This is a genomic window from Planococcus sp. ISL-109, from assembly GCF_018613655.1.
Taxonomy (GTDB): Bacteria; Bacillota; Bacilli; order Bacillales_A; family Planococcaceae; genus Planococcus.
The window spans coordinates 1-57204 of the sequence record NZ_JAGGPW010000007.1 but is presented as its reverse complement, the minus strand read 5'-3'; the positions used below and the strand labels follow the sequence as shown (position 1 = coordinate 57204).

55 protein-coding genes and 2 pseudogenes are annotated in these 57204 nt (G+C 48.0%); 39 read left to right on the top strand and 18 right to left on the bottom strand.

The window, feature by feature from the left end; all coding sequences use genetic code 11:
* Positions 1-286: 286 nt before the first annotated feature.
* Positions 287-1486, bottom strand: coding sequence for a cytochrome P450 family protein (locus J7E21_RS08915; protein ID WP_215106784.1), 1200 nt, complete (start codon positions 1484-1486; stop codon positions 287-289).
* A 352-nt stretch (positions 1487-1838) separates the two neighbouring features.
* Between J7E21_RS08915 and J7E21_RS08910 the strand changes: the two genes are divergently transcribed.
* Together J7E21_RS08910 and J7E21_RS08905 are read left to right on the top strand one after the other, a co-directional pair.
* Complete coding sequence (locus J7E21_RS08910) at positions 1839-3563, top strand: ABC transporter ATP-binding protein (protein ID WP_215106782.1); 1725 nt, start codon at positions 1839-1841, stop codon at positions 3561-3563.
* On the top strand, positions 3560-5386 hold the full coding sequence (locus J7E21_RS08905; protein ID WP_215106780.1) for an ABC transporter ATP-binding protein: 1827 nt from the start codon (positions 3560-3562) through the stop codon (positions 5384-5386). Before J7E21_RS08910 ends, J7E21_RS08905 begins: the two co-directional genes overlap by 4 nt.
* A 67-nt stretch (positions 5387-5453) precedes the next feature.
* Here the strand turns inward: J7E21_RS08905 and J7E21_RS08900 are convergent, their stop codons facing one another.
* Entirely contained in the window at positions 5454-6047 is a 594-nt protein-coding gene (locus tag J7E21_RS08900) for a class I SAM-dependent methyltransferase (protein ID WP_215106778.1), read from the bottom strand.
* A gap of 357 nt (positions 6048-6404) precedes the next feature.
* Here J7E21_RS08900 and J7E21_RS08895 point away from each other — a divergent pair, with 357 nt between their 5' ends.
* Genes J7E21_RS08895 through J7E21_RS08885 form a run of 3 tightly spaced genes read left to right on the top strand, consistent with a single transcriptional unit; the run spans position 6405 to position 8694 of the window.
* Positions 6405-6974 carry a hypothetical protein gene (locus tag J7E21_RS08895; protein WP_215106776.1) on the top strand — a complete coding sequence of 190 codons (570 nt, stop codon included), beginning with the start codon at positions 6405-6407 and terminating at the stop codon, positions 6972-6974.
* Entirely contained in the window at positions 6971-8092 is a 1122-nt protein-coding gene (locus J7E21_RS08890; protein ID WP_215106774.1) for an MGDG synthase family glycosyltransferase, read from the top strand. Before J7E21_RS08895 ends, J7E21_RS08890 begins: the two co-directional genes overlap by 4 nt.
* A 5-nt stretch (positions 8093-8097) precedes the next feature.
* A complete protein-coding gene (locus J7E21_RS08885) occupies positions 8098-8694 on the top strand; it encodes a DedA family protein (protein ID WP_215106773.1) in 597 nt (198 codons plus the stop codon).
* A gap of 562 nt (positions 8695-9256) precedes the next feature.
* Here J7E21_RS08885 and J7E21_RS08880 read toward each other — a convergent pair.
* A complete protein-coding gene (locus J7E21_RS08880; RefSeq protein WP_215106771.1) occupies positions 9257-9739 on the bottom strand; it encodes a helical membrane plugin domain-containing protein in 483 nt (160 codons plus the stop codon).
* A gap of 6 nt (positions 9740-9745) precedes the next feature.
* The gene (gene fdhF / locus J7E21_RS08875; RefSeq protein WP_215106769.1) at positions 9746-12682 is read right to left on the bottom strand and encodes a formate dehydrogenase subunit alpha; all 2937 of its coding nucleotides are present in this window, start codon (positions 12680-12682) and stop codon (positions 9746-9748) included.
* A gap of 295 nt (positions 12683-12977) precedes the next feature.
* Between fdhF and J7E21_RS08870 the strand changes: the two genes are divergently transcribed.
* The 8 genes from J7E21_RS08870 (at position 12978) to J7E21_RS08835 (ending at position 19502) form a co-directional block, all read left to right on the top strand.
* Positions 12978-13361 carry a Na-translocating system protein MpsC family protein gene (locus J7E21_RS08870; protein ID WP_215106767.1) on the top strand — a complete coding sequence of 128 codons (384 nt, stop codon included), beginning with the start codon at positions 12978-12980 and terminating at the stop codon, positions 13359-13361.
* Positions 13348-14139: a formate dehydrogenase accessory sulfurtransferase FdhD gene (gene fdhD, locus J7E21_RS08865; protein WP_215106765.1), complete on the top strand. Its 792-nt coding sequence runs from the start codon at positions 13348-13350 to the stop codon at positions 14137-14139. Before J7E21_RS08870 ends, fdhD begins: the two co-directional genes overlap by 14 nt.
* Before the next feature lie 233 nt (positions 14140-14372).
* Positions 14373-15656, top strand: a complete 1284-nt coding sequence (locus J7E21_RS08860) for an L-lactate MFS transporter (RefSeq protein WP_215106763.1) — start codon at positions 14373-14375, stop codon at positions 15654-15656.
* A gap of 169 nt (positions 15657-15825) precedes the next feature.
* The gene (gene modA / locus J7E21_RS08855) at positions 15826-16608 is read left to right on the top strand and encodes a molybdate ABC transporter substrate-binding protein (RefSeq protein WP_215106761.1); all 783 of its coding nucleotides are present in this window, start codon (positions 15826-15828) and stop codon (positions 16606-16608) included.
* Positions 16605-17288: a molybdate ABC transporter permease subunit gene (modB, locus tag J7E21_RS08850; protein ID WP_215106759.1), complete on the top strand. Its 684-nt coding sequence runs from the start codon at positions 16605-16607 to the stop codon at positions 17286-17288. Before modA ends, modB begins: the two co-directional genes overlap by 4 nt.
* 8 nt (positions 17289-17296) lie before the next feature.
* Positions 17297-17983 carry an ATP-binding cassette domain-containing protein gene (locus J7E21_RS08845; protein ID WP_215106804.1) on the top strand — a complete coding sequence of 229 codons (687 nt, stop codon included), beginning with the start codon at positions 17297-17299 and terminating at the stop codon, positions 17981-17983.
* Entirely contained in the window at positions 17949-18968 is a 1020-nt protein-coding gene (locus J7E21_RS08840; RefSeq protein ID WP_215106757.1) for a ThiF family adenylyltransferase, read from the top strand. Before J7E21_RS08845 ends, J7E21_RS08840 begins: the two co-directional genes overlap by 35 nt.
* An 18-nt stretch (positions 18969-18986) precedes the next feature.
* A complete protein-coding gene (locus J7E21_RS08835; protein WP_215106755.1) occupies positions 18987-19502 on the top strand; it encodes a MogA/MoaB family molybdenum cofactor biosynthesis protein in 516 nt (171 codons plus the stop codon).
* Here J7E21_RS08835 and moaC read toward each other — a convergent pair.
* The gene (gene moaC, locus J7E21_RS08830; protein WP_215106753.1) at positions 19487-19975 is read right to left on the bottom strand and encodes a cyclic pyranopterin monophosphate synthase MoaC; all 489 of its coding nucleotides are present in this window, start codon (positions 19973-19975) and stop codon (positions 19487-19489) included. The genes J7E21_RS08835 and moaC overlap by 16 nt on opposite strands.
* A 63-nt stretch (positions 19976-20038) precedes the next feature.
* On the opposite strand from moaC, the gene J7E21_RS08825 reads away from it, so the two are divergent.
* From J7E21_RS08825 to moaA, 6 genes are read left to right on the top strand one after another with little or no spacing between them, the layout of a single operon-like run.
* The gene (locus tag J7E21_RS08825) at positions 20039-21283 is read left to right on the top strand and encodes a molybdopterin molybdotransferase MoeA (protein WP_215106751.1); all 1245 of its coding nucleotides are present in this window, start codon (positions 20039-20041) and stop codon (positions 21281-21283) included.
* On the top strand, positions 21271-21783 hold the full coding sequence (gene mobB, locus J7E21_RS08820) for a molybdopterin-guanine dinucleotide biosynthesis protein B (RefSeq protein WP_215106749.1): 513 nt from the start codon (positions 21271-21273) through the stop codon (positions 21781-21783). Before J7E21_RS08825 ends, mobB begins: the two co-directional genes overlap by 13 nt.
* A complete protein-coding gene (locus J7E21_RS08815) occupies positions 21780-22220 on the top strand; it encodes a molybdenum cofactor biosynthesis protein MoaE (RefSeq protein WP_215106747.1) in 441 nt (146 codons plus the stop codon). Before mobB ends, J7E21_RS08815 begins: the two co-directional genes overlap by 4 nt.
* Positions 22217-22450, top strand: coding sequence for a molybdopterin converting factor subunit 1 (gene moaD, locus J7E21_RS08810; protein ID WP_215106744.1), 234 nt, complete (start codon positions 22217-22219; stop codon positions 22448-22450). The genes J7E21_RS08815 and moaD overlap by 4 nt, the downstream gene beginning before the upstream one ends.
* On the top strand, positions 22447-23055 hold the full coding sequence (locus tag J7E21_RS08805) for a molybdenum cofactor guanylyltransferase (protein ID WP_215106742.1): 609 nt from the start codon (positions 22447-22449) through the stop codon (positions 23053-23055). Before moaD ends, J7E21_RS08805 begins: the two co-directional genes overlap by 4 nt.
* Complete coding sequence (gene moaA, locus J7E21_RS08800; RefSeq protein ID WP_215106740.1) at positions 23024-24040, top strand: GTP 3',8-cyclase MoaA; 1017 nt, start codon at positions 23024-23026, stop codon at positions 24038-24040. The genes J7E21_RS08805 and moaA overlap by 32 nt, the downstream gene beginning before the upstream one ends.
* Before the next feature lie 302 nt (positions 24041-24342).
* On the opposite strand, the gene J7E21_RS08795 is transcribed toward moaA, so the two are convergent.
* Positions 24343-25131, bottom strand: coding sequence for an alpha/beta fold hydrolase (locus tag J7E21_RS08795; RefSeq protein WP_215106738.1), 789 nt, complete (start codon positions 25129-25131; stop codon positions 24343-24345).
* A gap of 491 nt (positions 25132-25622) precedes the next feature.
* On the opposite strand from J7E21_RS08795, the gene J7E21_RS08790 reads away from it, so the two are divergent.
* Together J7E21_RS08790 and J7E21_RS08785 are read left to right on the top strand one after the other, a co-directional pair.
* Positions 25623-26261, top strand: a complete 639-nt coding sequence (locus J7E21_RS08790) for a DUF1269 domain-containing protein (RefSeq protein ID WP_215106735.1) — start codon at positions 25623-25625, stop codon at positions 26259-26261.
* Positions 26262-26577: 316 nt separating this feature from the next.
* Positions 26578-28080 carry a phytoene desaturase family protein gene (locus J7E21_RS08785; RefSeq protein ID WP_215106733.1) on the top strand — a complete coding sequence of 501 codons (1503 nt, stop codon included), beginning with the start codon at positions 26578-26580 and terminating at the stop codon, positions 28078-28080.
* 74 nt (positions 28081-28154) lie between these two features.
* Here the strand turns inward: J7E21_RS08785 and J7E21_RS08780 are convergent, their stop codons facing one another.
* Genes J7E21_RS08780 through J7E21_RS08760 form a run of 5 tightly spaced genes read right to left on the bottom strand, consistent with a single transcriptional unit; the run spans position 28155 to position 31942 of the window.
* A complete protein-coding gene (locus J7E21_RS08780) occupies positions 28155-29252 on the bottom strand; it encodes a sensor histidine kinase (protein ID WP_215106731.1) in 1098 nt (365 codons plus the stop codon).
* A complete protein-coding gene (locus J7E21_RS08775) occupies positions 29245-29928 on the bottom strand; it encodes a response regulator transcription factor (protein ID WP_215106729.1) in 684 nt (227 codons plus the stop codon). Before J7E21_RS08775 ends, J7E21_RS08780 begins: the two co-directional genes overlap by 8 nt.
* A 32-nt stretch (positions 29929-29960) precedes the next feature.
* Complete coding sequence (locus J7E21_RS08770; RefSeq protein WP_215106727.1) at positions 29961-30521, bottom strand: redoxin domain-containing protein; 561 nt, start codon at positions 30519-30521, stop codon at positions 29961-29963.
* Positions 30522-30540: 19 nt separating this feature from the next.
* Entirely contained in the window at positions 30541-31299 is a 759-nt protein-coding gene (locus J7E21_RS08765) for a cytochrome c biogenesis CcdA family protein (protein WP_215106725.1), read from the bottom strand.
* Positions 31286-31942, bottom strand: a complete 657-nt coding sequence (locus J7E21_RS08760; protein ID WP_215106723.1) for a hypothetical protein — start codon at positions 31940-31942, stop codon at positions 31286-31288. Before J7E21_RS08760 ends, J7E21_RS08765 begins: the two co-directional genes overlap by 14 nt.
* A 168-nt stretch (positions 31943-32110) precedes the next feature.
* Here J7E21_RS08760 and J7E21_RS08755 point away from each other — a divergent pair, with 168 nt between their 5' ends.
* Positions 32111-33538 (top strand): bifunctional metallophosphatase/5'-nucleotidase, encoded by a 1428-nt coding sequence (locus J7E21_RS08755; protein ID WP_215106721.1) that lies wholly within the window; start codon positions 32111-32113, stop codon positions 33536-33538.
* 191 nt (positions 33539-33729) lie between these two features.
* On the opposite strand, the gene J7E21_RS08750 is transcribed toward J7E21_RS08755, so the two are convergent.
* Entirely contained in the window at positions 33730-34563 is an 834-nt protein-coding gene (locus tag J7E21_RS08750) for an alpha/beta fold hydrolase (protein ID WP_215106719.1), read from the bottom strand.
* Between the two features lie 15 nt (positions 34564-34578).
* Entirely contained in the window at positions 34579-35418 is an 840-nt protein-coding gene (locus J7E21_RS08745; RefSeq protein ID WP_215106717.1) for a DUF4097 family beta strand repeat-containing protein, read from the bottom strand.
* Between the two features lie 134 nt (positions 35419-35552).
* Between J7E21_RS08745 and J7E21_RS08740 the strand changes: the two genes are divergently transcribed.
* From J7E21_RS08740 to J7E21_RS08710, 7 genes are all read left to right on the top strand, one after another.
* Positions 35553-36164 carry a DUF2238 domain-containing protein gene (locus J7E21_RS08740; RefSeq protein ID WP_215106714.1) on the top strand — a complete coding sequence of 204 codons (612 nt, stop codon included), beginning with the start codon at positions 35553-35555 and terminating at the stop codon, positions 36162-36164.
* A 6-nt stretch (positions 36165-36170) separates the two neighbouring features.
* Positions 36171-36386, top strand: coding sequence for a hypothetical protein (locus tag J7E21_RS08735; RefSeq protein WP_215106712.1), 216 nt, complete (start codon positions 36171-36173; stop codon positions 36384-36386).
* Positions 36387-36419: 33 nt separating this feature from the next.
* Positions 36420-36866, top strand: coding sequence for an SRPBCC family protein (locus J7E21_RS08730; protein ID WP_215106710.1), 447 nt, complete (start codon positions 36420-36422; stop codon positions 36864-36866).
* Positions 36867-37001: 135 nt separating this feature from the next.
* Positions 37002-37187, top strand: coding sequence for a hypothetical protein (locus J7E21_RS08725; protein ID WP_215106708.1), 186 nt, complete (start codon positions 37002-37004; stop codon positions 37185-37187).
* Between the two features lie 578 nt (positions 37188-37765).
* Positions 37766-38833, top strand: a complete 1068-nt coding sequence (locus J7E21_RS08720) for a serine hydrolase domain-containing protein (RefSeq protein WP_215106706.1) — start codon at positions 37766-37768, stop codon at positions 38831-38833.
* Between the two features lie 147 nt (positions 38834-38980).
* Entirely contained in the window at positions 38981-39844 is an 864-nt protein-coding gene (locus J7E21_RS08715) for a CPBP family intramembrane glutamic endopeptidase (RefSeq protein ID WP_215106704.1), read from the top strand.
* Positions 39845-39973: 129 nt separating this feature from the next.
* On the top strand, positions 39974-40717 hold the full coding sequence (locus tag J7E21_RS08710) for an aquaporin (protein ID WP_353047759.1): 744 nt from the start codon (positions 39974-39976) through the stop codon (positions 40715-40717).
* A 159-nt stretch (positions 40718-40876) separates the two neighbouring features.
* Here J7E21_RS08710 and J7E21_RS08705 read toward each other — a convergent pair whose 3' ends face one another.
* Complete coding sequence (locus J7E21_RS08705; RefSeq protein WP_251047920.1) at positions 40877-41575, bottom strand: FadR/GntR family transcriptional regulator; 699 nt, start codon at positions 41573-41575, stop codon at positions 40877-40879.
* Positions 41576-41886: 311 nt separating this feature from the next.
* Here J7E21_RS08705 and J7E21_RS08700 point away from each other — a divergent pair, with 311 nt between their 5' ends.
* Both J7E21_RS08700 and J7E21_RS08695 read left to right on the top strand, forming a co-directional pair.
* Positions 41887-43296 carry an FAD-binding oxidoreductase gene (locus J7E21_RS08700; protein ID WP_215106700.1) on the top strand — a complete coding sequence of 470 codons (1410 nt, stop codon included), beginning with the start codon at positions 41887-41889 and terminating at the stop codon, positions 43294-43296.
* Positions 43293-44288: a bile acid:sodium symporter family protein gene (locus J7E21_RS08695; protein WP_215106698.1), complete on the top strand. Its 996-nt coding sequence runs from the start codon at positions 43293-43295 to the stop codon at positions 44286-44288. Before J7E21_RS08700 ends, J7E21_RS08695 begins: the two co-directional genes overlap by 4 nt.
* 232 nt (positions 44289-44520) lie before the next feature.
* On the opposite strand, the gene arr is transcribed toward J7E21_RS08695, so the two are convergent.
* Complete coding sequence (arr, locus tag J7E21_RS08690; protein ID WP_215106696.1) at positions 44521-44937, bottom strand: NAD(+)--rifampin ADP-ribosyltransferase; 417 nt, start codon at positions 44935-44937, stop codon at positions 44521-44523.
* A gap of 191 nt (positions 44938-45128) precedes the next feature.
* Between arr and J7E21_RS08685 the strand changes: the two are divergent.
* The 8 genes and pseudogenes from J7E21_RS08685 to J7E21_RS08650 form a co-directional block, all read left to right on the top strand.
* Positions 45129-45293: pseudogene (locus J7E21_RS08685) on the top strand (aldo/keto reductase); the annotation flags it as partial.
* A gap of 330 nt (positions 45294-45623) precedes the next feature.
* Entirely contained in the window at positions 45624-46199 is a 576-nt protein-coding gene (locus J7E21_RS08680) for a TetR/AcrR family transcriptional regulator (RefSeq protein ID WP_215106694.1), read from the top strand.
* A gap of 79 nt (positions 46200-46278) precedes the next feature.
* Entirely contained in the window at positions 46279-49443 is a 3165-nt protein-coding gene (locus J7E21_RS08675) for a bifunctional cytochrome P450/NADPH--P450 reductase (RefSeq protein WP_215106692.1), read from the top strand.
* Between the two features lie 216 nt (positions 49444-49659).
* Positions 49660-50439 (top strand): aspartate dehydrogenase, encoded by a 780-nt coding sequence (nadX, locus tag J7E21_RS08670; protein ID WP_215106691.1) that lies wholly within the window; start codon positions 49660-49662, stop codon positions 50437-50439.
* A gap of 87 nt (positions 50440-50526) precedes the next feature.
* Complete coding sequence (locus J7E21_RS08665) at positions 50527-51414, top strand: proline iminopeptidase-family hydrolase (protein ID WP_215106689.1); 888 nt, start codon at positions 50527-50529, stop codon at positions 51412-51414.
* Positions 51414-51894 (top strand): annotated as a pseudogene (locus tag J7E21_RS16665) (DUF7000 family protein). Before J7E21_RS08665 ends, J7E21_RS16665 begins: the two are co-directional and overlap by 1 nt.
* A gap of 507 nt (positions 51895-52401) precedes the next feature.
* Complete coding sequence (locus J7E21_RS08655) at positions 52402-52905, top strand: GerW family sporulation protein (protein WP_215106685.1); 504 nt, start codon at positions 52402-52404, stop codon at positions 52903-52905.
* Between the two features lie 144 nt (positions 52906-53049).
* Positions 53050-54018 carry a c-type cytochrome gene (locus tag J7E21_RS08650; RefSeq protein WP_215106683.1) on the top strand — a complete coding sequence of 323 codons (969 nt, stop codon included), beginning with the start codon at positions 53050-53052 and terminating at the stop codon, positions 54016-54018.
* 383 nt (positions 54019-54401) lie between these two features.
* Here the strand turns inward: J7E21_RS08650 and J7E21_RS08645 are convergent, their stop codons facing one another.
* The 3 genes from J7E21_RS08645 to J7E21_RS08635 are packed head-to-tail and all read right to left on the bottom strand — an operon-like array spanning position 54402 to position 56695.
* Positions 54402-56075, bottom strand: coding sequence for a DUF2207 domain-containing protein (locus tag J7E21_RS08645; protein WP_215106681.1), 1674 nt, complete (start codon positions 56073-56075; stop codon positions 54402-54404).
* On the bottom strand, positions 55990-56379 hold the full coding sequence (locus J7E21_RS08640) for a DUF1700 domain-containing protein (RefSeq protein WP_215106679.1): 390 nt from the start codon (positions 56377-56379) through the stop codon (positions 55990-55992). Before J7E21_RS08640 ends, J7E21_RS08645 begins: the two co-directional genes overlap by 86 nt.
* Positions 56372-56695 carry a PadR family transcriptional regulator gene (locus tag J7E21_RS08635; RefSeq protein ID WP_215106677.1) on the bottom strand — a complete coding sequence of 108 codons (324 nt, stop codon included), beginning with the start codon at positions 56693-56695 and terminating at the stop codon, positions 56372-56374. The genes J7E21_RS08640 and J7E21_RS08635 overlap by 8 nt, the downstream gene beginning before the upstream one ends.
* Positions 56696-57204: the final 509 nt, after the last annotated feature.

The window sequence follows — 57204 nt, the reverse complement described above, 5'->3', positions numbered from 1 at the left end:
AATTCCATACACACTAAAATCATGCATGAAGAATTCCTGGAATCTTTAACCAGATAAGGTGCTTCATGCATTTTAATTGTGCCGCTCACAGAAAACAGTCGGAGACAAGTGGATGGGGCGGTTCTCCCTTGTCTTAAGTGGTTCTAATTTTTGCCCGAAGCGGCTCTGTAATTTGTCCATGGTGGTTCTTTTTTGGCACGAGCGGTTCTCGAGCTTGTATTTCTTCAGTTGCACGAGCGATTAATTTTATCCGCACAAAGCCTGAGGAAATTCCCCTGGCTCTTTGTCATTCTCCAAGCTCCACAGGGATTTCCCGAACTCCTCTAACAATCATCCCCGGTCGCCACTCAAGCTCGCTTTCCTCCACAGCGAGTGTCATGCCTGGAAATCTCTGCAACAGCCCGTCGATCGCGATTTGTGCTTCCAGCCGGGCGAGCGGAGCCCCGAGGCAGAAGTGGATGCCTTTGCCGAACGCGAGATGTGGGCTTTTTTCTCGCAGGATGTCGAATAGTTCCGGGTTGTCGAACTGCTCCGGATCGTGGTTGGCAGCGTTCAAGGCAACGACGACCAAATCACCTCTGTGGATGGTTTTTCCGCCGAATTCCATGTCTTCGGCTGCCCATCTGGACGTGCTGAATTCGACAGGGCCGTTAAAGCGCAGCGATTCCTCGATCGCTTGAGCAATTTTTTCCGGATGTTCACGCAGCAAGTGCTGGTGTTCCGGATGCTCTAACAAGGCTAATACGGTATTGCCGATCAAGTTCACGGTCGTTTCGTGTCCTGCGATGATGAGCAGTGATACCAGGCCATACAGCTCTTTTTCCGTCATGCGCTCGCCTGATTCCTCGGCTTCGATCAAGCGGCTGATCAAATCATCGCCGGGCTGCTCGCGGACTTTTGCAAACCATTCGCCGAGGTAGCGGATGAATTCGTTCATGTGCTCATAGACGCTGACGCCCGCTTCGCCGCTCGTTCCTTCGATGAGTGAATTCGACCACATCCGGAACTTGTCACGGTCTTCGGACGGCACGCCTAAAATCTCGCAAATGACGATGATCGGAAGCGGGAAGGCGAATTCATCGATCAAGTTGACCTTGGCTTTCCCGTCAATTTGTTCGAGCAGTTCGTCTGTGATGTCCTGAATGCGCGGTCTTATGCCTTCGATCATTTTCGGGGTAAAGGCTTTTTGGGCGAGTGCCCGCAGCCGTTTATGATCAGGCGGATCGGAAAACAACATGTTTTGCGTAAAGACGCTCATTTGGTCCATGCTACCGCCGAATAGTTTCGAAAAATCCTTGATAAAGCGCGGGTCTTTCAGCACCGCTTCTGCATCCGTGTAACGCGTCACCAGCCATCCTTTTTGGCCGTCGGGAAACCGCGCCTGGTGCACGGGGTCTTCTTCGCGCAGACGGGCATAGGCCGGGTAGGGGTTCTTGGTGAATTCCGGTGAGAATAATTGTGGTTCTCGATTGTCATGCAAGTCCATGGGACCGCCTCCTTTCTTGTCTATACCCGGGGAGAGATTATTCCATCTCGTTCCTTTCGACCATTTTTGGGGCGGCTGGCCAAAGGTTCTGTTGTGTGCCAAAAACCACTTTAAGAATTGGGAGTCTGACGGGCTGTTAAAACGGGACAAACTGCATTGCTTCAAAGTTGACGGACTGCGCCAATCGGAGTAGTTTAAAACCATCTAAACAGCTGGTTCCATTTGAAAAGCTTCATAATAAGCGGTGGGTGTTGACGCTTGCTAAAGTTGTGGAAAACGGTGCGTTTTATTCAAAAGCAGGCAACGGAAAATAGTTTAGTGATTTTGCAATAGTTAGAGGGGGGCAGTAACAATGATCAAGATTCTAAAAAACCTCAGTCCCTACAAATGGATTGTTCTCGGAGTTGTCGCCTTGGTGTTTGGGCAATCGATCGCGGAGCTGTTTTTGCCGACTTTGATGGCTGACATCATCGACAACGGCGTGGTCAAAGGGAATATCCCCTACATCTGGGAAATTGGCGGCTGGATGCTGTTGGTCTCGGCAATCGGCGCTGCTGCAGCGGTGTTTGCCAGTTATTATTCGGCGAAAGCCGCGATGGGCATGGGGCGCGACTTGCGGCAAAAGGTCTTCAAGCACGTCGGACAGTTTTCGCTTCAGGAATTTGATGAAGTGGGGACGGCGTCACTCATTACGCGCACCACCAACGACATTACGCAAGTGCAGCAGGTGGTCATCATGCTGCTGCGGATGGTCATCAGTGCCCCCATCATGCTAGTCGGCGGGGTTATTTTGGCCGTTTCAAAAGATGCGCAATTGTCCTTAGTCATTATCGGCGCGATGCCGGTATTGGCGGTGTCGATCTTGTTAATCTTAAAATACGGCATGCCGTTGTTCCAGCAGGTTCAAAAGCAGCTGGACGGCTTGAATTTGGTGGTCAGGGAAAACTTGACCGGGATACGTGTCATCCGTGCGTTTAACCGCGAATCGCAAGAAAAGGCGCGTCTTCAAAAAGCCAACCGCGATCTGGCGGATGTGTCCATCAGGGTCAATAAAGTCATGGCGTTTCTCATGCCAGTGATGATGCTCGTCATGAATATGACCGTCGTCGCCGTCATATGGTTTGGCGGCATTCGCATCAATAACGGAGCGATGCAGATCGGGGATTTGATGGCTTTTATCCAATACGTCATGATGATCATGTTCGCATTGGTCATGGCGTCGTTTATGTTCGTCATGGTGCCGCGCGCTGCGGTATCGGCCAAACGCATCAACGAAGTATTGGAGATGCAACCGGCATTTAAAGACGATGGCACCGAAAAAGCCAATCGCACGCGCGGCACCTTGGAGTTCGAGGATGTGACGTTTTATTATCCGGGAGCGGAAGAGCCGGCGCTGTCGAATATCAGCTTTACCGCGAGGCCGGGAGAAATTACGGCGTTGATCGGCGGGACGGGTTCCGGCAAGTCGACGCTGGTCAATTTGGTGCCGCGCTTTTATGAGGCCACAAGCGGGACGATCCGCGTCAACGGCGTCGATATCCGGCAAGCGTCGCAGCAGGAAGTCCGGTCGAAAATCGGCTTCGTGCCGCAAAAATCGATGCTGTTCACCGGAACGATCGCGGACAATATCCGCTTCGGCAAACAAGACGCCAGCCAAGCGGAACTGGACCATGCAGCACGCATTGCGCAGGCCACAGAGTTTATCGATCAAATTGACGGCGGCTACGCGGCGGAGATCGAGCAGGGTGGTTCGAATTTATCCGGCGGCCAAAAACAGCGCTTGTCGATTGCACGCGCCTTGATCCGCAAGCCGGATGTCTATATTTTTGACGACAGCTTTTCGGCGCTCGATTTCAAAACCGACGCCAAGCTGCGCAAAGCGCTGAAAGATGAAACGAAAAATGCGACGGCGCTATTGGTGGCACAGCGCGTCAGCACGGTTGTCGATGCAGACCGCATCATCGTGTTGGAAAAAGGCCGAGTGGTCGGCATGGGTACACACAAAGAACTATTGGAATCCAATGAAGTGTACCGTGAAATCGCCCTATCCCAATTGTCAGAGGAGGAGATCGCATGAGCCAGATGGGTCCTCCTCGCGTTGGCGCGAGCATGCCACCAGAAAAAGCGAAAGATTTCAAAGGCACATTCCGTCGCCTCGTTTCATATTTAAAGCCGCGCCGGAAAAAACTGGCGGCGGTGTTTGTCGTCGCGATTCTCAGTACGGTATTCGCTATCGTCGGGCCGAAAATCATGGGGATGGCGATCACCGAATTGTTCGAAGGAGCATACGGCCAATTGCAGGGCGTAGCGGGCGGGGGCGTCGATTTTGGTGTTATCGGCCAGATTCTCGCTGTTCTTGCCGGGCTGTACTTGTTCAGCAGTTTGTTCAGTTATATCCAGCAGTATATGATGTCGACAGTGGCGCAGGATACGGTCTATGATATGCGCCAAGACGTCAATAAAAAACTGGAGAAATTGCCGCTGGAGTATTTTGATGGCCGGCCAAACGGCGAAACCTTAAGCCGCATGACCAATGACATCGACACGATCGGCAGCACGCTGCAGCAAAGCTTGACGCAATTCATCACGTCGATCGTGACGCTTGTCGGGATTCTCGTGATGATGCTGACGATCAGCCCTTTGCTGACTTTGATTGCAGTCGTATCTTTGCCGCTGTCGCTGTTCGTCATCGGTCCGATTTTGAAAAAGTCCCAAAAATACTTCAGCAGCCAGCAAAAAAATCTCGGCCGTTTGAATGGCCACGTAGAAGAAATGTACACGGGCCACCAAGTCGTCAAAGCGTTTGGACATGAGGCAAAGTCCAACGAACAATTCGATAGCGTCAATGATGAATTGTATAACGCGGGACGCAAAGCCCAATTCATCTCCGGAATCATCATGCCGGTGATGACCTTGATCGGTAACTTGAGCTATGTGCTGATCAGCATCGTCGGCGGGGTGCTGGTCATCCAGCGCGCCATCTCGATCGGTGATATCCAGGCGTTCATCACCTATTCCAAACAGTTTACACAGCCCATCACCCAGACGGCGAACATCGCCAACATCATCCAGTCGACGGTTGCCGCAGCTGAGCGGGTCTTTGAATTGCTGGACGAGCAAGAGGAAGTGGAGGCAGTGACGACTTCTGTGCTGGCACGCGCGAAAGGCGCTGTGGCATTTGAAGATGTCGACTTTGGCTACGGCGACAACTTGCTGATTGAGAGCATGAACATTGATGTCCAGCCGGGCCAAACAGTCGCCATCGTCGGGCCGACCGGTGCCGGTAAGACGACTTTGATCAATTTATTGATGCGCTTCTACGAACTGAACGGCGGCCGCATCACCATCGATGGTCTGGATTCGCGCGAGATGTCGCGGCATGAGCTGCGCCAGAACTTTGGCATGGTGTTGCAGGATACGTGGCTGTTTAACGGCACCATCCGCGATAATATCAGCTATGGCAAAAACGGCGCCACCGAAGAGGAAATCCGTGCAGCGGCATCCGCGGCACACGCCGATTACTTTATCCGCACCTTGCCGGACGGCTACGATACGGTGTTGAACCAGGAAGTGTCGAATATTTCACAGGGGCAAAAGCAATTATTGACCATCGCCCGTGCGATACTGGCCGATCCGCCGATGATGATTTTGGACGAAGCCACATCAAGCGTCGATACGCGGACAGAAATCTTCATCCAGCAGGCCATGAACCGCTTGATGGCGGGCCGCACCAGTTTTGTCATCGCGCATCGTTTGTCGACGATTAAAGATGCCGACTTGATCCTGGTCATGGATCAAGGGAAAGTCATCGAGCAAGGCACGCATCAGCAGCTGCTCGAAAAAGAAGGCTTTTATGCGGAGCTGTACAATAGCCAGTTTTCAACGAAAGTGGCTGTGTAAAAACGAAAAGACCCACCGTGCAACTATGCGCGGTGGGCCTTTTTTCGGTTGTTTTGCAAAGCTGTATTCACTGGGGGTTGCGGCATTCGATGGTCAGAAAAAGCCCGCCGTAATAAGAGTTTACCTTCTGTACTTCCAAGCCCGAACGTTTGACGAGCTCCAAGGTATCCCGGTTCAAATGGCAGCCATCGCAAAGTTTTTTCCACACCGGCGTCAATGCTTCCTGGGTTTTTCCCGTCATTTGTTGTTCCATTTTGACGTGTTCAAACAACAGGATCTGTGCGCCCCGTTTACTGGTCCTGCGAATTTCTTCGAGTGCCTTGGCTGGTTCAGGTATCGTACAAAATACCAATGTCGCGACCACTGTATCGAAGCTGTTATCGGCAAACGGCAGCTCTTCTGCTATCGCTTGATAAGTATAAATAGGCGTTTTAGATTTTTTGATGCGTTTCACTGCATGCTTACTCATAGCAGGATTCGGTTCGATGGCATCGACCCGTTCGGCATTCTTGTAATAGCGGAAGTTCGCGCCCGTTCCAAAACCGATTTCCAACACATGCCCTTGCGCTTTGCGGACAAGATTGGCGCGGATTTTTTCGAAACGCGTTTTTTCCAGCGGCTTCATGGCCACGTCATATATATGGGGAAGCCATCCAGGCATATTCCATCAGCTCCTGTCCTCTGTTTTTGTGTGTAGTGTAGAATTCCACTTTTGCTCGGCAATGTCCTGTTTTATCCTTATTCCATATGAATAAAATCTCCTTGGCATTGTTGATTCTTTTTTTAAGTCCTATAGACTATAATTAGAAGATAAACTAACGGAAAATTACGAAATCTTGTGGAACTTCCCGCCTTTATATTCTTAGTGTAACAAAGAAAAGCAAAGCCCTGAGCTATTCCAAGCCGCTGGTCTCAGATGGAAATGGACTGGCGCCAGATGTGAAGTTTTAGAGAGAAAGATTAACTTGGCTTAAAGGGATATCGAATGATGCGGACTGTATGCCAAGGAGATGAGATGATGGAAGTATACATTGTGTTTACCGATACGAAAACAAGCTGGGCTAAATTGATCAAGAGTTATACAAGATATCCATTCAGCCATGTATCGCTTTCTTTTTCAAAGAATTTGAGCCAAATGTACAGTTTTAGTTTTGGGCGGAAACAAGCGGGAAATGCATTTAGCGGATTTGTGAAAGAAGATGTCAGGGACAATCTTTTCCAGCAGGCCGACTGTGAGGTTTATAAATTGGAGTTGTCTGAGGATAGCTATGACAAAATTTGGGGATACGTACAAAAGATGGAGCGGGAGCAGGCGCTGTTCAAATACAATTTCAGCGGTTTGTTTGCGGTGGTATTGAATTATCATTCCAAGCGGAAAGATGCTTATTTCTGCTCGCAATTCGTTGCTGAAGCTTTGGCGGCCGGAAATATTTGGGTAGCGGACAAACCGCCGGCTCTTGTGACGCCGCGTGATCTGTTCGCCTCCGGCAGTACGATGATTCATCGCGGGGATGTGCAGGACTATCCTTTTCTCAGCCCGGCCAGTGATTGTGTGCAAGCAGAGCTTGTGCTGGAGGCGATGAAATGAAGAAGGTCCTGGTATTTCCTTTGCTCAAAAGCATGCCTTCGGGGCATCATCAAGTAGCGGATGCGATTTGCGAAAGTATCTATGCAAACTCCGGGGACATCGAATGCGAAAAATTGGATATTCTCAGCGAATGGAACAGGATGGTGGAAGGCGGCATCGTGAAAGCCTATCTGCAATGGATTCGGCATTTTCCAGAAACCTACGCCTGGACATACCGGAAATTCGCTTACCGCAGTAAGGGTGAACGGCCCCATAAAGCTTATGAAGCCCTATTCATGAAAAAGGTGCAAGAGATTCTCGCAATCGAAAAGCCGGATCTGATCATCTGCACCCACGGTTTTCCGTCTTTTTTCATCAACCGCTTAAAAGAGACAGGCAGCTGCGATATACCGGCGCTCAATATTTATACGGACTTTTTCATAAACGATATCTGGGGATGCAGTCACATCGACTATCATTTTGTTCCAAGCCAGGCGATAAAAAATGAACTTTCGTCCAAGTACAGCATTGATCTAAGCAACATATTCATCTCTGGTATTCCCATCAGCAGACAATTCGAATCCGCTAGGAAAGCGGACAAAGAAATCGCAACGCCGCCCTTTCGAATTTTAATGTCAGGAGGCAGCATCGGTCTCGGGAATATGTCACAGATGCTTGATAGCGGACAAGAAAAATTGGATTGCCGTGTTAAGGTGCTGTGCGGCGCGAATGAAGAACTATATGACGATGTCATGCAACTCGAAGGCGATTTTGCCGAAGCCTATCCATATATTTCATCCAAGAAAGAAATGAACGAACTTTACGAATGGGCGGATGCGATCATCTCTAAACCCGGCGGGGTGACGGTGTCGGAAGCCTTGCGCAAACAAATTCCGATTTTTCTGTCCGGTGCATTGCCTGGGCAGGAACAAATCAACCTGCGCTTGCTGAACGATATGGGCCTGGCATTCATTGTTCCTGAAGGGGCAGATGCGCTCGAATTCACCTGCCGTGTGCTTGGGGATAAAGAAAAAATCCAGCGCTATCAAAGTGCAGAAAGCCGTTATGTGGACGGGCTTGAATTGAAGAATTCGGATGAATTGTACCGTGCAATCGCAACCATGCTGGAGCGGGGCTGAGCGGAATGGATATTCAGCTGATGATCGAACGGATTTTCGGGTTCTTGGGAGAATTGGGGCTTTTCGGTTTATTTACGGCAATTTTTTTGGAAGGGGCTTCCGTGCCGTTTCCTGGCATCGTTGTTGTACTGGCCTACGGCGGACTTCTTAACATGTCTTTTGCCGGCATGGCGGGAATCGCTGCCATAATGGCTGTGATCTATAGCCTCGCCAGCCTGATTCCATATTTTATCGGCAATAAACTCGAGCATCTTATACGGCCGAACATCCGCAAGGGGCTGGACAAGGCGAGCCGCATCTTTAATCGGTACGGCATATGGAGCATCGCTTTATCGCGGCCATTCGGGATAGGGAATTACATTTCCTACATGGCGGGCATCAGCGGGGTAGGTTTGCTGAAATACCTGCTCCTTACTTTTGCAGGGATATTGCCGTGGTGCTTTGCGATTTTGTACTTAGGGGATTATCTGAATGGCAATTACGACCGCTTTCTGGAGCTTTTTGATGAATATAAAATGGAGTTCTACGGTACAGGCCTGCTTCTTGCCATCTTGTTTACCGTCTACTCAATATGGAAACGCCGGAAAAATGAGCATAGATGAAAAACCTCTTCATTTTTGAAGAGGTTTTTCATCTATGCAGCACTATCCCGAATTCTTCTTCCAGTATCTTTTAAAATGCATCCCTGTGACAAACACAATTCCACTGATACAACAAACCTGTATTAAAAGAGCAGCCACCTTCAATGAAATCAACCGATTTCGAAGGTGGCTGCTTTATGTTTATCAGGAAAATCAAGTAGCGATAATTGAGCGGTACATAGGGATTGAATCGGGATAAATGTATATTCCGAATGCGGTTTCACCAGCAATTTATCAACGTGATTTTTTCATTCAAATACAGGTCTTCTATAGTGGCGTGGAAACAGAGTGGCTCTCCAGATGGCAGAGGGGACTCTATTTGATGGCACGAGTCGTTCTCGAACTTGTCCTTCTTCACCCCAAAAACATAGATTGGCGAAATCCATGGATGGACAAGCCAGTTAACAGCAAAAAGAAGGACATCCGGCCGAAGCCGGATGTCCTTCTTTTTGCATGCGCTCAATCAAGTTTTGGGGCTGTCAAAAACCCTAAGAAAAACGAGTTCCTTCTATAATATAGGGGGTTATTTATTGCCTAAGCTTTTCCCCATGCCTTTCAGGAAATTCAGGCCGAACTTGATGGAGCGGTTGATGTCCGGATCCTTCAGCGATTTCATCAACTGGAAAATCCCGACTTTCTTCTCGCTTGTGCGTTCCGCTTCTGCTTCTTTCAAGCCGTTAGCGACGCTTGCAGTCAGTTTTTCTGTCGTAGCGGGGTCGATGGCAGTAAGGGCGCCAGCAGCACTCATCATATTATTGATGAGGTTGGTGACGGGTTCCCGCGTTGCCTGGTGCACGACAATTTCAGCGATGCCTTCTTTGGCTTTGACCATCGCGAGTGCGGCGTCAAGTATGCCGGCGTCGTTCAGATCCCCGGTGATTTGCAATAATTTATTGAGTGCCTCATCTTGTTCTGCCAGCAGGGCTTCAAGCTCTTTCAGCTTGTTGTGCCGGATTTCATCTGGACTCAGCTGTTTTTTCTTCAAGTGAGTAATCGGACTCGCCATAGGACATCACCTTTCTATCTTTTGATCGGTCAAATGCACATAGCCTTCACGCGCCCATTTCCGTTCGACTTCGATACCGGGCTGGGGATTGCGTTTTTTGTCGCGCGGGTTCGATCGTGGCAAAGGCCGTTTGCCATGTTCTTTCAAGACTTCCATCCGAACTTTCGTCTGCTTGTATGCAGGAGTATTGGTGCGCTGATCGACAGCCGGTCCAGTCAGGAAGTTGATCGCCGTCTCTTTCTTGACTGAGTTCATCGGCAAGAACAATTCGTTGCCTTTGACGCGGCCAGTGACGATGACCGGCAGTTTCAAGGCACCGTATGGAGAAACCAGACGGACAGTCGAACCGTCTTTCAGTCCGCGCTCAGTGGCCAGTTCAGGTGACACCTCGACAAACGTTTCAGGCAGTTTCGATAGGATGCCGGCAGATTTATCTGTCATGTTGCCTTCGTGGAAATGTTCCAGCAAGCGTCCGTTATTGATGTGCAAATCATACTCTTCTGGGAAGACAACCGGCTCAACCCAGTCGGACAAAGCAAAACGCGCTTTCTTGTCAGGGAAGTTGAAGCCGTCCACATAAAGAAGGGGAGTACTTGCACCATCCAGGCTGCCCCACAGGAAGCTGTTCCAGCCTTCCATGGAAGCGTAATCCGCTTGGCTGAACAACGGTGATAAACTGGCCATTTCCGCAAAAATTTCACTTGGGTGGCTGTAATTCCAGCCAGCGCCGAGTCGGTTGGCGATTTCCTGGACAATCCACCAGTCCGCTTTGGATTGGCCAAGTTCAGGCAACGCTTGGTAAAGGCGCTGAACGCGTCTTTCTGTATTTGTGAATGTGCCGTCTTTTTCCAATGATGGAGCGGCAGGTAAAATGACATCCGCGTAGCGTGCTGTACGAGAGAAGAAAATATCCTGTACGACGAAGAAGTCCAGTTTTGAAAGAACTTCGTCTACATGGTTGGCGTTTGAATCGACAAGCGCCATATCTTCACCGACTACATACATTGCTTTCATGATGCCTTGTTCGACAGCCTGCAACATTTGAATGTTGTCCATACCAGGTTGTTCATCGATTTTTACGCCGTACGCCGTTTCGAACTTCAAGCGGGCGTTGTCGTCGCTAACGTGCTGGTAGCCAGGCAGCCAGCCAGGAAGCGAGCCCATATCGCATGCACCCTGTACATTATTATGGCCGCGGAGCGGATAAGCGCCAGCCCCTGGACGGCGGTAGTTGCCAGTCGCGAGCAACAAGTTGGAGATGGCAGCGGACGTATCCGAGCCGCCAGTGTTTTGCGTAACGCCCATTCCCCAGAGGATGCACGTGCCGTCAGCGTCGCGGATCAATTCGGCAATGTTGATCAATTGTTCTCTTGAAATGCCGGTCTGCTGTTCAGCGTATTCCAATGTGTATTGGTCGAGCACTTCTGTGAATTCGCCGAAATGATTGACGTTTTCATCGATAAAGCGCTGATCGTGCCAGCCGTTGTCGATCATGTATTTCGTAACAGCCATCAGCCATACTTGGTCCGTCCCTTGTTTAGGGGTGATGAAGATATCCGAGCGTTCGGCCATTTCGTTTTTGCGCATGTCTGCAACAACCAATTTTTGTTCGTGCAGTTTATGCGCCCGTTTAACGCGTGTCGCCAGTACTGGATGCCCTTCAGCAGGGTTTGCACCGACAATGATGACGAGGCCGGCGCTTGCGATATCTTTGATTGTTCCAGCATCGCCGCCCATGCCGACCGTACGGAACAATCCGTCGGTTGCAGGAGATTGGCAATAACGCGAGCAATTGTCTACGTTATTCGATTCAAACACTTGGCGCGTCAATTTCTGGATGACGTAATTGTCTTCATTGGTGATTTTCGAAGAAGAGATGACGCCGATTGAATCTTTGCCATGGCTTTCCTTGATACCTTTAAATTTTGATGCGACAAGATCCAGCGCTTCTTCCCACGTCGCTTCGACAAACTCGTCGCCTTTTCGGATCATCGGCGCTGTGATGCGTTCTTCGCTATTGACGAAGTCCCAGCCGAATTTGCCTTTTACACAAGTGGAAATCTGGTTGGCCGGCGCTTCGGATACTGGCTGGATTTTAAGGATTTTGCGATCTTTCGTCCAAACTTCAAATGAGCAGCCGACTCCGCAGAAGGTACAGACGGTTTTTGTTTTTTTCGTGCGCGTTTCGCGCATTTTCGCTTCTGCATCGGAAATCGCTAAGATGCCGCTGTATCCAGGTTCTACATCTTTCACCAAATCGATCAGCGGTGTCATGACCGGTTCCGGAATCTTAGTCATGAAGCCGGCTTCACCGATCATCGATGTTTCCATCAAAGCGTTGCACGGGCAAGCAGTGACACATTGGCCACAGCTGACGCAAGACGAATCGTTGATTTTTGCGCCGCCGTCCCATAGTACGATCGGGCGGTCGCGGTTCCAATCCATCGTCAATGTTTCGTTGACTTGGAGATTCTGGCACACTTCCACGCATTGCCCGCAAGCGATGCATTGGTTCGGGTCGTAGCGGTAGAACGGGTTGGTCAAATCGACTTCGTCAACAGAACACTTCGGTTCGAACGGGTATTTCTGATGTTCGATTTCCATCATATCGACGGTATTATGTACTTTGCAGTTTCCGTTATTGTTGTCGCATACCGTACAGTAAAGCAGGTGGTTTTCCAAAATCCGGTCCATCGCTTCAGTCTGCGCTTCTTTTGCACGCGGGGAAGCAAGCTGGACATCCATGCCGCCGACCGCTTTTGTCGAACAAGCACGCTTCAGCTCGCCGTTCACTTCCATGATGCACGTATCGCAAGTTTCAATCGGGTCGACTTCCGGCATGTAGCAAATTTGCGGATGCAAAATCTTTTGCTCGTTGATCACTTGCAAAATAGTTTGGCCTTCTTTAAATTCATAAGACGCGCCGTTGATGTTTATCGACATGCAAATACCTCCTTCTGTGGCTGTTCTGTAATAAGCTAACAAGCAAATTGAAAACAAAAAAATTCCACTATGAAATGAATACACCTTGACAAGTGCACATGATTCATAGTGGAATAGTATCTTAACAGGACATGCTAAATTACCAATCCAATATTCTAATGAGTTGTAAGCGCTACCGCAGTTTAAATACGGCGATGCCTACGTATGCTATTATTATAAACAATGTCTGAAGCAGACACAATCAATTTATCAAATAATTACAAAAAAACATTTTCTGAAGGAGAAAAAGATCATCGTGTCAAAAAAAATCCACGAGTTCAACGATATCATCCGCAAACTCCGGAAAAACCTTTTTGGCAAAGGACCGGAACGCATTCATACGGTTTTCATCAATGACATGGCGATTTCAACGCTGTACGGAAACTTGAGCCCTTCGGAAGAGTTTATCGCACGGACGCCGGAAGGCAGGGAAATGGTTCACACTGCCCGGACGCGGATGATCCAGAGCGTCTATGCAGAAGCGGCGCCGTGCGGGATGGAAGAATTGCTCGGCGCAAAATTCGTTCACCTTTTCTCCGATATCAAGGTGGAAGATGATATCGCGGTGTCGGTCTTCCTTTTCGACCGGCCTATCGACCAAAAAGCCGAGACGGGAGGGAAAACAGATGGCGCAAGATAAAACACGCATCATCCGCCGCTATGACAACGGCACGTTCACCGAAAAAGAGGACCGGATTGTTATCGAACAGCCGCTGACCATCAAGATCAATGGCAAGGAATTCATCACAATTGTTTGTTCACCAGAATACGTGGAAGAAATGGCAATCGGTTTCTTGGCATCGGAAAGGATCATCCCGAATTACAAAGACATTGAGGAAATACGTGTCGATGAAAAAAAAGGGACGATCCACATCACGGCCGCCAAAGTTTATCCTTTTTTCGAGCAGTTGCAGAACAAGCGCTTTATCAGTTCTTGCTGCGGCATGAGCCGCCAAGGGTTTGTGTTTGCGCATGATGCGATGATCGCAAAAAAAATGGAAGGCACACGGGTGACGCTGACGCCGGAAAATTGTTTCAGACTGATGGAGCAAATGGCGGACTCCGCCGAAATGTTTAAACAGACGGGCGGTGTCCATAACGCGGCGCTTTGTGATCCAGATGGCATCATCGTGTCCCGCATGGACATCGGCCGGCATAACGCACTCGACAAAATTTATGGTTATTGCCTGATGAACGACATAAGCGTGGCAAACAAAGTCATCGTTTTCAGCGGGCGCATCTCTTCTGAAATTTTGCTGAAAGTCGCGAAAATCGGTTGTGAAATCGTCCTTTCGAAATCGGCCCCAACCGAGCTTGCGCTGGCCCTCGCGGAAGAATTGGGCATCACGGCAGTCGGCTTTATCCGCGGCCGGTCATTTAATGTCTACACAAATCCCCAGCGCATCATCGGCGCATAGCTTCTGTTTTTGCAAAAAGAAAAAATGGTGACAAACAAATTGCGTGGTGCTATGATTCGAAAAGTCTTAATATTTTGAAATCTATCATTGCGTGATTTTTTATTTGGATTTTATGGATAATATATTTTTTGTGGAAAAAAGTAAGCGTTTTCACGAAAGGGAAAACCGATGAATTAGATTTTCTAAGTTCATTTTATATAAGCAAAACTAAGAATTCAGGAGGCAAGGACAAGATGAAAAAGAGACCAAAAAACAGATGGCTCATCGCATTATCGGCAGTCGGCATTCACATTTCCATCGGATCCGTTTACGCATGGAGCAATTTCACCAACCCGTTGATCGAGCAATTCGGCTGGTCTACCAGCCAAGTACAGCTCACATTCTCAATTGCCATATTATTTTTGGGTTTATCGGCTGCGTTTTCGGGCAGCTTCGTTGAAAAATACGGTCCACGAAAAGCTGGGCTGGTCGCCGCCATCTTTTTCGGGACGGGCATTATCGGTTCTGGATTCGCGGTAGGCTTATCTTCATTGCCGCTTCTTTATGTATTTTATGGCGCGCTGGGAGGAATCGGGCTCGGCATCGGCTATATCGCTCCGGTTTCAACTTTGGTTAAATGGTTTCCGGACCGGCGGGGCCTTGCAACGGGGCTAGCCATCATGGGCTTTGGTTTTGCCGCTGCCATCAGCAGTCCGATCATGGAAAGGCTGATTGTCTCAGTCGGCATCGAAAGTACGTTTTACATATTGGGAGCATCTTATCTAACCATCATGGTGCTGTCTTCTTTGTATCTTGAAAAGCCGCCAGAAGGCTGGGTGCCTGAAGGCTATCAGGAAAAAATCGACACCGGAAAAGTTCAGCACAAAACGGATTTGGCACAGCTGACAGCGAACGAGTCCGTGAAAACGAAGCGCTTTTACTACCTGTGGTTCATGCTTTTCATCAACGTCACTTGTGGCATCGCCATTCTTTCGGCCGCGGCACCAATGGCAATCGAAAGCATCGGCATGACGACGCTTCAAGCAGCTGCGCTGGTCGGCGTGCTGGGAATATTTAACGGACTCGGCCGCTTGGGCTGGGCATCGATTTCCGATTATATCGGACGTCCGAACACGTATACCGCATTCTTCGCCATCCAAATCGCGTTGTTTGCGTTATTGCCTTTTACGTCTAACGCGTTGATTTTTCAGGTCATGCTGGCAATCATCTATACATGCTACGGTGGCGGATTCGCTACGATTCCAGCCTACATTGCGGATATCTTCGGCACGAAACAACTGGGAGCCATACACGGTTACATCTTGACTGCTTGGGCAGCGGCTGGGCTTGCAGGTCCGATGTTTGCAGCCTATATGAGAGACCAGACAGGCAGCTACGAGGGAAGCCTGCTGTTTTTCGCTGGGCTCTTCGTCATCGCACTGATCATTTCAATTGTCATCCGAGTGGACATTACAAGAATTCGTTCGATCAATAAAGCCGCTACGGTCAAACCCGTCACCAAAGTGGTCAGTGAGTAAAAATTCATAAGAAATCGGCTGTAGAATCTTCGGGTTTTGCGGCTGATTTTTATTGTTATGTCAAATTTACTGTAAAGTTTTCTGGCTTTTTTGATTGTTATTGGCGTAGAATGGCAATATTGATAGGGAATATACACGTAAATCTGTTGTCGGTGGAGGAAGTAGCGTAATGCAATTGAAAAATAAAATACTTTTTTTGGCTTTTTTAATTTTCACTTTGGCTGGCTGCGCAGCCAATCCTGCGGCTGAAGAAGAAACCTTGAGGGTGTCGGGGGCTTCAAGTTTGTCCGGCGTAATGGATGAACTGATAGTCGAATTCGAAAAAGATAATCCGGATATTGAAATCGTTGCGAATTACGGCTCTTCCAGTAAATTGAGGAACCAAATTGAGAACGGCGCGCCAGCAGATCTATTCTTGTCGGCGAGCGATAGTGATATGGAAATATTGGTAGATAATGGATTAGTGAATGAAGAAAGCGTTTCGCCGTTCGCTGGCAATGGCATGGTCGTGGCCACGTCTTCTGAAATCGGCGAAGGGACTGATGTGCAAGCGGTTTTAACATCGGTCGAAAGCACTTTGGCAATCGCCGATCCCGCCAGCGTGCCGCTCGGCGGCTACACACAACAAGCCCTTAAAGTGATGGGGATTTGGACATCGTTGGAAGGGAAGATGATCTACGCAAAAGACGCACGCCAAGTCGTCACTTACTTGGAAAGCGGCAACGCGCAGGCTGGAATCATTTATGCATCTGACGCAGATTTGTCCGAGAAAGTGGCGGAAATGAGCAAGATAGCGATTGAAAGCGAGGAAATCATTTACCCCGCCGCCATTATTGCAGACTCCCACCAGCAGCAGATTGCCGAAAAGTTCATGTCGTACATCTTGTCCGAAGAAGGGCAGGAGGTCATTGAGAAATTCGGCTTTTTGCCGCTTGAAGGTATGCAGCCATGATGCCATACGATATGTCTCCGTTATTGTTGTCGTTGAAAGTGGCTTCCATTTCAACTATTTGTGTGTTTATCGTCAGCGTTGCATTGGCTCGGCTGATGGTCAGGAAAGATTTTTTCGGGAAAAGTATAGTGGATGCATTGATCCTTTTACCGCTTGTGTTGCCGCCGACGGTCATCGGGTTTGCGCTTATCGTATTATTCGGCGTCAACGGTCCGCTCGGCATCCTGCTTGAAAACCTCTTCGGCTTCCGAGTGGTCTTTACGTGGATCGGCGCAGCCATTGCATCGTTTGTGGTGTCGCTGCCGCTTATGTATCAAAGCGCGCTCGCTGCATTTGAAAAAGTGGACCCGCGCTGGGAAAACGTCGGCCGCACCATGGGCGTCTCGGAATGGCGGATATTCCAGACGGTCACATTCCCGCTGGCATGGCCAGGCATCTTGGCAGGCGTGATTTTGGCATTTGCACGGGGAATCGGCGAATTCGGCGCTACGTTGATGATTGCCGGCTACATACCAGGGGTGACAGAAACCATACCGCTGGCAATTTATTTTGCTTATGAAGCAGGGCAGATGGACAAAGCTATTTTTTGGGTCGTCATCATTTCGGCGCTTGGCGTCGCAGCGATCAGCTGGGTCAATTATTGGCGCAAGAAAAATGCCATCCGCATCGGAAGGGAATGACAGCTGGTATGCTTACGGTGAATTTTACAAAAAAGCTGGATAATTTTGAACTGGCCATGGATTTTTCGATGGAAGATGAAATCTTGGCATTGATCGGGCCGTCGGGTTCAGGCAAAACCACGCTCCTTAATTGCATCGCCGGAATCTCGCAGCCGGACGAGGGTGTCATTGCGCTGAACGGCTCGGTTTTTTATCAAGGGAGCCAGAAACCTCTGAAAATCCAAAAAAGAAGGACCGGCTATCTGTTTCAGGATTATGCCTTATTTCCGCATCTTTCAGTAGAGCAAAACATTTTGTACGGCACAAAGCGGGGCAGCGATTTGTCCCATATCACCGAATTATCGAAGCTGCTTGGAATCGCGGGATTGCTGGAAAAATACCCGCACCAGATTTCAGGCGGAGAAAAACAGCGCGTCGCATTAGCCAGGGCGTTGGCGGCAAAACCCGATATCCTGCTGCTGGATGAACCTTTTTCCGCTTTGGACGATGAGACCCGGGGAAGATGCCAGGAAGAACTGCAAAAGATCCACGAGCGGTGGAAAATACCGGTGATTTTTGTGACCCATTTGAAAGCGGATGCGGAAAAACTCGCTGATCGCATCATTAAAGTGGATCAAGGGCAGATGGCGGAACAAGGGTTGTTGGAAAGAGGTGGGCAATGTGGAAGACAGATACTCAAGGCAGACTTTATTTAAACCGATTGGGCATTCCGGCCAGGCATCAATTCAGGATTCGGTGGTGACGATTATCGGCTGCGGGGCATTGGGTTCTGCGATCGCAGAGTCGATGGCACGAGCCGGTGTCGGAGAAATCCACTTAGTGGACCGGGATTATGTGGAGTTTTCAAATCTTCAGCGCCAGCAGCTTTTCACCGAAGAAGATGCGGAAGCGATGACCCCAAAAGTGGTTGCGGCCGAAAATAGGCTGAAGGCGATCCGGTCCAACCTTCAACTCCATACATATTTGGAGAATTTGGGTGCCGATCTGATGGAAACGCTCATAAAAAAAAGCACCCTTGTCATGGATGCGACTGATAATTTCGAAACGCGGCTGTTGATCAACGATGCCAGCGTAAAGTACGGCGTGCCCTGGATTTACGGGGCGTGTGTCGGCAGTTCCGGTGCGGTTTTCCCATTCGTGCCGGGAACAGGTTCGTGTTTTCGCTGCCTGGTCCCTGTGCTGCCGGCGATCAACGAAACGTGTGACACGGCAGGCATCATTTCACCCGCTGTCCAAGTTACCGCAGCTTTGCAATGCGCGGAAGCGATGAAATGGCTGAGCGGAAACCAGCAGGCCATGCGGAAAAAAGTGCACCATTTCAACTTATGGGATAATTCTCAATATGACATCGGCATCGCGCGCATCCAAAACCCCACCTGCGAAACATGCGGTGAAAACCCGGTGTTCCCTTCGCTTAAGCGGAATTCAGAAGGCTTGTACGCGGTATTATGCGGCAGGGAAGCTGTCCAGATTTTGCCGGATCCGAAGCGGAACATCACGATGGATGACGCAGAATTTGCAGCGCGCAGAATTGGCGCGGAAGTGAAGCGCACACCTTATTTTGTCCAAATGCGAGCGCTTGGCTTCCGGATGGTGTTTTTCGGGAACGGCCGCATGATCATCCACGGCATCCGCAATAAAGCGGAGGGCCGAAAAATTTATCATCAACTCTTTGGCTAGAAAAAAGGAGGCTCTTCCATGTCAGAGGTTTTTCACTTGGAACAGCGCATCTCAATCGCGGTTTTGACGGTCAGCGATACACGGGATCAGCGAACGGACGAAAGCGGGCAGCTTATCCGGAAATTGGCGCAAGAAAAAGACCTCGAAATAGCGGCCTACGAAATCGTCAAGGACGATGCAGAAGAAATCCGGAAAACAGTCTTCCGGCTATTGGAACATGAATCCGTCGATGCTGTCATCACGACGGGCGGAACGGGAATTGCCAAAATGGATGTCACGATTGAAGCAGTGACGCCGTTATTCGACAAGGAGCTTCCCGGTTTTGGCGAGCTTTTCCGTTTCCTCAGCTATACAGAAGACATCGGCTCGAAGGCGCTGTTAAGCCGTGCCGCCGCTGGAACCTCAGCACATAAAGCGCTGTTCGTGTTGCCTGGTTCCCGCGGTGCTGTCCGCCTGGCGATGGAAAAGCTCATTTTGCCGGAAATCCAGCATATCATCTTTGAACTGACCAAGCATCTTCAAGCGCGGGAATAATCGCCGGATTTGCCGCCGCTTTTTTGAATCAGCATCGTCGGTCCGATGACCATTTCCTTGCCGGCCGCTTTGCACATATCGTAAATTGTCAAAGCAGCGGCAGAAGCAGCGGTCAACGCTTCCATCTCGACGCCTGTCGGACCGGTCGTTTTGACTGTGGTGGATAATATGACTTCGTAATGATTTTGGTCTTCGTCAACTTTCCATTCGAATTCGATATCCACGCCACTTAGCGCTAACGGATGGCACATTGGAATAATCTGTGCAGTGTTTTTCGCAGCCATGATGCCTGCGACTTGGGCTACTGCGAAAACGTCCCCTTTTTTATTCGCCCCGTCTTTGATTTGGCTGTATATGTCTTTGTTTACGATTACGGAAGTTTGTGCGCGGGCGATGCGAATTGTCTCAGTCTTGCTGGAAATATCGACCATTTTTGCGCGGCCTTGAGTATTGAAATGCGTTAGTTCGTTCACAGGAATCATCCTTTTCACACATAATGAAGAAAGTATAACATGTATTTTGAGGAGTTGAAGCCAGTGGTGGAAAATCGAACACCGATGCAAGTAGAAGACGCGGTTAGAGCGGTGCTGAATCATGCCGGTTTACTCGCTTCCGAATTTGTAGCATTAGAAGACAGCTACGGGCGGATTTTGGCAGAGCCGCTGATTGCTACTGCGGATGTCCCGCCATTCAATCGGTCGCCTTATGACGGGTACGCCATCCGTTCAAGGGATACTACCGGAGCATCTGGCACTTCCCGCGTCACATTTAACGTCATCGATCATATCGGCGCGGGCGAAGTTTCAGTGAAAATGCTGAATGCTTTTGAAGCCATCCGCATCATGACGGGAGCCCAGTTGCCAGCAGGTGCGGACGCTGTCGCCATGTTTGAGCAGACAGTTGAAAACGGGCAGTCGTTCACGCTGCGTAAACCTTTTGCCAAGCTTGAAAACGTGTCGCTGCAAGGCGAGGACGTGGAGAAGAACGAAGTCGTCATCGAGAGCGGCAATCTCATCAACCCGGGGACGATCGCTTTATTGGCGACTTTCGGCTACACGCAGCCCAAAGTGGCGAAATTGCCGACAGTGGGCATTTTGTCGACGGGAACTGAGCTGCTCGGAGTAGGCGATGCGCTAGTTCCGGGGAAAATCCGCAACAGCAACGGGCCGATGATCATGGCGCAGTTAAAACGCATGGGAATCGCCTGCAGGATGTATGGCATGTCCATCGACAATTTGGAAGAAAGCTATCAAGCTGTAAAAAAAGCGGCACAGGAAACCGATTGCCTCATTACGACCGGCGGTGTTTCTGTCGGGGATTTCGATTTTCTGCCAGCCATCTATGAACGCTTGGGGGCAAAGGTCCTGTTCAATAAAGTCGCGATGCGCCCAGGCAGTGTCACAACGGTTGCTGTGGCGGACGGACGTTTCTTGTTCGGCCTGTCCGGCAACCCATCAGCCTGCTTTACCGGATTTGAATTATTCGTCCGTCCGGCATTGCTGAAAATGATGGGGGCACAAAAACCATTCCTGCCTCATACAACAGCTAGATTGGCAGAGGATTTTGAAAAAGCCAATCCTTTTACACGGTTCATCCGCGCGGTATACGACGGTGAAACGGTCCGCCCGGCTGGATTCAATAAGTCGAATGCAGTATCATCTATCGCACGAGGAAATGCATTGATCGTCCTTCCGAGCGGAACCCGGGGCTTTGTAAAAGGGGACCGCGTCGATGTCTTGCTTCTCGGCGTGGAGGAAGGTGCCTTCAAGTGGATGGGGTGAGGATTCTGCAAATAGTCGGCTATAAGGACAGCGGCAAAACGACTTTGATGCTGGAGCTGATCCGTATGGCGGCGGCAAATGGCAAAACAGTTGCCGCCGTCAAGCACCATGGGCATCCCGCGGCGCTTGACATGCCGCCAGAGGAGACGGATAGTATGCGCTTTTTCAATAGCGGTGCTGAAGCTTCCCTCGTCTACGGCGGCGGGGTCATTCAACAGCATGTCCGAAACAAAGAGGCGGCTGTCGAAGAACTGGTTGCCATGGCCGCAAAGGCCGATACTGATTTTATCTTTATCGAAGGATTCAAAGATGCACCCTATGAAAAAATAGTAGTGATCCGATCCCTCAGCGATTGGACGAAATTGAAATCACTCAGCCATATAGTCCTCGTTATTGCGCATGAAGGCGTAAGTGTGGACGATGGCGACGTAGTCGGCCGCAACGAAACTGGCCGCATCACTGGATGGTTTGCGGATTGGATGGAGAGGAACTCGACATGAAAGCATTTGAAATCGTTTCACAAGCAATCGACCCGCAGCATTACGCGGACATGGTCTTGCGTCCGGAAGCGGGAGCAGTGACCCTATTTACCGGGCATGTACGCGAATGGACAAAAGGCGTCCGGACGCTGTATTTGTCGTACGAGGCATACATACCGATGGCGGAGAAGAAACTTGCGCAAATCGGAGCGGAGATCGAGGAGCGGTGGCCCGGCGCAAAAACTGCCATTGCCCACCGCATTGGCGAGCTTGCCATCAGCGACATCGCTGTCGTGATCGCCGTTTCTTCACCCCGCCGGAAAGCGGCTTACGAAGCGAATGAATACGCCATCGAACGCATCAAGGAAATCGTCCCGATTTGGAAAAAGGAAATTTGGGAAGACGGCGAAGAATGGATTGGCGACCAGAAAAAGAAACCAGGAGGGGAAGGGTTATGATTACGATTCATTATTTTGCTGGATTAAAGGAAGTGACTGGCATTGCGCAAGAACAGGCAGATCTGTCAGGCCGTACAGTCGAAGAACTGGGGCAATGGGCTGCGGAAAAATATCCGGGGATTCTCGCTGGAGCTTCACGTATTGCGGTGAATGAAGAATATGCATTGCCTGAAGACCTTCTGGAAAATGGCGATATCGCCGCATTCATCCCACCGGTCAGCGGCGGATGAATAGGACGGTCGGTATTTTGCTGGCCGGCGGTTTGTCCAGGCGGTTCGGCTCCCCGAAAGCTTTCGCCGAGCTGGAAGGCAAAGCTTTTTACGAATATGCTTATGAAGCATTGGCGGCAGTCTGTGACCACGTGGTCGTCATCACGAGGCCGGAATTGATCAGCCGTTTTCCTGGTACACTGGATGTAATCAGTGACAGCCGAAAATTTGCCGGGCTTGGCCCGCTTGCCGGAATATTCACCGCGATGTCCGAGCGGCCGGCGCGGCAGTATTTGGTCTTGCCATGCGATATGCCGTTCATCGGTGCATCGGAAACAGCCGCTTTTATGCAATTGGCTTCGGAAGACAATGACATCACCGCAGTTCGTGCCGGCGACCATGACATTCCGTTATTCAGCCTGTGGAATGTCCGAATCTTGGATCCTTTGGAAAAGGAATTGGAAGACGGGCAATTGCGGGTTATGGTATTCATGGCGAAAGTACAGACCGACTGGTTGGATAGTTCTGCAGTCGGCGGCTTGGACGCTTTTCGCAACATCAATAAACCGGATCAGTTGAAAGGAGCCGATGAACATGGCAGTGAAACCAATACAAGACCGATTTGAACGGCCAATCCGCGATTTGCGCATTTCGGTGACGGACCGCTGCAATTTCCGCTGCTCCTATTGCATGCCGAAAGAAGTGTTCGGCGATGATTACGCGTTTTTGCCGAAACAGGAATTATTGACGTTTGAAGAAATCCATCGCCTCACCACTGTGTTCGCGGCGATGGGCGTTAAAAAGATCAGGCTGACAGGCGGCGAGCCGCTCATGCGCCGCGGGCTTTCTGATTTAGTCAAAATGATCCTGTCTGTGGATGGCATCGAGGATATCGGCTTGACGACGAACGGATTGTTGCTAGGCGCACATGCCGAGAATCTTTACGCTGCGGGGCTGCGGCGCCTGAACATCAGTTTGGATGCTTTGACCCCAGAGCTTTTCGGCGAGTTGAACGGTCGTGGCGTAAAGCCGGACTTGATTTTAAAGCAGATCGCCCATGCACAGCAGATTGGTTTTGATATCAAAGTCAATATGGTCGTACAAAAAGGGGTAAACGAAAGTGAAATCCTGCCGATGGCGGCCTATTTCAAGGAACGCGGCATCACCCTGCGTTTCATAGAATTCATGGACGTCGGCAATGATAACGGCTGGAGCTTTAAAAAAGTGGTGACCAAAAAAGAAATCCTAGAAAAGCTTCAGACTGTCTATGATCTCGAACCAGTCGATGAGGATTATTACGGCGAAGTGGCAAAGCGCTACCGGTTCACCGGCAGTGATGCGCAAGTCGGATTTATCACGTCTGTTTCAGAATCTTTTTGCTCGACTTGCACACGCGCCCGGTTGTCTTCGGATGGCAAATTCTATACGTGCCTGTTTGCCGATTCTGGATTCGATATCCGCGAATTGCTGCGAGCGGGGTTGGACGACGCGGAATTATTGCGCCAGATCAGTGCGGTATGGCAGCGTCGCGACGACCGCTATTCAGACGAGCGCACCGAACTGACAGCGAAAAACCGCAACAAGATCGGCATGTCGTATATCGGTGGTTGAATGATATCGTTCTTCGTAAATATAAGGAGGGACAGATCCGGTATCGAACGGCATCTTGCCCGCCTTTTTTTGGTGCTCGGCAAGTATTCATAATTGAACGGCGCACAAGGGACATTTAGGAACTTCTGGAAGTGGCAGAGAAAACTGAATGCAGAAGTGAACTAATCAAATACAAGCACAAACCGCCATTCCAAAAAGGAATGGCGGTTGTTTAGTTTCTATATCATTGTCGTCGGCGTATTGATCAGCATTGAGCAAAGAGGTATCTTTTGTACGGCGAGGAATGTGTATCGTGCCTGAAATTAGTTTGTTATCTCTGTAATGAAGGAAATTACTTCGTTATTAAAGGCGTCCGGGTTATCCTGGTTCGCAATATGGTGGGCATCATTTATGATGGTCAGTCTGCTGTTATTGAGAGTAGAATGGAATTTGATATTCATGCGTTTTATATAGGCCGCTTCATGATCTCCATATAAAATCAAGGTGGGCTGTTGAATCGGAGCTGATATTCCTTCCACCATATCAGCTATCATCGCTTTTGTAAGTTGTATGATGACAGATTTTCCTGATAAGGCTGCTGTCTTTATCAAATAGGCTCTTGTCTGCGGTTTTAATGCTTTGTGGTCCGCGAACATTTTAAACATGTATGGAGATGGAATCAGCGTAATCAACGGGGCAATGACAGGATTGATTGCCTTTAGTAAAAAACTGGATTTTGGATAAAGTCCGCCGCCGCCGATATGAATGGTAGCCAGCACTTTATCCGGATAAAAATAGGCGGCATGGGACACAATAAAACTGCCAAGTGACTGGCCGATTAAAATTGCTTGATCGATATTCAACTGATTTAATAAGCCGGCAATGATATGGGCACAGGTTTTGGAATAAGGCAGACTGCGGTCCAGACGGGAAGACAATCCATGATCAGGTAAGTCTACTGCGATGACTTTGTAGTGATTTTGCAGTTCAGCAACCTGGGAATCGAAAGTTTTATGGTCCATCGCAACGCCGTGTAAAAATACTAATGGCACATTGTTATCCTGGCCGGAAACTTCATAGTATAATTCTCCACCATCATATTTGTAAAACATCCGTCTCCCCCTCTAAGCAGATTTACTTCACAGTTTACTTGTATTTGGGAGAAAATCAAGCTCACCTATGAACTCATGTACACCCGTTCTGTTTTCCAAAGGGCGGACATGGAGCAACAGCATATTTTAAGGGAAATTTAGTTTAATGGTGAACCGAAGAAAAGGGAATGAAAAGATTAGTTATCTGAAAATTGGGGATACTTATAGGGGTGTGAAGAAAAGAACCGTCCGGAGAATAGTAAAATGATTTTTTTAGACATGGGTGTGTGTGCTGGCATACGTGCGCTACTTTTGCATCATTGCGCCTTTCGCCAAAAGCGAGGGTTAAACTTTATTTGGCCGCGGCTATTCAGCTGGTTCGATGTGGATGCAGATTTATTGAGAACATCCTGGGGTACATGATTTCAAGCTTGCTGTCATGGGCAAAAGGTGGTGAGGATAAAATTATAGTGAGCAGCATTTCAGTTAGTCAATAAAATGGAATGGGGTGGATGATTAACATGGAAAATGTCATCATCAGTTATTTTAAAGTGGAAAGTGAAGCTTTTCAGGCGTTTTCTGATCTGAAAAAAGGCAGTGCTTTCGTAGACCAATTTGCGCTTTCGCAAGTCGCTTTATTAAAAAAATCAAACGGTCATATTATCATGGAGGATGGATTTGATACAGGCAAACGGACCCTGGATTATACATTGAAAGGCGGGCTGATTGGGGCACTTGTCGGGGTTTTAGGCGGTCCGCTTGGCATGCTGCTTGGGTTCGGGGTCGGTTCAGTGGTTGGAATGGCCGAAGATACAGGAGAGGCCATGGAAGAAGAGAACCTTATTTCTGCGATGACTTCACGTATGAAAGAAGGGGATGTGGCAATGGTGGCAGTCGTCCAGGAGTTGTCCGAAAAATCTTATGACATCGTTTTAGAGAAGTTTGATGCAGAGACCGTGCGATACAGTGCCAGTAGTATTCTGGAAGAAATAGAACATGCGCGGGGTGTAGAATTAAAACTCCAGGAGCAGGCAAAAAAGGAAATGCGGAAGGAACGTTCTGAACATCGCAAAGGAAAAGTTGAAGAATACCGCAGCAAATTCAAAGAAGAGTTTGCAGAACTCAGAAAGCGTTTTTCTTCCAGAGACTAAGCTGGAAAGAGCAGCATCCAACTACCGGATGGACTAAAAAATCTTTAAAAACGCGCTCCAGTGAAACTGAAATGAAACAAAAAAGCCGCCATTGTGAGAAGAAATGGTGGTTTTTGTCATGTCGAGAAAGTTGAACAATTTCGCTTTCAAAAAAACAATGTGTATAATGATTATACAAAAACTATACAAAATACTTTGTGAAGATTATGCACAGGTATTAAAAGGGATATGACAATGTTCTGAAGAAAGCTATCAAGAGATTCTGATGGGTTAGATAGAATGAACAAAATTTTGTGGAATGAAAGGCGGTATATATATGGGTAATGCTACTAAATCGGTAATCGTGATCGGGGGAGGCCTCGGAGGCTTGTCTGCGGCGATTTCGCTGGCGCAACAAGGCTACGCGGTTTCATTATATGAGAAGAACGACCATATCGGCGGGAAAGTGAATCGCCTGGAGCAGGACGGTTTCGGCTTTGACCTCGGTCCGTCCATTCTGACGATGCCGCATATTTTCGATAAATTGTTCATCGCAAGCGGTAAGAAGATGCTTGATTACATTCCGATGCAGCGGCTCGACCGGGAATGGCGTTCGTTCTTTCCGGACGGGACGATAATCGACTTGTATCATGATCTGGACTTGATGGAGTGGGAGAACCCGTCGCTTTCGAAGAAGGACATAAAAGAGTATTACGCGCTGCTGAAATACTCGCGACGGATTTACAAGACGACGGAACATAGCTATTTGAAAGAAGGCTTTGAGTCGCCGAAAGAGGCGGTTGCGCAAAACGGCATCTTGTCGACATTGATCGGCTTCGATTTGACGTCGACCATGTACAGCGGGATTTCCAAACGCATCAGCAACCCGCATCTGCGCGATATGCTATCGTATTTCGTCAAATACGTCGGCTCGTCTCCATATAGTGCGCCTGCAGTGCTCAATATGATGATTTACATGCAGCATGCCCAAGGCTGTTGGTATGTGCCAGGCGGCATGCACAAACTGTCGGAAGGCATGGAGCGCCTAGCACGAGAAGAAGGCGTTCAGATCCATACCGGCATGGGCGTCATCCGAGCGCTGACGAGTAAAGAAGGCAAGATCACCGGGGTCGAACTGGAAGACGGCTCGTTCCAGACGGCTGATTATTACGTATCGAATATGGAAGTTATTCCGTTTTATAAAAAAATGGTTAAGGCTGAACATGAGTTTGTCGACAAGCTCGAGAAAAAGTATGAACCGGCGGGATCCGGCCTGGTGTTGCATCTTGGCGTCAAAAAAAGCTATCCGCAGTTGAACCACCACAACTTTTTCTTCTCAGACAACTTGTACGAGCAGATGGAGAAAGTGTTCGACAAGCACGAGCTGCCAGATGACCCGACAATTTACCTCGTCAACGTCAACAAAACCGATCCAACACAAGCACCAGAAGGACACGAAAATATCAAGATCTTGCCGCATATTCCGTATATCCAAGACAATCCGTTCACGCCGGAAGACTACCAGGAATTCGAGGAAGTCGTACTGGATAAGCTCGAGCGCATGGGACTTGATGGATTGCGCGACAATATCGTGACTAGAGATGTCTGGACGCCGCATGACATCGAACGCATTTACGGATCGGACCGCGGCGCGATTTACGGCACCGTTTCCGATAAAAAGCGCAACGGCGGCTTCAAGCATAAGAAACAAAGCGAACTGTACGATAACCTGTATTTCGTCGGCGGCACCGTCAACCCGGGCGGCGGCATGCCGATGGTCACACTGAGCGGCCAGCAAGTGAGCGATAAAATCGTCAAGCGCGATCAGGCTAGTAAGTGATAACTAAAATGAACCAATAGTTTTAAAAACGCCCTCTTCGAAATCGCTGGATTTCGAAGAGGGCGTTTCTCAGTTTAAATTGCTTTTTGAGCTTTATTTTCCAAAGGTATTACAAACCAAAATGCGTAGCGGCCATCTTTAGAATCTAATCCGATTGTGCCCTTATGGAGCTCGACAATTTCCTTTGAAATGGCCAAGCCAAGGCCGCTTCCGCCCGTGTCCCGGTTTCGCGAGGGGTCGGTGCGGTAAAAGCGTTCAAATATTTTTTGCGCGTCCGTTTCAGGAATTTCCTGGCCTTCACTGATGATGGACACATGATAATGGGTTCCGGAAACTTTTCCCTCTATGCGGATCGGGGCAGTGCCTTCGTAATAACGGATGGCGTTATCGAGTATGTTGCCCAAAACCTGCTGGATGCCGCCGTTGTAGACGCCGACAATTCCAGGAACAGCCTCGATATCGACATGGATGTGCTGTTCCTGAAGCCGCCAGTGGAACATTTCAACCGTCTGCCGGATCAACTGGCTCATGTCTTCCTGCTGTGTTTCCACCAATGTTTCCGTAGCGGCAATATCCCATTCTTTTAATTGTTCCAACTGCTCGACCATTGTGGTCAGCCGTTTTGCTTCGCCGTGGAGCGATTGGAATAATGCGGTATCGCCTTTAATGACGCCATTGCTGAGGGCATTCATATAGCCGTTTAAATTCGATAACGGCGTCCTGAATTCATGGGACAAATCCGAAACGATTTTCTGCCTGGACTGTTCCTTGAGTTTTAATTGTTGTACGAGTTCATTGAAATGGCCGATCAATTCACCGATTTCGCCCCCGGATTGGGTCTGGATGGTTTTAGGGTAGCGTCCATCTTTCATGACTTTCGTTGATTCGATCAGCTCTTTCAAAGGGCCCATCAATTTTTTGGTGAAGTAAAAATGAAGCAGGCTGCCGACGACAATTGTTGCGGCGCTGAACATCCAAAGAAATTGCAAGAGGGCAGCATTAAACTGGTTTTGCCGCTGCACATCCGATTCCATCCCGCTGACCAATGCGCAAGCAGCGTTATAGATAGTGAAACTGCTCAGTATAATAACCGCTGTAAAAGCGATCGTGTTTAAGAGGGTCAATCGCCAAAGGATCTGTTTTGGCCACAACGACTTAACAAAATTAATCATGGACGAATTTATACCCCATTCCCCTGACGGTCAAAATGCGTTTAGGAGAGGATGGTTCATCCTCGATTTTTTCCCTCAGATTTTTGATATGGGCATCTATGGTCCGGTCCAGAACCATCTTGTCGTTATAAGGATACAATTGATAGATTAAATCGTCCCGGCTCAGCACGATATTCGGGTTGTCCATAAAGTGGAACAAGAGATTGAACTCGTTTTTCGTCAACGGCAGTTTTTTTCCGAATAGCTGGACTTCGCCTTTTCTCGGCTGGATGGACAGGCCGCCATAGGTGATTTTTTGGCAGAATTGCCCCGTTCTCCGCAGTACTGCTTCAACATGGGCGACCAGTTCAGCGGGATCAAAGGGCTTCGTCATATAATCATCAGCGCCCATTTTCAATCCATCGATCTTATCCTGCGTCTTCGCTTTCGCTGACAGCATAATGATGGATACTTCGTTGCGTTTTTCGCTTCTGAACCAGCTGCATAATTCTTCTCCGCTTATTTTAGGAAGCATGAGGTCCAGAATGATTAAACACGGCTGAAATACTCGAAAAGATTCTTTCGCGTCTTCGCCATTTGCCGCTACGATCACTTCGTAGCCGGCTTTTTCTAAATAAATGGAAACAAGTTCGCGGATCATTCGATCATCTTCCACGACCAATATAGTAGGCTTCAACGCTTACACCTCTTGCCTAATAGATTAAAAAGCTAGTTCATTTTTTCTACTTCCCGGGCCATGAACTCCATGTTCAAGGCACCCGGCGCCACAAATGAGATGTGGCCTGTTGAATCGATCATATAAGATGCAGGGACGGCTTTCACTTTATACGTATGGGCTGTTTCTGAATTCGTATCCATTAAAATAGGGAAAGTTAGACCGAAATCTTCTACAAAACTTGTAATATTTTCTTCGCTTTGTTCGGTTTCGGTTAGATTGATAGCCAAAATCTCTACCGGTACATCCTGTTCCTCATAAAGTTGTTGCATGTCCGGCATTTCCGCTCTGCAAGGCGGGCACCAAGTCGCCCAAAAATTAATGAAAACCCGCTGGCCCCGGTAATCGGATAAGCGCACCGTTTCTCCGTCCATCGTCATCAATTCGAAATCAGGAGCAAGATCCCCGACTGCAACGCCCGTCACTTCAGGTTGAGCCGTTTCTGTTTCGGCAATCTCCGGTTCTTGTGCCGCCTCCTCGTCAGAGAGCAGCAAATCGTAAATCGTCCAGCCGACCATTGCCGTTATGATAACACCTAGAATCATTTTTTTCATTTTATTAAACCTCCACTTTTCATCCTAGTTTCGCTAACCACGTATCTTTGATTAAATCCAATAGCGCTCCGGTGATGACCGGCATCTGCCCGAAGAACAGCACAAGGCCCATAACAACCATAGTGGCACCGCCTATTTTCATGATGAATTGGCTTTTGCGGACGATCCATTTGGTTGAACCTAAAAAGAACGTCAACAGCACAAACGGCAATGCAAAACCTAAGACATACATCAATGTATAGAACATTCCTTGTCCGGGGTTACTGGCGGACAAGATGAGAATCGAACCGAAAACCGGTCCGATACAAGGCGTCCATCCGGCTGCGAATCCGAGCCCGATAAAAAAGGTGCCGATAAAGCCGGATGGCCGATTTTTGAACTGGAAGCGCTGCTCTCTCATCAAAGAGGTGATGTTGATCCAGCCTCCGATAAAAAGTCCCATGATTAAGATGAATACGCCGGCAATGCGCTGGATGAACAAACCGGAATCTCCTATCAGCAGATCTTGGATCCATTGGCCAAAGAAAGAAGCGCCGGCGCCCAGACTGATAAAAACAAGAGACACACCTGCCAGGAAAACCAGCGAATGACTCAATAACCTGCGTTGGATTTTCATATTCCGATTTCCCTGCAGCTCTTTCACGCTGATGCCTGTGATATAGGAAAGGTAGGCTGGAAATATCGGCAAAACGCAAGGGGATAAAAAGGAAATGGCTCCGGCAGCAAACGCCAGAAACATCCCTAAAATCAACATTGTATCTGTATCAATAGCACTCATTTGTTGCCCTCCTTCTGCTGCTAAGCAAAATCAAAAAATGGCCTGCTGTAAAAAGAATGAAGATAAACCACGGCTCCATCACATAACCGAATGCAGAAGAGTAGGATTGGAGCGATGAAATCAGCAACACACCACCAGCCCACATACTCAAAAGAACACTGCCGACGGCGTAAGGGGAGACTCTGTCATTGAGTCCCAGGAACAATGCCACTAGGACCGCATACAAAATCAGATTCCCAAAAGCGTAGGCATCATCAAACCAAGCCAATTGGGCGAATTCGTAGAAAAATGCTGCCGGCAATAAGATATACAATAAAGTTTGGATAAGCTGCCAACACTGGATCCGGCCGCTTCTCGCGCTAAAAAATAGCAAAGCCGCACTGAACAAAATGGCTAGATAGAAAGCTTGGGAACCACTTGGGTAGGCAAGAGCTGCCAGTGGATCGCGCAACAGCAAGGGCAGGTTCAATAGGATTTTCGATAGCCAGATGAACAGGACGAAATTGATGATTTGGGAAAGTGCTTCTCCGGCCTGCTTTTTCTTTTGCTCTTTCACTAAGTCGCTTATTATGTAAAAAACGGCAAACCCTAATATCATGCTGAAAACATATAGCAATATGGGGATGATTGCGATTGCGGGCATTGTTTTCCCCCTCATTTCTGTGTCATTCCACATCAACTCTACTTGTGGAATATGAAGATTTCATGAATATCTCTATTGTTTTTGACATAAGCTAAAACATTCGTGGGAACTCTCCTTTTCCTTTACAGTAAAAGAAGTTTCTAAATATTTGGGGAAAGAGGAGAAAACATGCAGTTTACTTTGATTCAGCAAAATGATACCCACGGATGCCTTGAGTTGCATAACGAACTTTTTTGGAGCACGGATGGGCCGCTATTGAAAAAGACCGGCGGATTTTCGAGAATCAGCCGGTATGTCAAAAATCTCAAAAACGAAAAGGACAATGTACTGTTTTTTGACGGTGGGGATCTATTCCACGGAACATTGCCGCTTGTGGCCAGTAAAGGAGAAGCGATCCTGCCCATCCTTGAGAAGATGAATCTCGATGGTTTCGTGCCAGGAAACTGGGATTATGCCTACGGGAAAAAACAGCTTCGGCAGTTGACAGAGAGCCTGCCTTTTCCGGCCCTTGCCTGCAATGTAATCGATGAGGATACGCAAGAAGGGTTTTTAAAGCCCTATGTAATCAAAGAATTGAATGGAATCAACATTGGCGTTATCGGATTGACTTATCCGTATGTCGACATCACGATGCCTCCTGATTTTTCAAAAGGATTGAGTTTTACAAAAGGGGTTGAAGAAGTGAGGGAGTCTGTTGAAGCGCTTAAAGGACAGGCCGATGTCATCGTGCTTTTAAGCCATATGGGCCTTCCACTGGATGTCAAACTGGTTTCCTTGGTGGATGGCATAGACATTGTGCTTTCTGGCCATAGCCATGACCGCATCAAAAAACCCATCATTCAAAACGGCACTTATATTGTGCAGGCGGGTTCGAGCAGCTCGTTTTTAGGGCGCCTTGATGTGGAATTTGAAAGCGGTGAAATAAGAGATGTCCAATATGAACTGATCGAGATGGATGAACAGTTAGAAGAAGACGAAGAAATCAAAGGGCTGGTCGACAGACTGTTATCCGTTTATGAAAAGGAAAGAACCGCTGTAATCGGAGAAACCATAACGCCACTTCACCGCATGACCTTGGAAGAAGCGCCGATGGATAAACTGATAACAGATGCCTACTTGGCCGCTTTCGAAAGCGATGCTGCTTTTTCCCATGGTTGGCGATATGGCCATCCCATTGCTGCAGGGCCGCTTACGCTTTACGATTTGCATACGATCATTCCGACCAATCCCGAAATGTTTACATTGGAACTGACGGGGGAAGAATTGTGGAATGCCTTGGAGCATAATTTGGAGCAAGTCTATTCTTCGGATCCATTCGAACAAAAAGGCGGCTATGTTCTCCGTTCCAGCGGATTGAAAATGACGTTCAAGCCGTATAATCCAAAAGGGCACCGCATCCAAAGCCTTCAAATCGCGGGTGAAGGTTTTCAACCGGAAAAAACGTATCGAATTGTCAGCGGTGGAAGTCAGCCTTTCAAAAAGCACGAGGACAAGAAAAACTATCAACACGTTCACGCTGTCGATGTCATTCAATCGTTCCTTCAAGAAAAAGGGCCGTACAAATTGAAGGAAGGCGCACATATCGTCAGTGTATAGAAACAATTGTTGAAACTGACTGGAAGTAGCGGAGAAAACTGAATACAAATATGTAACAAGCAAACACAAAAACCCCGCCATTCCGAAAAAAGGAATGGCGGGGTTTTTCATTAATGCTTCCGTTAAAGTCCGATTGGACCAACTAACAATCAGCGGGAGATGACGACCCCCCCATTGGTTGAAGTTTCTCTTTATCGACGCGCGCTTGACTCCTGCCCGGTCCAGACGTCATCGACAAAAAAGGTGATTTCTTGTGCAACATTTTTTGGGTCTTCCCAGTACAGCATATGGCCGAGCTGCGGGAAAGTGGTGAGGCGGGCATCCGTGATGGCGCTGGCCAGCTTTTCCTGGTCCTTGCTTGATGCAATGGTATCTTGGCGGCCGCAGACAATGAGCGCAGGGACTTTCACTTGGTGGAGCTGTCCTGGAAATTTCTCCTTCAGCAAGGCTTCGCTGGCCTCTTTCCAGACACGTGCCGGCACTTTTTGCGATTCGCTGAACATCATCTCCAGAAAATCTGGGGGCACGGGCTTGGTGAAAAGGCCTTCGGTGAAACTTTTGATAAACGCCAGACTGACGGGATCTGTTAAGCGGGACAAAGTGGATTCGTGCATTTCAACGATTTCCGGTTTGTCGCCGAGCGCGGAAGGGGCACCGACAAGGATGAGCCCAAGAGTCCGTTCCGCCTGTGTTGCCGCAAACTTCCTCGCGGCAAAACCGCCGCTGGATGCCCCGATGATGAAGGCTTTCGGAATGGCTTCGGCATTCATGAACAGTAACAAGTCCGCTTCGAAATCTTGGGTCCTGTATGACGCTTCAGGAGGATCGATACCGTCGTGTCCGCGCTGGGTAAAAGCGATGGCACGGATTCGATTGGGGAAATGCTGGAACAGCAGCTCGAATGTCCGGCAGGAATCGCCGAGGCCATGCAGAAAAATGAGCGGGATGCCGAGCGGATCACCGGTTTCTATATAAGGAAACTCCCTGTTATTCGGCAACAGCATTTTTTGAAGTTTCAATACCAACGAATTCCGCTCCCCTCACTCGACAATAATGCGGCCGTTATTCGAAACGAGCTGGATCAGCACGTCGCCGTCGCCGAAAGTGGACTGTTCGTTCTCGAGGCCATACACATTAATGCTTCCGTTATCGACGCGCGCCTGAATGCGGGCGTTGGCTGGCTCGTTTTCGGTGTGGATTTCAATATGTCCGTTATTCGTTTGCAAGTCGACAGGGAAATCGAGCGTGTCGACAGTCAAATCGATGCGGCCATTGTTCGCCCTCGCCTCTATTTCACCCGACACATCCGTAAGAATGATGCGGCCGTTCGAAGCGCGGACTGTCATGTCGGCTTCGATGCTTGTCAGCTCAATGCGGCCATTAGCTGTTTCGGCATTGACCCTTTCGCTTTCGACCGCTTTCAAATCGATGCGGCCATTATTCGCTTCAAGCGATAGTTCAGCGGCTTGGATGTCTGTCGCCTTGATGGCACCGTTTGTGCTGTCTACAGAGAGAGAGTCAAGACCGTTTGCCGGAACATAGACTTGCAGCGTGGAGGAGTGGTTGAAGCCGAACAGGGAAAATCGGGACCGTTCCTCCACTTCAATAATCAAGCGGGTGCCTGAAAGATCTGTGTTCAACGTGAAATCATCGTTATTGCCTAAAAGCACGATGCGGAAAGTGCCGTCATTGCTTGGCAGAACATCCACGCGGGAATTTTTCACCGTTATTTCCATGTCTTCGATTTCCTCATCGAAAGTTTGCTCCTCCAACACTTCCTGTTGCTCTGGGTCCGAAGTGTAGCTGACATACAAGAAAACAATGACACCGATTAGGAATAGAGAGGCTACGATGATCAAAATATTCACCAATGTTTTCATAGTGAGATTCTCCTTTCTTGAATAAAACATTCGCAGCATTAAACATGGCGACAGGGTATTTCCAAAATTTGTTGAATACATACAACAAAGAGCAAGAGAAAACAAGTCAGGTCGCAGGGGAAGGAAGGATAATCATGGAATCCATGCAGAACAGGCGGACGATTGGGGTAGAGCGGATTGTCTGGTGGTCCGTGCAGATCTCTTTGTTGGCGGGTATCTATTATATGTATACCCAAGACAATGGGACGAAAGTATTTATGGGCTTTCTGACGATTGCGGTCATGTTGGCTATCGCACTCGTACAAAGGCGTTTCAATTATCCGCTGCCGTCCACTCTCGCGAGCATCGTCTATCTCTTCATCTTTTTCTCAGTAGTTATCGGTACATTCGGCGGAGGCTACAAAATCAAGCATTTCGATGATTTCCTCCACGTGTTTTCAGGCATCTGGATCGGCTACGCCAGCTGGGTCATCTTACGGCGAGTGCTTCATAACGGGGGAGCTGCCAATCTTCCGAACTCTTTTATCGCCCTTTATATTATCTCTTTTTCCTTAGCGGCTGGGGCGGTATGGGAATTGCTGGAGTTTGCGGGCGATAAATTATTCAGTTTCACCGCACAGGGCCGCGATCCGGATGATACGATGATCGACATGATCATGGGGTCTATCGGCGGCGTGATCACCGCCTTTGCCATCTTGAAATTGCGGGGCAAAGACAAGAGTGAAGAAACAGATGAAGAGGAGTAGAAGGGGATGCGCGTTATCGATCATCCTTTCTATGCTGCTAATTTTACCATAAGTTTTCATAAATATCAGAAAAGTCAGTTTATTGAGAAAAATACATGTTATATTATTGAAGAAAGTGATTTCGTGGAAGGTGCTTTCGCTTTATCACCTGATATCATGGGGGCGGCCGTTCTAATCATTGGACTAATTGTCTTTTTCGTTTTTCGCAACCGTTCGAAATGATGCAGGGATTTTTAGGCAAGGGGGGATACCGTGATGTGGAATTTGAAGAAGACTGTTTTCATCGACCGCAGGGTGGTGGAAGTCCATCAATTCGCAACGAATCCTACGCTTTGGTACCAATGGTACGCCGGTTTATCTGAAGCTGAAAATCTACTTGGAAATGGCGGCAAAGGCACGAGCATGGATTTGAAGTATTTCTTTTTCGGAAGAGATCTGGCATTGCACGTACTGGTGGTGGAAAATGCACCGATGGAAGATCGCTATGTCTGGCGATGCCTGATTACTGGCGCTTTTGATGCGACCCAAACATGGACTTACGTGCCGACAAACGGCGGTACCGACATTTATTTTGAAATGGATTATGAACTGCCAGGCAGCATCCTTGGAAAAGTGGCCAACACGCTTTATATCAAAAAGCTAATGTACAATTCAGTGGAGCAGACATTGCAGAACTTGAAAGATATCAGTGAAAGCGATTGACGCAAAAAAGGCAGACCCGAAAATCATGCAAATGACTTTTGGGTCTGCCTTTTTTCGTTGTAGTGTGTATTGTCAGTTCGTTAATTTGCTGGATATTACCTAGTATACTTTCATTTTTAAAAGGAGGTTTATTGGATGGATAAAAAAATCAATTACGACTACTCAAAAATATCATTTGCCGGTTTGGGGTTAATATTTGGCACTGCAATTGCGGCAGCCCTAAGTCTTATAATTACTGGAAATGTTATTTGGGCTGGGGTAGGGACCGGAGTTGGACTGGTCGTAGGTGCAGCGATTGATGGCATGAAGAAACGGAAATAGTCTTTATCCCGCTTTTACGGTCAGTAAGACTCCTATTTGTAGAAGTCTTACTGACCGTAAAAGTCCGATTTGGATCAACTAACAGTCAGTGGGGATGAAGAAAACCACCACTGACTGATGTTGCTCTTTATGTATAAAGAGCAACAGGCGCTGGCTTTTACAACACCATTTAGGAGACCTGAATTTTTTTGACGAAACAATATAGTTCAATGGTGAAGTTGGAATGAATTTAGTTATTGTTTTTTGGTATAAGGATACAAAAAACTGAAAGGTCGATGAACAAGATGAAGTTATCATCAGATGTCCTGCCGCGCGCAGTAATTATAGTCGGCATGTAGACGATTTGCCAGCTTAAGACCGTCACTTCGATTTTTAAGTCTTGTTTCACAAATGGTTTTGCGACAACCCAGATTGTTCAACGAAAGTGTTTACGAAACGGCTATTCTGGCTTTATTCATACAAGAGGAAGACCGACCGATTGAAGAAGGGAAATACTTTTTTCGGAAATAGGTGAGAGCCAATTCCAATTGACGGTTACAACTACTCTAAAACTCTAGGTTTGAATAGGGGGAGTAACAATGGGGACCAAAATAAATGAAGAATTACTTAATAATGCTATTGAAAAAATTGGTGACAAAAAAGGTGTTTTTAGTGCAGTACTTTGTGTTGAAAGCGGGGATAACAGGGTTTCTTGGACAGGAGCTGCTGGCGATATGCAACAGGATAGCCAATACTTTATTGCTAGTGTTACGAAACTATATGTAACGACAGTTGTTATGTGTCTTATAGAAGAAGGAAGAATAGAGCTGGATGATAAAATATCAAAATATTTACCTGAGGAACTCATGGAAGGGCTCCATGTTTTAAAAGGAGTCGACTATTCCAATGACATCACTGTAAAGCACCTTATATCCAATACCTCAGGAATACCGGATTACTTTTTTCATAAACAACCCGATGGAAAAACCTCTGCCTCCGAACTTCTGAACGGGAAAGATGGCTCATGGCATTTGGAGAAAACAATAAAGCTGGTAAAAGAGCTTAGCCCCAATTTTGTGCCGGGAAAAAAGGGGAAAGCAAAATATTCCGATACCAACTATCAGCTGCTCGGGAGAATTATTGAAACCATTACGGGAAAAGAAATTGGTGAAGTGTTTCAAAAGTATATTTTTGACGAGCTTGATTTGAAACATACTTATGCATATAAAGACAGCACTGACACTAAGCCAGTGCCGTTCTATTATAAATCTAACAAACTATGGCTTCCCAATTACCTCGTATCAGTCACGCCAGAGGGTGGCATTGTTACTACAGCTGAGGAAGCAATGATTTTCTTAAAAGGATTTTTTAGGGGCCACTTTTTCCCGAAGGAGAATATAGAAGACTTGAAAAAGTGGAATTTAATATTGCCGCCGCCTAGTCTATTTTTCTTTGGAATAGGATTGGAAAAACTTTTTATTCCAAGAATCGTCTCTCCCTTCAAACCGATAACAGAGATTTTAGGGTTTTGGGGACAAACGGGCTCCTTCGCATGGTATAACCCTGATACGGATTTATACTTTACCGGTACTACAAATCAGATAAACGGTGCAGGACATTCTGCTGCATTAAAAGCTATTTTGAAAATCATCAAATCTAAGCTATGAGATATGCTCCGGCGGTTATATAAACAGGGGACAGCGACTTTTTTGGACGAGGATATGGTGAAAAGTCACCAGTCAGGCAGTGGCTTAACTAATGTCTTTAAATTACAAGGATTTATTATAAACTTCCAGAGAGAGGGGAATTATAAAATGATTAAAAAAAATGATAAGCCTCGAACTCTTATGAAGATAAAGGCTGTTTACCCATTTTTTTTGATAAGCTTTGGATTGACATGGGGCATTGCCTCGTGGATGATTTTTTTTAATGAACAGTTTGTTGCCATATTTGGTGAGGTAAGTCCTTCGAACCCCATGTATATTCTGGCTGTCTACGCCCCGGCATTTGCTGCTTTTATACTCGTCTTTCGCTATTATGGGTTGCGCGGCATTGGCAGTTATCTCCGCCGTCTGACGTTGTGGAGGATGTCGCTTGGCTGGTGGCTGTTTCTGTTATTTGGAATCCCTGTTCTCTTTTACCTGGCCTCAGCAATAACCGGCACAATCGCGGATCCTTTCCCATTTAGTCCATGGCATGCCGTTATACCGGCATTGCTGTTTATGCTAGTCCTGGGCCCTGTAGAAGAGTTCGGCTGGCGCGGCTTGGCTCTCCCTCTGCTACAGCGCAGATTTACCCCGTTTTGGGCCAGTGTGATCATCGGTATAATCTGGGGCATATGGCATCTGCCGGCTTTCCTGATTGGCGGAACGCCACAATCTGAATGGGTTTTTCTTCCTTTTTTCATCGCGGCCATCGCGCTCTCAATTATCATGACTGCAATTTTTAACGCATCAAAGGGCAGCATTCTTACCGCTGCACTGTTTCACTTCCAGTTAAATAACCCCATATGGCCGGATGCTCAACCCTGGGATACAGTCCTGTTTAGTATAGTTGCGTTGGCAATAGTGATCTTCAAACGAAAAACAATGTTTACCCACAGCAATGCAGTAACCACAATTCTTTATCCTGGAGATGAGCCACCCTATCAGTTAACCAAAAAAACCGTTGATGGATAAGGGGGGACTATCCTCTTTTTGCCAACATCCGACTAGATATATCACCAAATAGGTGCAATTAATCAATAGCAAATGGAGCGATTTCTCCAATTTTCAATTGAAAATCCATTATGGAAAGAGGGGATCAAAGTGAAAAAGTATTTGGCGGAGTTTATCGGGACTTTTATTTTAGTATTCCTGGGTACGGGTACAGCGGTTGTCTTGGGTGGTTATACAGGAGGGACGGACACCGGATACCTCGGGGTTCTTGCCATCGCTCTGGCGTTCGGGCTGTCGATTGTGGCCGCCGCATACGCCATCGGCCATATTTCAGGTTGCCATGTGAATCCTGCTGTTTCGCTGGCCGTTTGGATGTCCGGCAACATAAGCACTAAGGAAGTGGGCGGCTATGTCATCGCGCAAATCGTCGGGGCATTTGCAGGCAGTGCGTTCCTTGCTTTTATCGTCGCGAGTTCGACCAGCCTGGAAGGGTTCGGAGCTAACGGCTACGGGGAGTTGAGTGCGGTCGGCCTGAATCTGACAGGCGCGCTTGCCGTCGAAGTGGTTTTGACCTTCATCTTTGTATTGGCCATTCTCGGTGTCACTTCGAGCAAGGCGACTTCTCATATGGGCGGAATCGTGATCGGGTTGACGCTGACACTCGTCCACCTGATCGGAATTCCTTTGACCGGCACGTCCGTCAACCCAGCGAGAAGCCTGGCACCTGCCTTTTTTGCCGGTGGCGACGCACTTGCCCAAGTATGGATTTTCATTGCAGCTCCTCTTGTCGGCGCAGCACTTGCGGCTCTTGTGTTTAAATCATTCTTTGTTGTAAAAGAAGAGACTGGTATTGAAATAGCCGGAAATTCCGGGATTGATGAAGTCAACAAGTAAACAAAAAGCCGCTTCCTCGTAAATCAGGAAACGGCCTTTTTCTGTTTTGCCGGTTAGTTATCCGAAAGAAAAACGCCAGCTCTGAGATCAATTGATTTCAGAGCTAGCGTTTTCGTATTTAAGGGTAAGACGGGCGTTCTTCATTTCATACTCCGCCTGTTAAGTCGATCTATGTAGTTCCAAACGGATGCGGGAAATATGCCGGTTCATCAGCTGCTTTGCGAGTTCACTATTGCCGTCGGCGATTGCGAGGTAAATCTCTTCGTGTTCTTTCAGTGTATCCTGATGTCGGCTGGCATCGGTAAAGCGGTGCCTGCGGGTGGCGCGGATATTTTCTTCCATCCTGATGGAGAGCGTCTCCATCAAATCGATCAATAATTGGTTTTTCGTGGCGTTCGCGACTTGCAGGTGAAAGTCCAAGTCGGCCTGAACACCGAGTTCGGGATCATTTGCAGCGCCGGCCATTTGGGCTAGCACTTGCCTGATCGCTTCCAGGTTTTCAGCAGTGGCCCGCTGTGCGGCGAGGGATGCGGCTTCAACTTCAAATGCCCTGCGCAGTTCGAGCATTTCGTCGATCAGAAGGGCTTTCGTTTCGTCGATGTGGGTGCCGAGCTCATTGCCGAGCATATCCCGTTTGGACGCAGCGAGAAAGCTTCCGCCGCCTTGGCGGATTTCGATGACGCCTCTACTTTCCAAGCCTTTCAATGCTTCTCTGATGGAATTCCGGCTGACCCCGAATAGAGTAGCGAGATCACGTTCAGAAGGGAGGCGGTCGCCAGGTCTCAAGTTCTTTTCCAGGCAGAGAACGTTAATCTGTTCCACTATAAATTCATACGTTCTTTTCTTTGGATTCAGCATTACACTCTCTCCCTGCACGCTTGTTTTTTACGTTTCTCTTTACCCCGCTTTAACGGTCCATAGACTTCCACTTTTCCAAGTAGAAGTCACAGTCCGTAAAAGTCCGATTGGATCAACTAACAATTAGATGGGGGACGGAACCCCCATCTAATTGAAGTTTCTCTTTATCATACAGGACCAGTGAATTTGTGTGTGAAAATACGCATTGTACTTTTCAGATTATTATGTATAATTGGGGTAATTGGTTGGACCAATTCACAGGGAAGGTGAATGTTTTTCCGTTTTTATAATGAACATCAGCAGAGGAGCGAATGAGCATGGCAATCGAACGTCTAGAAACGATCCTTGAAAGCTTAAAGGAACATTTGAAAGCAGAACAGATTAGCGTCAATGAAACGATCAAGGAATTGCACGGCAAAGATGAATCCTACCATAAAATGGAGTTGCCCGATATTGTGGTGTTTCCTGAAACGACGGATCAGGTTTCAGCAATCATGAAGCTGTCACAGCAATACCAGGTACCGGTCGTACCATTCGGCCTTGGGACCAGTTTAGAGGGCCACGTCATCCCGCAAAATGGTGGAATGACCATCGATTTTTCATTGATGAATAAAGTGTTGGCCGTTTTTGAAGAAGATTTTCTAGTGACTGTGCAGCCAGGTGTGACGCGGACGCAGCTCAATAAGGAATTGAAAAAGCACGGCTTGTTTTTCACGGTAGACCCTGGAGCGGATGCGACGCTTGGCGGAATGGTTGCTACCAATGCCAGTGGCACCACTTCTGTGAAATACGGCGTCATGCGCGACCAAGTGCGTGACTTGGAAGTTGTTATGGCTGACGGAACCATCATCCATACCGGGAACAAGGCAGCCAAATCCTCATCCGGACTTCATTTGAATGGTTTGTTTGTCGGGTCGGAAGGGACGCTCGGCTGCTTTACTGAAATGACGCTGCGCGTCTACGGCATTCCGGAATTCATCACCGCAGCGCGCGCTTCGTTTCCAACAGTAAAAGACGCTGTGGAAGCGGTCGTCTCGATCTTGCAGGCCGGCATCCCGATCGCCCGCGTGGAACTAGTGGATGAGCAATCGATGAGGCAAGTGAATGAATACAACGATACCAATTATAAAGAAATGCCGACGCTGTTTTTGGAGTTTCACGGCAATGAAGCAGGACTCCAGCAAGACGTGGAATTCATGCAGGAAATCGTCACCGGCCATGCGTGCGAAGAAGTGGCATTCGAAACAGACACCGCAGCGCGCAATCAGCTGTGGGAAGCACGCCATACGTTGGCATATGCTTATATCCACGGCTATCCCGGCAAAAAAATGATGGTGACGGATGTTTGCCTGCCCATTTCTGAACTGGCAGGAGCTGTTGGGCATGCACGGGAAAACCTGATGGCGCTCGATTTACCGGGCGGCATCGTCGGACATGTCGGAGACGGCAACTTCCATGCGCTCATCATGATGGATATGGCTAATCCGGAAGAAGTGGCGAGAGCCCAGGAATTCAATGAACGCATTGTCGTATACGCACTCGAACGCGGCGGTACGTGCACCGGTGAACATGGCGTTGGCATCGGCAAGCGAAAATACCAACAGCAAGAACATGGCGCCGCACTGGACGTTATGGAAAAAATCAAACGTGCGCTGGACCCTGATAATTTACTCAATCCCGGCAAAAACATCAAAGTGGAAATGAAGGAGCCGGACCAATGAAGATGCTGCAATCATTAAGTGCCATCGCTGGAAAATACTTTGCCGTCTGGGTCATCCTGATTGCGCTGCTCGCGTTTTTCTTCCCGGCAGTATTTCTCGGGTTCGGCGGCTATATCACAATCCTTCTCGGTGTCGTCATGTTCGGAATGGGATTGACGCTCAAGCCCGTCGATTTTAAAATCATCGCCAAAAGTCCGCTGCCAGTCGTCATCGGGGTGGCCGCGCAGTTTCTGGTCATGCCGTTCGCGGCATTCGCCATCGCTTATTTGCTGAAGCTGCCGCCTGAACTGGCCGCAGGGCTCGTGCTGCTCGGTTGTGTGCCTGGTGGTACGGCGTCGAACGTCATGGTTTATTTGGCAAAAGGAAACCTCGCGCTGTCTGTCGCGATGACTTCTTTATCCACTTTGATGGCGCCGATCATGACGCCGCTCTTGTTGTTGCTGTTAGCTGGGCAATGGCTGCCGGTCAATCCGGTGTCGATGTTCCTGTCGATCATCCAAGTGATCATCATCCCGATTGTACTCGGCATTTTGGTTCAGCGGATTTTTCCGAAAGTGGTCGCGAGAAGCATCTCCGTCGTGCCGCTCATTTCTGTTGGTGCTATTTTAATCATCGTGTCAGCGGTGACAGCGGCCAATGCTCAAAACGTTATCAGTTCCGGGTTTATCGTGTTCCTGGCAGTCTTTTTGCACAATAGCTTCGGCTTGGTGCTCGGCTATTTGACGGCGATGGCGATGGGCCTCAACGAAACGGATCGCCGTGCCATCTCGCTCGAAGTCGGCATGCAGAATTCCGGTTTGGGGGTCGCACTGGCGACAGCCCATTTCAGCCCACTTGCCGCACTCCCAAGCGTTTGGGCTGCGATTTGGCACAATATTTCAGGGCCAATCTTGGCTACAATCTGGTCGAAAAAAGAAGCTGTACCGGCCGATTCGACAGATAGTGAATTGGCATCGCGAGTCAAACCAGCGATCAATCCTGGAACGAAATAAGTGAACGAAATGCAAGAAAAAGCCATCCGACTTTCGGGTGGCTTTTTCAAATGGCATAAAATCCCTTGTTTTAAAGGGGTAAGATAAATCGCACTCTATCGGATTATTCTTCATATGCTATAGGTTTTGGCACTCAACTAAGTGGTTGTTTTCGTATGGGCAAGTTTGGCGGAAGAATTGGCTTACTGTATCAGCATGTACAATTTTGGGGATATAGCCAGTCCCCCGAAAATCAATCGATGATGACCGCCTTGCCCTGTTCACGCAATTTTTTGATCGAATCATGCATATGATTGATTTGCTCCTCGGAATGCCGTTCCCAAGAACCTAATTCCGCGATGATTTTCAATGGCGATTTGGACCGGTACGAGCGTGTCGGGTTTCCGGGAAATCGTTTGTCGGTCAAGTTCGGGTCGTTTTCGAATTCACCGATGGGTTCGACGATGTAAATCCGTTCTGGTGAATTGGAGACGGCGAGTTCCGCGCCCCATTTGGCAGCGTCGAGTGATGCAGTGAAATAAATATAATTGGATTGTTTGTTCTGGAAGTTGGACGGATTTTGTGCTTGCAAATGGTCTCCAATGTGTAACTTTGCTTTCGTTCCATGAAAGAAAGGGCCTGGATCTAAGACGTCTTTTGGATCATTCATACGGCTCGACCTCCTGCATGATTGGCTTATATATAATAGTATAGGGCAGTGGTTTTGGAAAGAGTAGTCTGAAATTTTTTTCAGTGTAACCTGGGGTCGTCCAGTCCGGCTCGCATCGTTTATCTAAGCACATAGCGAGTAGAGACTGGTATACGTTTTTTACCAAATCGACTTTCTAGAAGAGGTGTCAAATGATGAAAAATGAGTTCGCGATAAAACATAAACTCGGCCTGGGGACAGCGCCGCTTGGCAATATGTTCAGAGACGTTCCGGAAGAAGAAGCGATGGCGACGTTCCAGTCTGCATGGAGTGAGGGGATCCGCTATTTTGATACGGTGCCGTTTTACGGTGCAGGAGCTGTTGGAGCAGGGGCTTGTTTCTTCCCGAGCGGTTTTGCCGGGGAGTAAGATGTAATTCGGCATAATAGCACGAAAAAAAGGTTTCGGTTTAATTACCGGAACCTTTTGTAATACGCCAGATTTGAAAGTTTTTCTTCTCTTGAAAAGTTTAATCAGCTCTGCTGCGCGTGATAAACTTCCTCGAAAAGGTGCACGATGACAAAGCTACCGGTTCAAGAAATCCATCCGCACCCCTGAGTTGTGAGAATGATTGCGTCTTGAGGAAAAATAAGTTAAGATGCTAAGGAATGAATGTTCATTCCGTAATATAAGGAGGAATTATCCCAGATGCCGACATCTACTAGTAAACGTGATGCTATTATCCATAGTGCGCTGACTTTATTTGCAGAGCGTGGATATGATGCCACGACGATTCCGATGATCGCCACAGACGCCAAAGTGGGGGCAGGTACGATTTATCGTTATTTTGAAAATAAAGAGGTTCTCGTTAATACATTGTTCCAGCATTACGTGACATTGTTCAGAGAGGCACTGGAGAAAGACTATCCTAAGGAATCCGGCATTCGTGAGCAATTTCATCATTTATTCCAGGGAATGGTCCGTTTTACGAATGAACATGATCATGCCTTATATTTTATCAAGACACATACTTCTGCTTATTTTCTTGATGCAGAGAGCCGGGAACAATTTAGCCATTTGCTGATGATTCTGCAGAATTTCTTTGACGCAGGAAAAAAGAAAAAGCACATTAGAGAACTTCCTTCTAAGGCGCTCATTGCCATTATCTTCGGCGGTTTTCTTCAGCTTTATCAGCTGATCCGAGCAGGTGAGATTGAGGCCTCTGAGGAATTATTGGCAGGAGTAGAAGAAAGCTGTTGGGATGCTGTGCGTCATCATCAATGATGAGGCTCAGTTTTTTTTCATGTTTTAAGGAATGAATATTCATTCCGTTTTTTTAAACTTATAAAAGAGGTGCTTAGTAATGATTGAAATGAAAAATCTTCCGCAACCGAAATCGTATGGACCACTCGGCAATTTACCGCTGATTGATAAAGAAAAGCCTGTGCAATCGTTCATGAAGCATGCCAGAGAACAAGGGCCGATCTATCAATTCCATTTTCCGGGACGTGTCAGCACATTTGTTTCGAGTGCCAGCTTAGCTGCCGAAATTTGTGATGAGACGCGCTTTGATAAAAAAGTAGGGCCTGCTCTTCAGAAGGTGCGCGCATTCGGCGGCGACGGCTTGTTCACAAGCGGAACAGAAGAACCGAACTGGAAGAAAGCTCATAATATATTGCTGCCGAGTTTCAGCCAGCAGGCGATGAAGGGCTACCATGAAAAAATGATTGACCTTGCCTCGCAGCTGATTCACAAATGGGCACGGCTCAATCCGAACGAAGAAGTTCATGTGCCGGATGATATGACGCGCCTGACGCTGGATACGATCGGGCTGTGTGGGTTCGACTACCGTTTCAACAGCTTTTACCGCGAAGATTCCCATCCATTCATCGAAAAAATGGTGAGGGCGTTGGATGAATCGATGAGCCAAATGCAGCGGCTCGGAATCCAGGACAAACTGATGGTCCGCTCCAAGCAACAATTCAAAGAGGACATTGATTACATGTTCAACCTTGTCGATCAATTGATTGAAGAACGCAAGCAAGCGGGAGACCAGGGAGAAGACGATTTGCTGTCCCATATGCTGAAAGGAAAAGATCCGGAAACAGGCGAATCTCTGGACGATGAGAACATCCGGTTCCAAATCATCACCTTCCTGATTGCCGGGCACGAAACGACAAGCGGCCTTCTTTCTTTTGCAATTCATTACTTGCTGAAGCATCCTGACAAGCTGCAAAAAGCGTATCAGGAAGTAGATGAAGTGCTCGGCGACGAGACGCCTTCGTTTAAACAAGTCAAACAGTTGAAGTATGTGCGGATGATCCTGAATGAAGCCTTGCGTCTGTGGCCGACTGCACCGGCATTTTCCGTTTATGCGAAAGAAGACACAACACTTGACGGGCAGTATAAAGTGGGGAAAGGAGAGGCGTTGACCTTGCTGATCCCGGAACTGCACCGTGATCAATCTGTCTGGGGAGAAGATGCGGAAGCATTCAGACCGGAGCGGTTTGAAGACATCTCGAAGATTCCGCATCATGCGTATAAACCTTTCGGAAATGGGCAGCGGGCATGCATCGGGCAGCAGTTTGCGCTTCATGAAGCGGTACTTGTCCTCGGTATGATATTGCAGCATTTCGAGCTGGTGGACCATGCCGATTATCAACTCGATGTAAAAGAAACCTTGACGTTCAAGCCTGACGGATTAAAAATGAAAGTTAAATCCAGAAGAAATGTCCAGGTGTTTCAAACTCCTCCTGCTGAAGAAACAGCAGAAACGCTGGTAGAATCCAAGCCGAAACATGCAATCAAATCACATGGCACACCGCTGCTTGTGATGTACGGATCCAATCTCGGAACGGCCGAAGGAGTAGCCCGTGAGCTTGCGGAAACTGCACGCCATCAAGGATTTGAAGCGATGGCCGCTCCATTGGATGACTATGCGGGGGATCTGCCGGCAGAAGGGGCTGTCCTGATTGTCTCTGCGTCGTATAATGGAAATCCGCCGGATAATGCGACCCGCTTTATGGACTGGGTGATATCTGCTGATGAAGCCGATCTCAATGGCGTCACATATGCTGTCTTTGGCTGTGGGGACCATAATTGGGCAACCACCTATCAACGCGTCCCGAGCATACTGGACGAACAGCTGGCAGCTAGTGGAGCCTCAAGACTCCTTGCGCGCGGTGAAGGAGATGCAAGTGAAGATTTTGATGGAGACCTCGAAAAGTGGCAGGAGCGGTTATGGCCGACTTTAGCGGATCATTTTGACCTTGATTTCGAGAAAGGCGATCATTCGACCAGCCAAGTGTCGATGGAATTCGTCAGCGGCATCAGCTATGCGCCGGTTGCCCGCACGTACGATGCTTTTACAGCAATTGTGGCTGATAACAGTGAGCTGTTGAGGACTGATGAACGCAGCACCCGTCATATTGAAGTCCAGCTGCCTTCAGATGTTAGCTTCCAGGAAGGAGACCATCTTGGGGTATTGCCTGAAAATTCTCCGGCACTGGTGAACAGAGCGCTCAATCGATTTGATATGAAAGGTGAAGAGTACGTGATTCTTGGCGAGGGTACAGGAAGAGCGAACCACCTGCCGACCAACCAGCCTGTTCAGCTCGCGCAATTGTTGGCGAGCTATGTGGAACTGCAGGAGCCCGCGACTCGCGCTCAAATTCGTGAGCTCGCCACCAGCAACCCTTGCCCGCCGCATAAAATGGAATTGGAAAAACTCGTAGAAGATGAAGCTTATAAACGGGAAGTTTTAGGTAAACGCCAGACAATGCTTGAACTGCTGGCACACTATCCTTCCTGTGAGATGGAATTCGAGCGCTTTATTTCATTGCTACCGGCTTTAAAAGCCCGTTACTATTCCATCTCCAGTTCGCCGCGTGTGTCGAAAGAACAGGCAAGCATCACAGTCAGTGTAGTGCAGGGCGCAGCCTGGAGCGGCAAAGGCGAGTATGCAGGAGTCGCTTCCAATTACCTGTCAACACGTGCGCTGGGGGACAAAATCGCGTGCTTTATCCGGACACCGCAAACGGCTTTTCAGCTGCCTGAAAACCCTGAAACCCCAGTGGTTTTTGTAGGGCCAGGAACAGGGATTGCGCCTTTCCGCGGCTTTATCCAAGCACGCCGTGTTCTGCAGGCGGAAGGAAATACATTGGGGACAGCCCATCTGTACTTCGGATGTCGTCACCCCAAACAGGACTTTTTGTACGAAAAAGAGCTGAAACAAGCGGAACAACTCGGGCTGATTGAACTTTACAGCGCTTTTTCGAGACAGCACGATAAAAAGGTGTATGTCCAGCATTTAATGAAGAACAATGCCCAAGCGATTCTTTCGCTGTTGGATCAGGGAGGGCATCTGTATATTTGTGGAGACGGCAGCAAGATGGCTCCAGAAGTGGAGGGGACATTGATCCATTGTTATCAAGACCTTCACGAAGTAAGCCATCAGGAGGCAGTCGCATGGCTACAGGAGCTTGAGCAATCCGGCCGCTTTGCGAAGGATGTTTGGTCTGCGTCTTAAAATATAAAGAGAAACTTCAATCAGTGGGATTTTCCTCATCCCCACTGATTGTTAGTTGATCCAATCGGACTTTTACGGGCTGTTAAAGCGGGCTAACCAGCAATTGCATACAGAAAACGCCACCTTCAATGAAATCAACTGATTTCGAAGGTGGTATTTTTGTATTTAAGGGTAAAGAAAAGTATGGATCATTCAGCGGAACGGAGGAGAGCGATTATGAACATCGGGATTATCGGAACCGGCAACATTGCGTCGTATTTGTTGGAGCAGGTGAACGCTAAACGCATGTGCGACGAGCGGGTCACAGCCGTTTTCGGGCGCAACCGGGAAGTGGGCCAGCGCTTGAAAGAGCAGTTTGATATTGAGTTTTATACGGATTTGCAGGAATTTTTGAAGACGCCGCTTGATATTGTCGTGGAGGCAGTTACCGTAGAAGCGGCTAGTTTGTTTTTGAAAGACGTGGTCGTGCACAAGAAAGACCTCATCGTCAGCAGCATCGGTGTGTTTAAAGAGGCTGGTTTTCTTGGTGAATTGAAAATTTTGGCGGAAACGAATGGCACGCAAGTCTTCCTGCCATCCGGTGCGATCGGCGGTTTGGACATCTTGCAATCGGCGAAAGCGCTTGGGGGATTAACGCACGTACAGATCACGACGAGGAAATCACCCGTCTCTCTCGGCATGGAATCGGACGAAGAGCAGGTGTTGTTCGACGGCTCCGCGTTTGATGCGGTCGAAAAATTCCCGAAGAATGTCAATGTCGCACTGGTGCTTGCGATTGCCGGTATCGGCGCGGAGAAAACGAAAGTGCGCGTCATCGTCGACCCAGCTGTTGAACGGAACACCCATACGATCGAAGCGCAAGGGGATTTCGGGAAGATGCAGTTGCATATCGAGAACAACCCGATGCCAAGTAACCCGAAGACGAGCCTGCTCGCGGCATTAAGCATTCTCGCTGTGTTGCAGAACAAAGGCAATGTCCTCCGGATCGGAAACTGAGTGCGCGTTTAAATGCAAGAAAGGGTTTTTTCGTCTGGAAGGGAAACTAGTATTTGAACAGCTAACACGACAAGGAGGTACAAATGAATGGAAAACGTTAAGGAAGGATTTATCCCTGTGACAGGTGGAAATGTCTGGTATAGGATCAGCGGCAACGGTCCCGGGATTCCGCTATTGGTGTTGCACGGAGGGCCTGGGTCGAAAAGCAGCGATAGCGATCCGCTCCGGCAATTGGGAGTAGAACGGCCGGTGATCCACTATGACCAGCTCGGATGCGGCAAATCAGATCGGCCAACGGACACAAAGCTGTGGACAGTAGAGCGCTATGTGGAAGAGTTGGGGCAAGTGATCAAGGCGTTGAAACTGGAAGAGGTCCATATTCTCGGCCATTCCTGGGGCACGATGCTGGCCGCTTCGTACTTGTTCAAAAAGCCAGCCGGCGTCCGCAGCGTTATCTTCTTAGGGCCGGCTTTAGATGCCGAGAGATGGGAGCAGGACCAACGCAATTACTTGAAACAATTCCCCCAGGAGCTCCAGGAGACTGTTGAGCGGAGTGAGCGGGAACAAACAACGGATTCTGCGGAGTATGGGCAAGCGATGCGGGCTTATTATAAACGCCATATGTGCCGCATAGATCCATGGCCGCAGGACATGTTAGAGGATATGAAAGTGATGAACCATCAAATCTATAATTTCATGTGGGGAGCTTCCGAATTTACCGTCACCGGCACATTGAAGCATTTTGATGCTACCGAACGCTTGTCAGAAATTGACATTCCGGCCCTGTTCGCATGCGGCCGCTTTGACGAAGCCACTCCGGAAGCGACTGAGTATTATGCGAGTCTCGTTGCAGATGCGGAATTCCATGTGTTTAAAAACAGTTCGCATACGCCAGGGGTAGAAGAACCAGAAGCGTATGTGGAGAAGGTCCGCGAGTGGCTGAATCGACAGGAATTGCGGCCGGGTGAGAAGTGATGAAAACCTTGAATCAGCTAATACATGACTACACTGGCTATTTGCGACAAGGAGAAATACAGGCTGCGTACAAAGGCATATTGGAGTTTATCGGCAAATTGAGAGCAGATTTTATTGGGAAATACCCGCATAACGACATCGGTAGTATATATCAAGGTTATATGGATATGACTTATTTCTCATTAACTACAGAACCGCTAAAAAAAGGGGCTAAAAATTGCCATTGTTTACTTGCACGAAAAGGGAGCCTTTGAAGTTTGGCTTTCCGCTCGGAACAGGGATATAGCAAAGAAATACGGATTTCTAATAAACAGCAACATTTCAGATGACATCATTGTGTTTCATGATGATGCGAATCAAGATGCCATCATCGAATGCACATTGAGATCCGTACCAAATTTTGAGGAACAGGATTCGCTTATAGAGAGGATTGATCAGGAAGTCCGAAAGTTCATAAGCGCTGTATCCCGTCATCTATGAAGTCATAGCGTGCGCCTGCGAAAAAAAATCTAAACGATTTCGATAATACACGATAATTCATCCCCGCTTAGTTGTGGATTTCCCTACACTAAATTAAAGTGGGGTCTTCGGTCAGAAAATGATGAATTGCTTGTGAAACTGCATTCGTAATTTCCATTTATCCCGATTCAATCCCTATGTACCGCTCAATTATGGCTACTTGATTTTTTCGATAAACATACAGTAGCACCTTCGGAATCGCTTGATTTTATTGAAGGTGGCTGATTTTGTATACATGTTTGCTGTATAAGTAGAATTATGTTTGGCACAGGGACCCGGTTTTCTTAAGGCGAAATTCAACAATGTCTTAAATGAAATAGAGGGATAGCTCCGGATAAAGCGAATTTATAATACTACCAGTTTGGCGGGTGAAGGAATGTTCCCGCTTGCCTCTTCGGCCGCTTTGGGCATGGCGCAAAATAAGCTGTACATTTCCATTAATACAACTATTTAAAAGGAGTGAAGAACATGGATGAAAAAGATTTAACACCGTTCAAATCGTCTCCAGTGCTTCCGGTTTTTGAAAAGTTTTCAACAGTACGCGATGTTTCGCTCGTCTATGGCGATCCGATCGAGATGCATGGCAGAACCATTATTCCGGTAGCTAAAGTCAAATACAGCGTCGGCGCAGGGGCCGGCGGCGGTTATGAACATGAAGACAAAGATCCCGAGTCTTCCGGCTTCGAGGAAGTTGAAGGAGGCCACGGCGAAGGGGCGGGCGGCTCTTTCCAAGTGAAACCTGTGGGCATTTACGATGTCACAGCTGAGAAGACGGTTTACCGGCCGATTGTTCCGATTGAGCTCATTATCCTTATGCCGCTCATGATGACTGGACTTGCGTTTTTAATGGCTAAAAGCCAAGATAAATCCAGCGGTAGGGATCACAAAAAAAGAGGCCGCATGCGTACTGGCCCTTGCTGCAAAAAAAAGGGGCAAGGCATGAAGATGACAGGCATGGGGCATAGCGATTAAGGTCAGTTGCCAAAAGCCATCTGGAAATCAAATGATTTCCAGATGGCTTTTCATGTGGGAAAATGCGCAAAGCATTTTATTATCGGCATTATAGTTTTAATGACATTTTTTAGAATATAATAATAATGACTAGGAGGGGTGTAAATGAAAAAAGCATTTTTGTATGCAAGCGTATTTTTATTGATTTTAGCAATTGTTGCTATTGCTGTTTTATCCAGTGAGCTTTCCAGGGAAAAGGAACAGCAGTCCCAAGCGGGTCCGACTCAACAAACAGAAGAGAAATCCGTTGCCGGGATCGAGTACAACCCGCCATCAATTGAAGAAATCCCGGATGGTCCGGAAAAAGAAGCAATTCTCAGAGGCCACGAACTGGTCGACGATACTTCTCAAGTATTGCGTTCTGAAGCGGCTTCAGTAGAAGATGGCGAGGCTGCCGTCAATGCCTTGTCTTGTACTAGCTGCCATGCTGGAGCAGGGCTGGAAGAAGATTCGTCTTCATTAGTCGGCATGACTGCCGTTTATCCCGAATACATTAGCCGCTCGGATAAAATTGTAACCATTGAAGAAAGAATCAATGGCTGCATGGTGCGGAGCATGAATGGCGAACCTTTCGCCGAGGATGATGAAGATCTGGATGCGATGGTTGCGTATTTGAAATACATCTCGGAAGGCATTCCAGTGAACGCCGAGCTCCCTTGGCGCAAGACGAATATTATGGAAGACGTTCCGATCCCTGATGTCGCGAACGGGGAAGAACTGTTCCAGCAAAGCTGTATCGCTTGCCACGCGCAAGACGGATCTGGAACAGGCTCTAACACAGGCCCTGCAGTTTGGGGAGACGGTTCATTCAATGATGGGGCTGGCCTCGCCCGCATGTCCAACATGGCTGGTTATATCCAAAACAATATGCCAAAAGGAAATGAAAAATCTTTGGATGATCAACAAGCTGCTGATTTGGCTGCATTCATCCTTTCACAGGACCGTCCTGAATTCGACAAGCATGACGGCGATTGGGTTGGCGGCGGACGCCCAACCGATTCGATGACGAAAGAACTCCGCGACCAAGTGAAAGACGGCACGATCAATTGGGAAGAAGTTTTAGCGGGAAATTAGTATTGAATATAGTGTAGATAAAAATCTTATGCGCTGTAAGCGTGAAAATTCAGCTGCAGGCAAAAGCACTTTGGCAAAATATATCCGAAAAGGTCAAGTGGGTCGATACAGATAACTATCTTGGAGAGATGATTCTTTCACAGAAGCTGTCCCATTCGAAAACGTAAAAATGTTTAGAAATGATATGGCATCTACTAATGACTATTGAACTGAACCCCGAACGATGGACACTTTAAAAAGTGACATCATTCGGGGTTCAGTTTGCTTATGCAAGGGGGGCTTATTGTTTTCGGAATACAATTGCAGCAGCTATAGAAGACAATCCTATAACGAGCGCTAGTGGAACTGCCCTCGCGCTTAGGGCTTCAGCTATATAGTTCGATTCAAAAAGCGCCTGATCCGCCGCCACCGCCGCCGACTCCACCACCAGTTCCGGCAGAGCCGGCGCTGGCTGAGGCACTGGAACTGGTCGTTGTGCTGGCTGTGACGAATACGGCTGTCATGAATACAGGGTTGGTGACAAAACTTGAGCCGTCTGTTTCCGATTCAGCGGCAGTGAACACCGAAGCTCTCCGTTCAGCGGTTTTTTGGTCGCTGCCGATGAGGTAGGCAAAGGCGCGCTGTTTTTCATCTGTCGTCAGGCGGTCCCATTGTTCAGCGGGCAATTCTTCCATCGCGGCTTTTAATTGCCGCCACTCATGGCGCAGCTCGTGGCCACGCCTTGTAATCGGAGCATAGCCGAGCGCAAAACCGAAGGCAAGCATCGCCAAAATGATAGACGCAGCCATCCACGGAAAGAGTTCGTAAATGCCCATGTAGATTGCGAGGCCCATGAAGGCGGCACTCATAATGCCGGCTATCCAGCGCAATCCGGTATGATTCTCAAAAAAACTTTGGGCATTCACTTCGGCGCCGACGCCAGTATTCCACTTGGCTATTGTCTCGTTATAAGTTTCGTGATTGTCCTCATTCTTCGTATAGGTCTCGACTTGTTCAAGCGTAAACTCCTGGCTGTTGCCGATGCGGTCGAACAACAGTCCTATCAGCACGTCTTCATGTTTGTAATCGGTCGTTCTCTCGATCAGCTCGAACCAGTCTTCTGACAGCTGCCGGATATTACCTTTGCGCATCAGATCCAGGATGGCTGCTGAAATGGCGTTCGGCGACAAGGTGGAAGAATTCGTGAAATACAGCAGAGCAGGAATGCTCATCGATTCTTTCGGTACGAAAAATTCGGATGGTTGACTTCTGATTTGCCGCTTGCGCCGAGAAGCCCGAATCCAGCTGAGTAAAACGATGGCTAACAATATGGCACCGAGTATCGCGATGGCGGGAATTCCGATACTTTTTGCGGTTTGTTGGCTTTCGGCAAAAGCCGCAGCTTCATTTTCCAGCCGCTCGCGATCTTCCGCCAACTCATCGCGGACGCTTCCGCCTTGAGCAGTCACGCCGGGAAACAGTTCGGGTTCGAAAATCGCGCGGATATCCGCGTTTTCACCGTCCGGTACATGGCCAAGTGCAAAAATGGCTGTCCCGTCTTCTGCGATGCTTGATGTGTCGAACGCTTCGTCATAACCGAGCGCTTCCGTCTCAGTTGCCGGGGCAGGGGGAATGACAGAAATCGTCATGTCGCCATATTCACTTTCGTTGCTTCTGTCGAAGAACGGCCAGTAGAACTCGGCGCCGTCTTCATACTTTTCGACAGCACCCGTAATTTGGTAAGTGAGTTCGACTTGGACTGTTTCACCGTCTTCGCCTGCACGGTAAATCTTATACAGGCCGTCTTCCATCTCGACCTCCAGGGCATTGCCGTTTTCAGCAGCCGCGAACCCTTCGATTGACGTTCCTTCCTTTGGAATCAGGCTCCGCGTGATGCCTTCAAAATCACTGTCGAATTGATACGTAAACTGTTCGGTTACATCGGCTGTTCCGTCTTCATTCAACTGGGCATCAATCCGGACTTCCGTAATGTCAAAATCGACGGCAAACGCCTGCGTCGGAATCAAAAGCACCAAAACGAACACCAACAAAAAAGAAATTGCTTTTTTGTTTTTCACGATTCATCACCTCTTGCATAGGAGTACGGTTAAGGAGGGATAAAGTTTCACTGGGCTTTGTGGTGAGCCAATAATCAAGGTGTTCATTTTTTAGCAAATTATTATCAAAAGATATAAAATTGTGATAAAACGGTGTATATTCTTCCGGGGCGCCGAGTTCAGCTGCGATTTCGCTGTCGGTTTTGCCGTCTGCCTGGCCGTTCGCGAAATACTCTTTAATGTCTTGGAGAATATCGATGCGTTCTTCTTGTAGCAAGCGTGTCAAAGCAGTTTCAAGTTCTTGAAAAAATTGGTTTTCAGTCATTTTGCACACCCTCTTCTATTAGTTGGTTGACCCCATCGGTGAAGCTTTTCCATTCTTCGAGTTGTTCCTGCAGATACGTCCGGCCGAGTTCGGTGAGTGAATAATATTTCCGCGGTGGCCCTTCGCTCGACTCCTGTAAATAGGTGGTGAAATAGCCTTCCTTGGTGAGCCGGCGGAGCAGGGGATAGACAGCACCTTCCGAGATCGCGATGCGGCTCGAGATTTTCTGCACGAGCTCATAGCCGTAGTGGTCCTGTTTATCCAACAGCACAAGGACGCATAAATTCAGCGCGCCTTTTTTGAATTGAATGTTCAATGGGAATTCCTCCTTTCTTATCTAATATTTAATGAACAGTAGTGATTAATGAATGATATATCATGTAGTATTGTTTAATGCAAGGTAGTAGGCTGAATTAATTGAAAATTATTTTTTCTTGATAGGATAGCCAATTTTAATACACAAAAAAGGATGGCTTCACAATTCGGAATGAATTGGAGCCATCTTTTTGATTTTGCAGTATCCTATTATTCAAACTCGATTTCTGTCGTCATGACACGGCCAGTCGGGTGTGGGTCAAAGCCGGTGATGTTCTCTTTGCCGGCAAGTGTCACTTTAAGTGATATTTTGCACCTTATTCAAGCGCTATTTTGCATGTAAGTTAAAAAACTTCATCATTATCGCTTGGTTTCTTTTTATGATTTTCAAAAGTTATCAGTATTAGAGGATTATCTATATTTAATAATAAAAGTTAAAAAACCGAATTTGTGAAAATTGATCTATCCTACTTGCCGGTTAATCTACTTTCTAATATTATAATTGTTAAA

Excerpts from the sequence above, each read along its gene's own strand:
- J7E21_RS08675 (WP_215106692.1), top strand. The coding sequence starts at position 46,279 with ATGATTGAAATGAAAAATCTTCCGCAACCGAAATCGTATGGACCACTC.
- J7E21_RS08845 (WP_215106804.1), top strand. The coding sequence starts at position 17,297 with ATGCTTACGGTGAATTTTACAAAAAAGCTGGATAATTTTGAACTGGCC.
- J7E21_RS08815 (WP_215106747.1), top strand. The coding sequence starts at position 21,780 with ATGAAAGCATTTGAAATCGTTTCACAAGCAATCGACCCGCAGCATTAC.
- J7E21_RS08805 (WP_215106742.1), top strand. The coding sequence starts at position 22,447 with ATGAATAGGACGGTCGGTATTTTGCTGGCCGGCGGTTTGTCCAGGCGG.
- J7E21_RS08755 (WP_215106721.1), top strand. The coding sequence starts at position 32,111 with ATGCAGTTTACTTTGATTCAGCAAAATGATACCCACGGATGCCTTGAG.
- J7E21_RS08900 (WP_215106778.1), bottom strand. The coding sequence starts at position 6,047 with ATGCCTGGATGGCTTCCCCATATATATGACGTGGCCATGAAGCCGCTG.
- moaD (WP_215106744.1), top strand. The coding sequence starts at position 22,217 with ATGATTACGATTCATTATTTTGCTGGATTAAAGGAAGTGACTGGCATT.
- J7E21_RS08715 (WP_215106704.1), top strand. The coding sequence starts at position 38,981 with ATGATTAAAAAAAATGATAAGCCTCGAACTCTTATGAAGATAAAGGCT.
- J7E21_RS08860 (WP_215106763.1), top strand. The coding sequence starts at position 14,373 with ATGAAAAAGAGACCAAAAAACAGATGGCTCATCGCATTATCGGCAGTC.
- J7E21_RS08905 (WP_215106780.1), top strand. The coding sequence starts at position 3,560 with ATGAGCCAGATGGGTCCTCCTCGCGTTGGCGCGAGCATGCCACCAGAA.
- fdhF (WP_215106769.1), bottom strand. The coding sequence starts at position 12,682 with ATGTCGATAAACATCAACGGCGCGTCTTATGAATTTAAAGAAGGCCAA.
- J7E21_RS08915 (WP_215106784.1), bottom strand. The coding sequence starts at position 1,486 with ATGGACTTGCATGACAATCGAGAACCACAATTATTCTCACCGGAATTC.
- J7E21_RS08725 (WP_215106708.1), top strand. The coding sequence starts at position 37,002 with ATGGATAAAAAAATCAATTACGACTACTCAAAAATATCATTTGCCGGT.
- J7E21_RS08720 (WP_215106706.1), top strand. The coding sequence starts at position 37,766 with ATGGGGACCAAAATAAATGAAGAATTACTTAATAATGCTATTGAAAAA.
- J7E21_RS08765 (WP_215106725.1), bottom strand. The coding sequence starts at position 31,299 with ATGAGTGCTATTGATACAGATACAATGTTGATTTTAGGGATGTTTCTG.
- J7E21_RS08695 (WP_215106698.1), top strand. The coding sequence starts at position 43,293 with ATGAAGATGCTGCAATCATTAAGTGCCATCGCTGGAAAATACTTTGCC.
- J7E21_RS08650 (WP_215106683.1), top strand. The coding sequence starts at position 53,050 with ATGAAAAAAGCATTTTTGTATGCAAGCGTATTTTTATTGATTTTAGCA.
- J7E21_RS08730 (WP_215106710.1), top strand. The coding sequence starts at position 36,420 with ATGTGGAATTTGAAGAAGACTGTTTTCATCGACCGCAGGGTGGTGGAA.
- J7E21_RS08835 (WP_215106755.1), top strand. The coding sequence starts at position 18,987 with ATGTCAGAGGTTTTTCACTTGGAACAGCGCATCTCAATCGCGGTTTTG.
- J7E21_RS08890 (WP_215106774.1), top strand. The coding sequence starts at position 6,971 with ATGAAGAAGGTCCTGGTATTTCCTTTGCTCAAAAGCATGCCTTCGGGG.
- J7E21_RS08700 (WP_215106700.1), top strand. The coding sequence starts at position 41,887 with ATGAGCATGGCAATCGAACGTCTAGAAACGATCCTTGAAAGCTTAAAG.
- J7E21_RS08745 (WP_215106717.1), bottom strand. The coding sequence starts at position 35,418 with ATGAAAACATTGGTGAATATTTTGATCATCGTAGCCTCTCTATTCCTA.
- fdhD (WP_215106765.1), top strand. The coding sequence starts at position 13,348 with ATGGCGCAAGATAAAACACGCATCATCCGCCGCTATGACAACGGCACG.
- J7E21_RS08885 (WP_215106773.1), top strand. The coding sequence starts at position 8,098 with ATGGATATTCAGCTGATGATCGAACGGATTTTCGGGTTCTTGGGAGAA.
- moaA (WP_215106740.1), top strand. The coding sequence starts at position 23,024 with ATGGCAGTGAAACCAATACAAGACCGATTTGAACGGCCAATCCGCGAT.
- nadX (WP_215106691.1), top strand. The coding sequence starts at position 49,660 with ATGAACATCGGGATTATCGGAACCGGCAACATTGCGTCGTATTTGTTG.
- J7E21_RS08910 (WP_215106782.1), top strand. The coding sequence starts at position 1,839 with ATGATCAAGATTCTAAAAAACCTCAGTCCCTACAAATGGATTGTTCTC.
- modB (WP_215106759.1), top strand. The coding sequence starts at position 16,605 with ATGATGCCATACGATATGTCTCCGTTATTGTTGTCGTTGAAAGTGGCT.
- J7E21_RS08780 (WP_215106731.1), bottom strand. The coding sequence starts at position 29,252 with ATGATTAATTTTGTTAAGTCGTTGTGGCCAAAACAGATCCTTTGGCGA.
- J7E21_RS08785 (WP_215106733.1), top strand. The coding sequence starts at position 26,578 with ATGGGTAATGCTACTAAATCGGTAATCGTGATCGGGGGAGGCCTCGGA.
- J7E21_RS08790 (WP_215106735.1), top strand. The coding sequence starts at position 25,623 with ATGATTAACATGGAAAATGTCATCATCAGTTATTTTAAAGTGGAAAGT.
- J7E21_RS08705 (WP_251047920.1), bottom strand. The coding sequence starts at position 41,575 with ATGCTGAATCCAAAGAAAAGAACGTATGAATTTATAGTGGAACAGATT.
- modA (WP_215106761.1), top strand. The coding sequence starts at position 15,826 with ATGCAATTGAAAAATAAAATACTTTTTTTGGCTTTTTTAATTTTCACT.
- J7E21_RS08760 (WP_215106723.1), bottom strand. The coding sequence starts at position 31,942 with ATGCCCGCAATCGCAATCATCCCCATATTGCTATATGTTTTCAGCATG.
- J7E21_RS08735 (WP_215106712.1), top strand. The coding sequence starts at position 36,171 with ATGCGCGTTATCGATCATCCTTTCTATGCTGCTAATTTTACCATAAGT.
- arr (WP_215106696.1), bottom strand. The coding sequence starts at position 44,937 with ATGAATGATCCAAAAGACGTCTTAGATCCAGGCCCTTTCTTTCATGGA.
- J7E21_RS08740 (WP_215106714.1), top strand. The coding sequence starts at position 35,553 with ATGGAATCCATGCAGAACAGGCGGACGATTGGGGTAGAGCGGATTGTC.
- J7E21_RS08770 (WP_215106727.1), bottom strand. The coding sequence starts at position 30,521 with ATGAAAAAAATGATTCTAGGTGTTATCATAACGGCAATGGTCGGCTGG.
- J7E21_RS08880 (WP_215106771.1), bottom strand. The coding sequence starts at position 9,739 with ATGGCGAGTCCGATTACTCACTTGAAGAAAAAACAGCTGAGTCCAGAT.
- J7E21_RS08895 (WP_215106776.1), top strand. The coding sequence starts at position 6,405 with ATGGAAGTATACATTGTGTTTACCGATACGAAAACAAGCTGGGCTAAA.
- J7E21_RS08655 (WP_215106685.1), top strand. The coding sequence starts at position 52,402 with ATGGATGAAAAAGATTTAACACCGTTCAAATCGTCTCCAGTGCTTCCG.
- J7E21_RS08665 (WP_215106689.1), top strand. The coding sequence starts at position 50,527 with ATGGAAAACGTTAAGGAAGGATTTATCCCTGTGACAGGTGGAAATGTC.
- J7E21_RS08795 (WP_215106738.1), bottom strand. The coding sequence starts at position 25,131 with ATGTTTTACAAATATGATGGTGGAGAATTATACTATGAAGTTTCCGGC.
- J7E21_RS08680 (WP_215106694.1), top strand. The coding sequence starts at position 45,624 with ATGCCGACATCTACTAGTAAACGTGATGCTATTATCCATAGTGCGCTG.
- J7E21_RS08640 (WP_215106679.1), bottom strand. The coding sequence starts at position 56,379 with ATGACTGAAAACCAATTTTTTCAAGAACTTGAAACTGCTTTGACACGC.